The 56,069-nt window shown below is 73.5% G+C and carries 56 protein-coding genes (1 of these 56 running past the window's edge); 26 read left to right on the plus strand and 30 right to left on the minus strand.

Features of this window, described 5'->3' with window-relative positions; all coding sequences use genetic code 11:
• Both KV557_RS18310 and KV557_RS18315 read left to right on the plus strand, forming a co-directional pair.
• The coding region (locus tag KV557_RS18310; protein WP_218201543.1) for a hypothetical protein at positions 1–206 on the plus strand (206 nt) is incomplete at its 5' end.
• Positions 207–214: 8 nt separating this feature from the next.
• Positions 215–400: a hypothetical protein gene (locus KV557_RS18315; protein WP_218201545.1), complete on the plus strand. Its 186-nt coding sequence runs from the start codon at positions 215–217 to the stop codon at positions 398–400.
• A gap of 88 nt (positions 401–488) precedes the next feature.
• Here the strand turns inward: KV557_RS18315 and KV557_RS18320 are convergent, their stop codons facing one another.
• The gene (locus tag KV557_RS18320) at positions 489–2,117 is read right to left on the minus strand and encodes a DUF6777 domain-containing protein (protein WP_218201548.1); all 1,629 of its coding nucleotides are present in this window, start codon (positions 2,115–2,117) and stop codon (positions 489–491) included.
• 208 nt (positions 2,118–2,325) lie between these two features.
• Here KV557_RS18320 and KV557_RS18325 point away from each other — a divergent pair, with 208 nt between their 5' ends.
• On the plus strand, positions 2,326–3,657 hold the full coding sequence (locus KV557_RS18325) for a streptophobe family protein (RefSeq protein ID WP_218201550.1): 1,332 nt from the start codon (positions 2,326–2,328) through the stop codon (positions 3,655–3,657).
• 25 nt (positions 3,658–3,682) lie between these two features.
• Here KV557_RS18325 and KV557_RS18330 read toward each other — a convergent pair whose 3' ends face one another.
• The 6 genes from KV557_RS18330 to KV557_RS18355 form a co-directional block, all read right to left on the minus strand.
• A complete protein-coding gene (locus KV557_RS18330) occupies positions 3,683–4,057 on the minus strand; it encodes a DUF1304 domain-containing protein (RefSeq protein ID WP_218201552.1) in 375 nt (124 codons plus the stop codon).
• 41 nt (positions 4,058–4,098) lie between these two features.
• On the minus strand, positions 4,099–5,073 hold the full coding sequence (locus KV557_RS18335; RefSeq protein WP_218201794.1) for a serine/threonine-protein kinase: 975 nt from the start codon (positions 5,071–5,073) through the stop codon (positions 4,099–4,101).
• A gap of 41 nt (positions 5,074–5,114) precedes the next feature.
• Positions 5,115–5,741, minus strand: a complete 627-nt coding sequence (locus KV557_RS18340) for a hypothetical protein (protein ID WP_218201554.1) — start codon at positions 5,739–5,741, stop codon at positions 5,115–5,117.
• Positions 5,742–5,914: 173 nt separating this feature from the next.
• A complete protein-coding gene (locus KV557_RS18345; RefSeq protein ID WP_218201556.1) occupies positions 5,915–8,269 on the minus strand; it encodes an ABC transporter ATP-binding protein/permease in 2,355 nt (784 codons plus the stop codon).
• Between the two features lie 103 nt (positions 8,270–8,372).
• Positions 8,373–9,089: a hypothetical protein gene (locus tag KV557_RS18350; RefSeq protein ID WP_218201557.1), complete on the minus strand. Its 717-nt coding sequence runs from the start codon at positions 9,087–9,089 to the stop codon at positions 8,373–8,375.
• Complete coding sequence (locus KV557_RS18355) at positions 9,086–9,670, minus strand: RNA polymerase sigma factor (RefSeq protein WP_218201559.1); 585 nt, start codon at positions 9,668–9,670, stop codon at positions 9,086–9,088. The genes KV557_RS18350 and KV557_RS18355 overlap by 4 nt, the downstream gene beginning before the upstream one ends.
• 258 nt (positions 9,671–9,928) lie before the next feature.
• On the opposite strand from KV557_RS18355, the gene KV557_RS18360 reads away from it, so the two are divergent.
• The 4 genes from KV557_RS18360 (at position 9,929) to KV557_RS18375 (ending at position 13,348) form a co-directional block, all read left to right on the plus strand.
• The gene (locus tag KV557_RS18360) at positions 9,929–10,732 is read left to right on the plus strand and encodes an SAM-dependent methyltransferase (protein WP_218201561.1); all 804 of its coding nucleotides are present in this window, start codon (positions 9,929–9,931) and stop codon (positions 10,730–10,732) included.
• 109 nt (positions 10,733–10,841) lie between these two features.
• Positions 10,842–11,729, plus strand: a complete 888-nt coding sequence (locus tag KV557_RS18365) for a hypothetical protein (RefSeq protein WP_218201563.1) — start codon at positions 10,842–10,844, stop codon at positions 11,727–11,729.
• Positions 11,730–11,813: 84 nt separating this feature from the next.
• A complete protein-coding gene (locus tag KV557_RS18370; RefSeq protein WP_218201566.1) occupies positions 11,814–12,602 on the plus strand; it encodes an SDR family NAD(P)-dependent oxidoreductase in 789 nt (262 codons plus the stop codon).
• Positions 12,599–13,348, plus strand: a complete 750-nt coding sequence (locus tag KV557_RS18375; RefSeq protein ID WP_218201568.1) for a polysaccharide deacetylase family protein — start codon at positions 12,599–12,601, stop codon at positions 13,346–13,348. Before KV557_RS18370 ends, KV557_RS18375 begins: the two co-directional genes overlap by 4 nt.
• Before the next feature lie 8 nt (positions 13,349–13,356).
• Here KV557_RS18375 and KV557_RS18380 read toward each other — a convergent pair whose 3' ends face one another.
• From KV557_RS18380 to KV557_RS18390, 3 genes are all read right to left on the minus strand, one after another.
• Complete coding sequence (locus tag KV557_RS18380; protein WP_218201571.1) at positions 13,357–14,436, minus strand: hypothetical protein; 1,080 nt, start codon at positions 14,434–14,436, stop codon at positions 13,357–13,359.
• Between the two features lie 13 nt (positions 14,437–14,449).
• Positions 14,450–15,385, minus strand: a complete 936-nt coding sequence (locus tag KV557_RS18385; RefSeq protein WP_218201573.1) for an NAD-dependent epimerase/dehydratase family protein — start codon at positions 15,383–15,385, stop codon at positions 14,450–14,452.
• A gap of 92 nt (positions 15,386–15,477) precedes the next feature.
• Complete coding sequence (locus KV557_RS18390) at positions 15,478–16,602, minus strand: DegT/DnrJ/EryC1/StrS family aminotransferase (protein WP_218201575.1); 1,125 nt, start codon at positions 16,600–16,602, stop codon at positions 15,478–15,480.
• Positions 16,603–17,001: 399 nt separating this feature from the next.
• On the opposite strand from KV557_RS18390, the gene KV557_RS18395 reads away from it, so the two are divergent.
• From KV557_RS18395 to KV557_RS18405, 3 genes are all read left to right on the plus strand, one after another.
• A complete protein-coding gene (locus KV557_RS18395; RefSeq protein WP_218201577.1) occupies positions 17,002–19,191 on the plus strand; it encodes an MMPL family transporter in 2,190 nt (729 codons plus the stop codon).
• Between the two features lie 98 nt (positions 19,192–19,289).
• On the plus strand, positions 19,290–20,507 hold the full coding sequence (locus tag KV557_RS18400; protein ID WP_218201579.1) for a sensor histidine kinase: 1,218 nt from the start codon (positions 19,290–19,292) through the stop codon (positions 20,505–20,507).
• Positions 20,504–21,178, plus strand: coding sequence for a response regulator transcription factor (locus KV557_RS18405; protein ID WP_218201581.1), 675 nt, complete (start codon positions 20,504–20,506; stop codon positions 21,176–21,178). The genes KV557_RS18400 and KV557_RS18405 overlap by 4 nt, the downstream gene beginning before the upstream one ends.
• A gap of 34 nt (positions 21,179–21,212) precedes the next feature.
• Here the strand turns inward: KV557_RS18405 and KV557_RS18410 are convergent, their stop codons facing one another.
• The 4 genes from KV557_RS18410 to KV557_RS18425 form a co-directional block, all read right to left on the minus strand.
• The gene (locus KV557_RS18410; RefSeq protein WP_218201583.1) at positions 21,213–22,211 is read right to left on the minus strand and encodes an ABC transporter permease; all 999 of its coding nucleotides are present in this window, start codon (positions 22,209–22,211) and stop codon (positions 21,213–21,215) included.
• Positions 22,208–23,137 (minus strand): ABC transporter ATP-binding protein, encoded by a 930-nt coding sequence (locus tag KV557_RS18415; RefSeq protein WP_218201584.1) that lies wholly within the window; start codon positions 23,135–23,137, stop codon positions 22,208–22,210. The genes KV557_RS18410 and KV557_RS18415 overlap by 4 nt, the downstream gene beginning before the upstream one ends.
• 18 nt (positions 23,138–23,155) lie before the next feature.
• Complete coding sequence (locus KV557_RS18420) at positions 23,156–23,563, minus strand: GntR family transcriptional regulator (protein WP_218201795.1); 408 nt, start codon at positions 23,561–23,563, stop codon at positions 23,156–23,158.
• A 95-nt stretch (positions 23,564–23,658) separates the two neighbouring features.
• Entirely contained in the window at positions 23,659–25,101 is a 1,443-nt protein-coding gene (locus KV557_RS18425) for a DUF2079 domain-containing protein (RefSeq protein WP_218201586.1), read from the minus strand.
• Positions 25,102–25,315: 214 nt separating this feature from the next.
• Between KV557_RS18425 and KV557_RS18430 the strand changes: the two genes are divergently transcribed.
• Entirely contained in the window at positions 25,316–25,921 is a 606-nt protein-coding gene (locus tag KV557_RS18430; RefSeq protein ID WP_256177605.1) for a hypothetical protein, read from the plus strand.
• A 31-nt stretch (positions 25,922–25,952) separates the two neighbouring features.
• Here the strand turns inward: KV557_RS18430 and KV557_RS18435 are convergent, their stop codons facing one another.
• Positions 25,953–26,690 carry a DUF4097 family beta strand repeat-containing protein gene (locus tag KV557_RS18435; protein WP_218201589.1) on the minus strand — a complete coding sequence of 246 codons (738 nt, stop codon included), beginning with the start codon at positions 26,688–26,690 and terminating at the stop codon, positions 25,953–25,955.
• 138 nt (positions 26,691–26,828) lie between these two features.
• Complete coding sequence (locus KV557_RS18440) at positions 26,829–28,073, minus strand: MFS transporter (protein ID WP_218201591.1); 1,245 nt, start codon at positions 28,071–28,073, stop codon at positions 26,829–26,831.
• Positions 28,074–28,199: 126 nt separating this feature from the next.
• Between KV557_RS18440 and KV557_RS18445 the strand changes: the two genes are divergently transcribed.
• A complete protein-coding gene (locus KV557_RS18445) occupies positions 28,200–29,132 on the plus strand; it encodes a LysR family transcriptional regulator (protein ID WP_218201593.1) in 933 nt (310 codons plus the stop codon).
• A 22-nt stretch (positions 29,133–29,154) separates the two neighbouring features.
• Here KV557_RS18445 and KV557_RS18450 read toward each other — a convergent pair whose 3' ends face one another.
• Positions 29,155–29,853, minus strand: a complete 699-nt coding sequence (locus KV557_RS18450) for a VC0807 family protein (protein ID WP_218201595.1) — start codon at positions 29,851–29,853, stop codon at positions 29,155–29,157.
• Between the two features lie 194 nt (positions 29,854–30,047).
• Between KV557_RS18450 and KV557_RS18455 the strand changes: the two genes are divergently transcribed.
• The 7 genes from KV557_RS18455 to KV557_RS18485 all read left to right on the plus strand — a co-directional run bounded on the left by KV557_RS18455 (position 30,048) and on the right by KV557_RS18485 (position 37,339).
• A complete protein-coding gene (locus KV557_RS18455; protein ID WP_218201597.1) occupies positions 30,048–30,407 on the plus strand; it encodes a PRC-barrel domain-containing protein in 360 nt (119 codons plus the stop codon).
• Between the two features lie 177 nt (positions 30,408–30,584).
• Positions 30,585–31,322: a SigE family RNA polymerase sigma factor gene (locus tag KV557_RS18460; protein WP_374106643.1), complete on the plus strand. Its 738-nt coding sequence runs from the start codon at positions 30,585–30,587 to the stop codon at positions 31,320–31,322.
• Entirely contained in the window at positions 31,312–32,556 is a 1,245-nt protein-coding gene (locus tag KV557_RS18465) for a hypothetical protein (RefSeq protein WP_218201599.1), read from the plus strand. The genes KV557_RS18460 and KV557_RS18465 overlap by 11 nt, the downstream gene beginning before the upstream one ends.
• 306 nt (positions 32,557–32,862) lie before the next feature.
• On the plus strand, positions 32,863–34,296 hold the full coding sequence (locus tag KV557_RS18470; RefSeq protein WP_308129964.1) for an endonuclease/exonuclease/phosphatase family protein: 1,434 nt from the start codon (positions 32,863–32,865) through the stop codon (positions 34,294–34,296).
• 14 nt (positions 34,297–34,310) lie between these two features.
• Positions 34,311–36,317, plus strand: a complete 2,007-nt coding sequence (locus tag KV557_RS18475; RefSeq protein WP_218201603.1) for a phosphocholine-specific phospholipase C — start codon at positions 34,311–34,313, stop codon at positions 36,315–36,317.
• A gap of 97 nt (positions 36,318–36,414) precedes the next feature.
• A complete protein-coding gene (locus tag KV557_RS18480; RefSeq protein ID WP_218201604.1) occupies positions 36,415–36,888 on the plus strand; it encodes a VOC family protein in 474 nt (157 codons plus the stop codon).
• 4 nt (positions 36,889–36,892) lie between these two features.
• Positions 36,893–37,339 (plus strand): SRPBCC family protein, encoded by a 447-nt coding sequence (locus KV557_RS18485; protein ID WP_218201606.1) that lies wholly within the window; start codon positions 36,893–36,895, stop codon positions 37,337–37,339.
• A 48-nt stretch (positions 37,340–37,387) separates the two neighbouring features.
• Here KV557_RS18485 and KV557_RS18490 read toward each other — a convergent pair whose 3' ends face one another.
• The 3 genes from KV557_RS18490 to KV557_RS18500 all read right to left on the minus strand — a co-directional run bounded on the left by KV557_RS18490 (position 37,388) and on the right by KV557_RS18500 (position 41,177).
• Positions 37,388–38,638, minus strand: a complete 1,251-nt coding sequence (locus KV557_RS18490) for an FUSC family protein (protein WP_218201607.1) — start codon at positions 38,636–38,638, stop codon at positions 37,388–37,390.
• An 88-nt stretch (positions 38,639–38,726) separates the two neighbouring features.
• Complete coding sequence (locus KV557_RS18495; protein WP_218201609.1) at positions 38,727–39,461, minus strand: polyprenol monophosphomannose synthase; 735 nt, start codon at positions 39,459–39,461, stop codon at positions 38,727–38,729.
• Between the two features lie 147 nt (positions 39,462–39,608).
• Positions 39,609–41,177, minus strand: coding sequence for a N,N-dimethylformamidase beta subunit family domain-containing protein (locus KV557_RS18500; protein ID WP_374106644.1), 1,569 nt, complete (start codon positions 41,175–41,177; stop codon positions 39,609–39,611).
• 391 nt (positions 41,178–41,568) lie between these two features.
• Between KV557_RS18500 and KV557_RS18505 the strand changes: the two genes are divergently transcribed.
• Complete coding sequence (locus KV557_RS18505) at positions 41,569–43,473, plus strand: amino acid transporter (protein WP_218201610.1); 1,905 nt, start codon at positions 41,569–41,571, stop codon at positions 43,471–43,473.
• Between the two features lie 35 nt (positions 43,474–43,508).
• Here the strand turns inward: KV557_RS18505 and KV557_RS18510 are convergent, their stop codons facing one another.
• The 8 genes from KV557_RS18510 to KV557_RS44085 all read right to left on the minus strand — a co-directional run bounded on the left by KV557_RS18510 (position 43,509) and on the right by KV557_RS44085 (position 51,319).
• Positions 43,509–43,802, minus strand: a complete 294-nt coding sequence (locus KV557_RS18510; protein WP_218201613.1) for a hypothetical protein — start codon at positions 43,800–43,802, stop codon at positions 43,509–43,511.
• Between the two features lie 71 nt (positions 43,803–43,873).
• The gene (locus KV557_RS18515; protein ID WP_218201615.1) at positions 43,874–44,143 is read right to left on the minus strand and encodes a GlsB/YeaQ/YmgE family stress response membrane protein; all 270 of its coding nucleotides are present in this window, start codon (positions 44,141–44,143) and stop codon (positions 43,874–43,876) included.
• An 81-nt stretch (positions 44,144–44,224) separates the two neighbouring features.
• Positions 44,225–45,388, minus strand: a complete 1,164-nt coding sequence (locus KV557_RS18520; RefSeq protein WP_218201617.1) for an ABC transporter ATP-binding protein — start codon at positions 45,386–45,388, stop codon at positions 44,225–44,227.
• A 4-nt stretch (positions 45,389–45,392) separates the two neighbouring features.
• On the minus strand, positions 45,393–46,223 hold the full coding sequence (locus tag KV557_RS18525) for a carbohydrate ABC transporter permease (RefSeq protein WP_218201620.1): 831 nt from the start codon (positions 46,221–46,223) through the stop codon (positions 45,393–45,395).
• Positions 46,220–47,134, minus strand: a complete 915-nt coding sequence (locus KV557_RS18530; protein WP_308129965.1) for a carbohydrate ABC transporter permease — start codon at positions 47,132–47,134, stop codon at positions 46,220–46,222. Before KV557_RS18530 ends, KV557_RS18525 begins: the two co-directional genes overlap by 4 nt.
• Complete coding sequence (locus tag KV557_RS18535) at positions 47,131–48,396, minus strand: ABC transporter substrate-binding protein (protein ID WP_218201622.1); 1,266 nt, start codon at positions 48,394–48,396, stop codon at positions 47,131–47,133. The genes KV557_RS18530 and KV557_RS18535 overlap by 4 nt, the downstream gene beginning before the upstream one ends.
• Before the next feature lie 148 nt (positions 48,397–48,544).
• A complete protein-coding gene (locus KV557_RS18540) occupies positions 48,545–49,345 on the minus strand; it encodes a HEAT repeat domain-containing protein (protein WP_218201624.1) in 801 nt (266 codons plus the stop codon).
• A gap of 171 nt (positions 49,346–49,516) precedes the next feature.
• The gene (locus KV557_RS44085; protein ID WP_218201625.1) at positions 49,517–51,319 is read right to left on the minus strand and encodes a hypothetical protein; all 1,803 of its coding nucleotides are present in this window, start codon (positions 51,317–51,319) and stop codon (positions 49,517–49,519) included.
• A gap of 343 nt (positions 51,320–51,662) precedes the next feature.
• Between KV557_RS44085 and KV557_RS18550 the strand changes: the two genes are divergently transcribed.
• Both KV557_RS18550 and KV557_RS18555 read left to right on the plus strand, forming a co-directional pair.
• The gene (locus KV557_RS18550; RefSeq protein ID WP_256177606.1) at positions 51,663–52,292 is read left to right on the plus strand and encodes a CBS domain-containing protein; all 630 of its coding nucleotides are present in this window, start codon (positions 51,663–51,665) and stop codon (positions 52,290–52,292) included.
• Positions 52,293–52,410: 118 nt separating this feature from the next.
• Entirely contained in the window at positions 52,411–53,061 is a 651-nt protein-coding gene (locus tag KV557_RS18555; protein ID WP_218201630.1) for a beta-glucanase, read from the plus strand.
• 9 nt (positions 53,062–53,070) lie between these two features.
• Here the strand turns inward: KV557_RS18555 and KV557_RS18560 are convergent, their stop codons facing one another.
• Entirely contained in the window at positions 53,071–53,442 is a 372-nt protein-coding gene (locus KV557_RS18560; protein ID WP_218201632.1) for a hypothetical protein, read from the minus strand.
• Positions 53,443–53,595: 153 nt separating this feature from the next.
• On the opposite strand from KV557_RS18560, the gene KV557_RS18565 reads away from it, so the two are divergent.
• Positions 53,596–53,898, plus strand: coding sequence for an SHOCT domain-containing protein (locus KV557_RS18565; RefSeq protein WP_218201634.1), 303 nt, complete (start codon positions 53,596–53,598; stop codon positions 53,896–53,898).
• A gap of 96 nt (positions 53,899–53,994) precedes the next feature.
• Here the strand turns inward: KV557_RS18565 and KV557_RS18570 are convergent, their stop codons facing one another.
• On the minus strand, positions 53,995–54,405 hold the full coding sequence (locus tag KV557_RS18570) for an organic hydroperoxide resistance protein (RefSeq protein WP_218201635.1): 411 nt from the start codon (positions 54,403–54,405) through the stop codon (positions 53,995–53,997).
• Positions 54,406–54,523: 118 nt separating this feature from the next.
• On the opposite strand from KV557_RS18570, the gene KV557_RS18575 reads away from it, so the two are divergent.
• The 3 genes from KV557_RS18575 to KV557_RS18585 form a co-directional block, all read left to right on the plus strand.
• Positions 54,524–55,006, plus strand: coding sequence for a MarR family winged helix-turn-helix transcriptional regulator (locus tag KV557_RS18575; RefSeq protein ID WP_305148996.1), 483 nt, complete (start codon positions 54,524–54,526; stop codon positions 55,004–55,006).
• Positions 55,007–55,263: 257 nt separating this feature from the next.
• Positions 55,264–55,854, plus strand: coding sequence for an RNA polymerase sigma factor (locus KV557_RS18580; protein WP_218201639.1), 591 nt, complete (start codon positions 55,264–55,266; stop codon positions 55,852–55,854).
• Positions 55,851–56,069, plus strand: partial view of a hypothetical protein gene (locus tag KV557_RS18585; RefSeq protein ID WP_218201641.1) — the start only. 456 nt of this gene lie beyond the right edge of the window; only the first 219 of its 675 coding nucleotides appear in the window; it begins with the start codon at positions 55,851–55,853; the stop codon falls past the right edge of the window. Before KV557_RS18580 ends, KV557_RS18585 begins: the two co-directional genes overlap by 4 nt.

Consider the following 56,069-nt stretch of genomic DNA (forward strand, 5'->3'; position numbering starts at 1 on the left):
GGCGACCGGGCAACCGGTCGCCGCCCCTCACGCTCCTGCGGACCGGTACGGCGCTGCGCGCCGCTGTGGCAAGGATGCGCTTCCCGCCCGGCCTGAAGGCCGGGATTCCCGCGCAAGATCAGGGGATGGACGCCGCCAAGGGGAGCGCCACCCTCGACGGGCGCGCCCTCACGCCCGAGGTGCTCGGCTCGACCCGATCAGGCTGACCGGGTCGGTGGGCAACCCGTTCACCGGCAGCGAGACGTCCCAGAACACCTGGGCGTGCGGTCTCTGGGTGCGGCTGGACCCGCTCGCGCCGGGCAGTCACGAGCTGGCGATCCGTGGCGAGTCGGGCTCGTTCTCCACCGCCGTGGATTACCGGCTGGAGGTCGTCAAGCCGACGCCCACCGGGGCCGTCTGAGCCTGACGGTGCAGACCGCGGTCCGGCTTCCGTGGTCGCGCCGCTGCCACCGGCCGCAGGGGCCGGTGGCAGCTCGGGAGTTGGGCGATCAGGGGGAGGAACCCGTCACGGGCGGGTTCGCGGTCGCGCCCGGCGCAGTCATGCCCGGCTCTGTCATGCCCGGTGCAGTCGCGCCCGGTGCGGTCGTGCCGGTCGATGTCGTTGTCGTGCCGGTCGACGTCGTGCCGGCGGTCGTCGGCGCGGTGGTCGGGGTTTTGCTGGTCGGGGTTTTGCTGGTCGGGGTTCCGTGCGGCGTCTCGGTGAGTGTCGAGGAGGTGGACGAACCCGTGGACGCGGACGAGGAACCGGTCGAGGACGACGTACTGGACGAGGCCTTGGTCTCGGACGGCTTGCCGGAGGACGTCGACGCCGTTGCGGAGGAGGACGACGGCCCGCCCGAGGAGGTCGTCGAGCCCGAGGTCGTGGCCCCGGAGGTGGTTGACCCGGAGGTCGTCGAGCCCGAGGTCGTGGAACCCGAGGTCGTCGAGCCCGAAGTCGTGGCCCCGGAGGTCGTGGCCCCGGAGGTCGTGGCCCCGGAGGTCGTGGCCCCGGAGGTCGTGGCCCCGGAGGTCTTACCCGACGTCGACGTCGAGGCCGTGGCCGACGGTGTGCCCGGCTTCATCGGCGCGGGCGGCGGGATGCCGGGCGCCAGCGGGCCCTTGGGCGGCTCGACGTGCCGGTCGATCACCTCGATCCGCCCGGTCACCCGGGCGAAGAAGTTACCCGTCTCGACGTTGACCAGGATGATCTCGGTCACCGGCTGCGGCGCCGGCACCACGATGATCAGCGTGGTCGGCTGGAAGCCGGCCCAGGCCTTGCCGGTGTACTTGGCGTTCGGCACCAGGGCCGGCGCCCTCAGCGGGTTGCCGCACGAGCAGCGCACCCGGGGCACGCCCTGCGCGTCCACCAGCACGGCGGTGCCGGCCTGGAGCGCGGACTGGTACTCGCCGACCACGCCGCTCCTGTAGTTGTGGTTGGTCACCCGGGTGTCCACCCGCAGGTACGCGGAGGTGAGCGAGCGCAGGTAGGACGGGATCGCGGACTGGTCGATGCCCGCCGCGGAGGCCCAGGCCCGTCCGGCGTCGCCGGTCGAGACCATTGTGATCAGGCGTTCGGTGTCGCAGCTGGGCTTGGACATCGCCCCGGCGTAGAGCCCGTGCGACGTCCCCTGCACGCTGTGGATGACCGCGGGCGAGGTGGCGCCGCCGGTCTGCCCGGGCTTCGGCGCCTGCGAGGTCCCAGGGGCGGGTGCCTGCGAGGTCGCGGGGGCGGGTGCCTGCGAGGTCGCGGGGGCGGGGGCCGGGGGGCTCACCGGGGTGGTTTCCACCGATTGGGTGAACGGCGCCGGGCCCGGATCGGCCGGTGTCTGCAGGGCGACCTCGTTGGCGGCCGGCAGGGCCTCCTTGTGGCTGCTCTGGTTGTTGACGATCAGCACGGTCGCCACCACGGCGACGACCACCGTCCCCGCGGCCAGCGCGATCCCGCGCCCGGAGCGCCACCAGGGCCTGTACGGCCCGCGTGGGGCGCCGCCCGAGGGCGGTCCGGGAGGCCCGGAGGGCGGCGGGGGGACGGACGGCGGGCCGGCCGCGCCGCCGCCCGACGGCGGACCGGCCAGCGGGCCGGACGGGGGACCGTGGGGCGGCTCGCTCGGCGGGCCGGGGGGCGGTTGGGGACTCATCGAGGCTCCGTTTCGCAGGCGGCCGGCGGACAGACGCCGGCCCGGGAAAGCTCCTGCCACTGGCTTCCATTTCTCCCCCCGGGCCCAGCCCGCCGCAACAGCAGGTGCGGGGAGCGTCGCCGAGCGTGCTCACCCGGCGTCGGTCACTCTGGAATCCACCCGAAGGAGTTCAAAGGAGCTCAAGGAGCCCGAAGGAGCAGGAGGCGACATGCAGCAGGCCAGGACCGGCACCGCCGACGTGCAGGGCGCCGTGCGCGGCTGGCTGGACGCGCTCGCCGTCGTGGTGGCCGGGCTCGCCGCGATGGGCGCGGTGGCCGCGCTCGGCCTCTGGCTGGCCGGCGCCGGCGACCTCCCGGACGGCGGCTTCCCGTCCGTGCTCGCCGCCACGGTGGCGCTCGCCGTCGGCGGATCCGTCCAACTCGACGGCGGCGCAGGGCACTTCGCCCAGGTGGACGCCGGGATCAGCGCGATGCCGCTGTCCGTCGGCCTGGTCGGCGCGGTGGTGATGGCCGAGGTGTTCCTGCGCCAGCTGCGCTTCCGGGCGGTGACCGGCGGCGGCGAACTGCTCGGCCGGCTCGCCCGGACGGTGGTGCTCTGGCTGCTCGCCCTCGTGCTGCTCACCCTCGGTGCCCGGCACACCTTCGCCGTCCAGATCGGCAGCGACCTCGTGCAGGCCATCGGCGGTGCGCTCGGCCTGAACCCGGAGGTCGGCTTTCACGCGGACGGGCCCAGCACGGTCGGGATCGGGCTCGCCTGGCTTCTGGTGGTGCTCGCCGGCACGTTCGCGGTGTCCCGCCGGGCGCCGCTGCCGGGCACCCTGGTGCGGTACCAGCAGGCCGTCCGCCCGGCCGCGTTCGCGCTCTGGCTGGTGCTGCTCGCGTACGTGGCGATCGGCGTGGTGACGGGGGTGCTGACGGCGCTCGTGCACGGCAACGCCCGGCAGACGATGGCCGTGGTGCTGCTCGCGCTGCCCGACCTCGCCTGGCTGGCGTTCGGTGTCGGGCTCGGCGCCGAGTGGCACGGACGGCTCACCGGCGCGGTCGGCCTGCCGGTGCCGAAGCCGCTCGCCGAGGTGCTGCGCGCCCCGGACGGGCAGCAGGCCACGATCAGCCTCGGCACCCTCGCCGACCACGACGCGCGCAGCTGGTGGCTGCTGCCGATCGCCGCCGTCCTGCTGCTCGCCGCCGGGTTCCTTGCCGCGTACCGCTCGCCGCGGACGGTCCCGCTCTGGCAGCACGCGGTCCGGCTGGCGCTGGCCACCGCCGTGGCCGTGGCGCTGATCGGCGCGTGGACCCGGGTGGACGCCGATTACGGCCTGTCCGTGCTGGGCGTCGGCATCGGCCAGGGCGGCCTCGGCGACCTGCTCGGCTCCATCCTCGGCAGCGCCAACCCGCTCGCCGGCCTCGGCAGCGGCAGCCTCACCCTGCGCCCGGACCTGTGGACGGCCGTCCCGCTGGCCGCGGGCTGGGGGCTGCTCACGGGCGGGCTGGGCGCGCTGCTGGCGGCCCGGGTGGGGCGCCGGGGCGAGGTGCCGGGCTGACTGCGGCGTGCCCCCCCGCGAGCCCTCAGAACACCTGGGCGAGCAGGACGATCACCGGGGGTACCGCCTGTCCGAGGGCGCCGCGCCACAGCTTCGGCTCCGACGCGAAGAGCGTGACCCCGCCGGCGATCATGAACCAGCTGATGTAGGTGATCACCGCCCGCCCGGCGGTCGCGTGCCCGGTGTGCAGCAGGACCAGGCCCGCCACCAGGCCCAGCGCCAGGAACAGGTTGTAGAAGCCGACGTTGAAGCGCCACAGCCGGACCTCCGGGGCGTCCGCCGTGCTGCCGGTGAGCAGGAAGCGCACGCGTGGGTGCCCGTACAGGAAGCTCTCCAGCGGCCACACGATCAGGTGGATCGCGGCGGCGAGCATCGCGAAGACCTCGCTGACGGCGTTCATCGCTGACGGCTCCCTTCGGTTCCCTTTACTCGCGTGGCGGCTCAGTCGCGCGGCGGCGGGTGGACGACCGGGACGGCCCACGCGGGCGGCTCGGGCACGGACGGCTCGGGCACGGCCGCCGATGCGGCGACCGCCGGGACGACTCGGGTGGGCGGCCCGCCCTTGGTCCACGGCGCGGGCCCGGCGGCCGTGGCCGCGCGCAGCTCGGCGACGAACTGCAGGCAGCTCGCGTACCGGTCCTCCGGGGCCTTGGCGAGCGCCCGGGCGACCGCGGCGTCCACGGCGGCCGGCAGGTCGGGGCGGTGCTCGCGCAGGGTGGGCGGCGGGTCGTTGAGGTGCGCCCAGAGCAGCGCGAGGTCGCTCTCCCGGCGGAACGGCGGCGCACCGGCCAGCATCTCGAACACCACGCAGCCCAGGCTGTACTGGTCGCAGCGCCCGTCCAGCGGCCGGCCGGAGATCTGTTCGGGCGCCGCGTAGTCGAGCGTCCCGACGATCTGGCCGACGCTGGTCAGCCCGCTGAGCGACAGCGACTTCTTGGTGAGCCCGAAGTCCGCCAGGTACAGGTGCTCGGGGTGCTCGCTGTCCGTGCCGGCGGCCACCAGCACGTTGCCCGGCTTGACGTCGCGGTGCACCAGGTCGTGGTCGTGCGCCGCGTCCAGGGCGGAGGCGATCTGCAGGGCCAGCCGGGCGGCCCGCTCGACCGGGAACGGGCCGTCCTGGTTGATCAGGGCGCGCAGGTCGCCGCCCTCGACGTAGCGCATGGCGATGAACAGGATGCCGTCGTGCTCCCCGGCCTCGAACACCGGGATGATGTGCGGGTGGTCGATCGCGGCGGCGGCTTCGGACTCGTGCATGAACCGCTGCCGGAACACCTCGTTGCGGGCCAGCTCGGGCGCCAGCAGCTTGACCGCGACGGTCCGGCCGAGCCGCAGGTCCTTCGCCCGGTAGACGACGGCCATGCCGCCGCGTCCGATCTCGCCCTCCAGCCGGTAGCCCGCTACCTTCCGCCCGACCATGCCGGCGGGCAGGCTGGTGGCGGACGGATGCTCGGCCGGGATCACGGTTCACCCGTTCGGGTGGGGGCGTACGGGCCCTCCGCGGGCGCGGGCGCCGGGGAGGGTGGCGGGGACGGGGCCCGTGCCGGGGAGGGTGGCGGGGACGGGGCCCGTGCCGATGTCGGTGCCGGGGACGGTGTCGGGGACGCCCGGTCGGTGGCCGCGTACGTCTGGAACTGGAGCCCGTCGCAGTAGCACCACCGGTCGTGCACCGGGTCGAACACCCACAGCGCCTCGCCGTCGACGACCAGGCCGACCCGCAGGCCGCGGGCCCGGTCCTGGAAGGACTCCAGGTCCAGGGCGCCCGCCGCGAGGCTCTCCAGCATCGCCCGGTAGCGGGCCAGCGCGCCCTCGGCCTCGGCGAGGGCCGGGCGGGGGTCGGCGGTCCGGGCGGGCGGGCCGCCGGCGGCGGGCGGGGCGTCCGGGAGGGTGATCAGCAGGCGGCCGTCCACCCAGGCGGTCCAGCCGTTGGAGCAGAGGATCTGCGCCCAGTCGCCCTGCCGGGAGATCAGCCGCACCGGGAGCAGGCTGTCCAGCCGGGCGGAGGGCCGGGCCGGGTCCGGGGCCGCCCAGGTGGCCATCCCGGCCGGCGGGGCGACGTGGGTGGGGCGGAACGCGAACTCGTCCATGGGCGGCTACATTTCCTCCGCCGCGCGAGCCGGAGCCGGGGGCCACGGCTGCGTGCGGCACTCGCACCACAGGTCGGTTTCCACTCTACCGGCGGTGGCCCGGCCCTTCCCGGCGCCGTCGATCCGGCCGCCGGCTGCGGTCCGGCCGCTACCTGCGCATGATCGTGGGGCCGCTACCTGCGCATGATCGTGGGTTCGTGCCGCCGCAGCAGGGCCAGCACGAGCAGCCCGTACAGGGCGGTCAGCGTGGGCAGCACCACCATGCTGACCAGCCACCCGGTGCGCTGGTGGCGGAACAACGGGTCCGCGGTGATCGCGGTCGGGAAGATGCCGTGCAGCTCGACCGTCCGGGCCATCGCCGACAGGCCCCAGCGGGAGGGCACCAGCCAGGCGAACTGCTCCAGGCCGGGCACGCCGTGCAGCTTGAGCATCACGCCGCTGAACACGATCTGCAGCACCGAGATGAGCACCAGCAGCGGCATGGTGGCCTCCTCCTTGTCCACCAGGGCGGAGGTGACCAGGCCGAGCATCATGGCCGAGAAGGCGAGCAGCGCGACCGCGATGATCAGCTCGGGCAGCTGGGGCATCACCACCCCGGTCGGCACCGCGAAGGACAGGTTCACCCCGGCCAGGCCGACCACGGTCAGCACCACGGCCTGACCGGCCGTGATCGCGCCGAGCACCACGATCTTGGAGACCAGGTATGCGGACCGGGACAGCCCGACGACCCGTTCCCGCTGGTAGATCGCACGTTCCTTGACCACCTCGCGCACCGAGTTGGCGGCGCCGGTGAGCAGGCCGCCGATGCAGAGCGTGAGCAGGCAGTTGACGGCGTTGTCCGGGGTGAGCCGGGTGCCGGCCATCACCCTGCACATGAGGCCGATGACGAACGGCAGGACCAGCATCACGGTGAGGAACAGCCGGTCGGCGGCCAGCACCGCCGTGTACCGGCGCACCAGGGTGCCGAGCTGGGCGAACCAGCCCTGCGGCTTCTCCCGCCCGATGGCCGGTGCCGCTGCTTTCGCCCGAGGGAGCACCGGCGTCGCCGCCTCGGCCGCCTCGGCCGTCACGTACCGCCGGTACTGCGGCGAGGCGAGGAACCGCTGCTGCCAGGCCGCGTGGTCCTCGTTCTCGAACGCCTCGAAGGCCTCCGGCCACTCCTCGAAGCCGAAGAACGGCAGCGCCTCGTCCGGCGGCCCGTAGTAGGCCGTCCGGCCGCCGGGGGCGAGCACCAGCAGGCGGTCGCACACGTTCAGGCTCAGCACGCTGTGCGTCACCACGACCACCGTGCGGCCGTCGTCGGCCAGCCCGCGCAGCATGTGCATCACCGAGCGCTCCATGCCCGGGTCCAGGCCGGAGGTCGGCTCGTCGAGGAAGAGCAGCGAGGGCTTGGTCAGCAGCTCCAGCGCGACGCTGACCCGCTTGCGCTGGCCGCCGGAGAGGCTGGCGATCACCTGCTCGGCCCGGTCGTCCAGGCCCAGCTCGTGGATCACCTCGGCGACCCGGGCCTCCCGCTCGTGCGCGGCGGTGTCGCCGGGGAAGCGTAATTCGGCGGCGTAGGACAGGGCGCGGCGGACGGTGAGCTGGGTGTGCAGGATGTCGTCCTGCGGCACCAGGCCGATCCGGCGGCGCAGTTCGGCGTAGTCCCGGTAGAGGTCGCGCCCGTCGTACAGGACCGTGCCCTCGTCGGCGGGGCGCAGCCCGGTGAGCGCGTTGAGCAGGGTGGACTTGCCGGCGCCGCTGGGGCCGGCCACGGCGAGCAGCGCCTTCTCGGCGAGCGGGAAGCTGACGTCGTCCAGCAGCACCCGCCGGTCCGGGCCGACCCGGACCACGAGGTTCTGGACGTCGAGCGAGATCTCGCCGGTGTCGGTGTACTCGACGAGCCGGCCGTCGGAGAGGCAGAGCGCGGAGTGGCCGATGCCGATGATGTCGGCCGGGCCGACCGGGGCGCGGGAGACCGGGCGGCCGTTGAGGTACGTGCCGTTGTGGCTGTCGAGGTCGACGATCTCGTGGCTGCCGTCGGGCAGTTCGCGCAGTTCGGCGTGGTGGCGGGAGACCACCAGGTCGTCCAGGACCAGGTCGTTGTCGTACGAGCGGCCGATCCGCACCGCCGTGCGGGCGGGCAGCTGGAGCACGGAGCTGGGGCTGCGGAAGACGCCGGAGGACTGCGGGGCGAGCAGGGACGGGTGTTCGCCCGGCGCGGGGCGGGGCAGGCCGGCGAAGGTCGCGGACGGGCCGTCGGCCGGGTTGCCGAAGCGCAGCCGGGTGCCGGGGCCGACGTCCTCGCTGCTGATCCGGCGGCCCCCGTCGTAGGTGCCGTTGGTGCTGCCGACGTCCTCCAGCAGCCAGTGGTCGCCGGCGGCGTGCAGGACGGCGTGGTGCCAGGAGACCCGGGGGTCGTCGAGGACGATCTCGCTGGTCGGGTCGCGGCCGAGGTGGTAGGCCCGGCCCGGGTCGATCAGCTGCGAGTCCGAGTCGGTGACCAGCACGAGGGGCGGCGCGGTGGGCGCGCTCGGGCGCTCTCCCATGATGGGAATTCTAGTGCCGCAGGCCCGGGCGGGCCCGTCGTGACCCCGGCGGGCCCGTTGTGACCGACTGGCGGATCCGGGAGCTCTCGGACCGGGCCCCGGTTCACCCCGACGGGTCGGCCCACATGTCCCACGAACAGGCTGCCGTCGTTCCCGAGGTGAGCTCCCAGGGGCTCGGCACCTCGCACGGCTCCTCCCCGTCGTCCTGCACCGGCAGCCGGTCGATCACCGCGACGAGCGCGGGCGGTAGCTGCGGCGCCAGCCCGCGGTGGCAGCGGGACAGGATGTCGCGCCGCACGGCCTCCGGCAGCAGCGGCCGGCTCACCTGCAACGGCCTTGGTCCGGGCGGGCGTTCGGCCGTGGCGAGCTGGTCCGACCAGGCCCGCCAGTAGTCCGCGTCGTCGGGCTCGCCGAGCTTCAGGTGGTGCAGGTGCAGGCAGTACGCGGCCGTCCCGCTGCCCGATCCGGCGGCGAACCGCCACCAGAACTCCGCACCCTCCTCGCGTCCGGTTGCGTACAGCAGCGCGCCGAACACCTCCGCGCCCTCGGGCTCGATCCGGCGCGCGTTCACCAGCAGGTCCAGCCCGCGCGAGGCGTCCGGCGCGCCCAGCACCAGGGCCACCACCAGGCCCAGTTCGAAGGCGGCCTGCTCGTGCTCGGACGGCAGGTGCGTCGGTGCAGCCGTGAGGCGGGCCTGGCGCAGCGCCGCGATCCGTTCGGCGTTGGCGCGTTCGGGTCGGGGCACGTAGAACGGCGCGCGCCCCGCCGCAGAGGCGTGCGCCCCGTCCGTCGACGGGTGCGTCTCCTCCCGAGGGCTCATTGATCGCCTCCCCGGTCCGGCAGTTCACGCACCCCGAGCCGCCGCGCCAGCCGCTCGCGGGCGTGCCGCAGGTTCGAGTGGACGGTCGCCACCGGCCGGTCCAGGTACGCCCCGATCACCTTGACGTGCAGGCCGAGCAGATACCGCAGGATGATCACGTCCCGCTGGCGGTCCGGCAGTTCGAGGATCGCCGCGTACAGCCGCACCTCGTCCGCCTCGCTGCGCAGGAGCCCGTTCGCCACCTGCTTGAACGCGCCGATCACCGCCGCGAAGGTGACCGCCTCGACCGCCACCGGCTCCTCGGCCGCCGCCCAGTCCGCGACGTGCCGGTTCGCCAGCCGCCAGGCGTACGCGGCGGGCTCCTCGAACCGCAGCACCTGCGACCAGCACCGCGCGAGGTCCTCCTTGACCGCCTCCACCACCAGCGCGACGTCCGCGCGATTGCCTATCCGGGTGAGCGCGAGCGCCTGCCAGGCGGGTTCGTGCGTCTCGCAGAACGCCGAATACGCCAGCTCCATCCGGACGTTGGCGGAGTCGCCCGGCACCGCGACGGCCTCGCGGGCACCCTTGTCGATCGTCATCGAGCCTGCTTTCCGTGGCCGCAGGCTGCTCGCCGGGCCACCCGAGGGTCGGGCTGTGTGCGCCCATCCTCATTCGATCAGGCCTGTCACTCCAGGCTGCAAACCGAATACAGATTGTCATCTCGTGGGATTGGCAGCCTGGTTGGTCGGGATCGACCGCCTGGTTTGTCGGGGGGTCGGCGCGTGATTGACCCCCGGATGCCGTGGGCAGCAATCGATCACGGTCCGCGACGCGACGGGGACCGGGGGAGGAGCACGATGGGCCAGTACGACGGAGTCGACCTCCGGCTGAACGTGCCGCACTCGGCCCGGATGTACGACTACTACCTGGGCGGCTTCACCAACTTCGCCGCCGACCGCGAGGCCGCCGGCCAGGCTCTCGCCGTCGGCCCCTGGCTGCGCGCCGCCGCCCGCGCCAACCGCTCCTTCGTCCACCGCTCCACCCGCGCTCTCGCCCGGGCCGGCATCGACCAGTTCCTCGACATCGGCACCGGCATCCCCACCTCGCCCAACCTCCACGAGGTCGCCCAGCGCGTCGACCCGCGCGCCCGCGTCGTCTACGCCGACAACGACCCGATCGTGCTCTCCCACGCCCAGGCCCTCCTCACCGGCACCCCCGAGGGTCGCACCGCCTACGTCGAGGCCGACGTCACCGACCCGGCACGCCTCCTCGCCGCACCCGGCCTGCGCGACACCCTCGACCTCACCCGCCCGGTCGCGGTCTCGCTCAACGCCCTGTTCCACTTCGTCCCCGACGCCCACGGTGCGTACGGGATCGTCGAGCACCTCAAGTCCGCCCTGGCCCCCGGCAGCGCGCTCGTCATGACCCACGTCACCCCCGACTTCGCCCCGGAGGAGATCGCCCGCCTGGTCCGCATCTACGAAGCGGCGGGCACCGCCGCCCAGGCCCGCACGCTCCCCGAGTTCACCCGTTTCTTCACCGGCTGGACCCTCATCGCCCCCGGCGTTGTCCCGACCCCGCGCTGGCGCCCGTCCGCCGACGACCCGCCCACCAGCGACTCGGAGGCGTGCGCGTACGCGGCCGTCGCCCTGAAGCAATAAGCCGCACCCCGCTCGGGTTCACAGCTCCCGCCCGCCTCACCCGTGCGTCACCGCCCCACCTGACACAGACTGGTGGTGGATCGATGCTGCCCCCGAGGCTGGGAGAGGCATGCTGCTCGGACTCACCACGGCGCTGGTCGCGACCGTGTGTTTCGGCTTCGGGGCGGTGTTCCAGGCGCGCGGGGCCAGGTCGGCGCCGCGGGCGGACCGGGTGCGGGCGGGGTTGCTGGCGGCGCTGGTGTGCTCGTGGCAGTTCGTGGTCGGCACCCTGCTGGACATCGTCGGCTTCGCCCTCAGCATCGTCGCCCTGCGCAGCCTCCCTCTCTTCCTCGTGCAGGCCGTCACCAACGCCAGCCTCGCCGTGACCGCCCTCGCCACCGTCTGGCTGCTCGGCGCCCGGCTGCGCCGGAGCGACCTGGCGGGAATCGTCGCGGTCGTCCTCGGCCTGACCCTGCTCGCGCTGGGCTCGGGTCAGGAGGGCCGCGAGTACGCCGCGTCCGCCTTCCACTGGGCGCTGCTCGGGACGACCGTCCTCATGCTGCTGCTCACCATCGTCCTGGTCCGCCGGAACGGAACCGCCGCAGCCGCCGGCCTCGGCCTCCTCGCGGGCGCGGGCTTCGGCGTGACCAGCCTCGCCGTGCGGGTGATGGACGTGCAGAGCCTCGGACACTTCCTCACCGATCCGGCCGCCTACGCGCTCGTCGTCGGCGGCCTGGGCGGCTATCTCGCGTACGCGCTCGCGTTGCAGCGCGGCACGGTGACCGCCGCGACCGCCGCCGGGACGGTCGCCGAGACCTTCGGCCCGGCCCTGGTCGGGGTGGCGGTGCTCGGGGACGCCGCGCGCCCGGGCTTCCAGTGGTGTGCGCTGACGGGCTTCGCGGTGGCGGTCGGCGGCACGTTCGTGCTGTCCCGGTTCGGCGAACTGGACGGGGAGTCGGCGGAGGTGGTGGTGGCCGAGGCCGGTGCGGAGGCGGAGGCGGCCGTCCCGCCCCGGTAGCCCGGACGGCGCCGCCGTGCGAAGGTGACTTGCCGGACAAAACGGACGGCGGTTCACGCACGACGGCAGAGCGGCAGGTGCGCGATGGCGGACGAAGCCCCCCGACGGCCCCGACGCGCGGGGTCGCCCGAGAGCCCCGTCGTGCTGATCACCGGCGCGTCCTCCGGCATCGGCCGCGCCACCGCGACCCGGCTGGCCGAGGAGGGCTGGCAGCCGCTGCTCTCGGGCACGGACCGCACCCGGCTGGACGAGCTGGCCGCCCGCACCGGCGGCCGCGCCCTGCCCGAGGACCTGAGCAAGCCGGACGGCCCCGCCCGCCTCGCCGAGGCGGCCCTCGCCGTCACCGGGCGGGTCGACGCCCTGGTGGCGAGCGCGGGCCTGGGCTGGCGCGGCCCGTTCGCGGAGACCCCGTCCGACATGCTGGACCGGATGATCGAGGTGAACTTCGCCGCGCCGCTGCGGCTGGTGCGGCTCCTCCTGCCCGGCATGCTGGAGCGCCGCCACGGGCGGATCGTGCTGCTCGGCTCGATCGCCGGCCAGGTGGGCGTGCGCGACGAGTCGGGGTACGCGGCGACCAAGGGCGGGCTGGCGATGTTCGCCGAGAGCCTCTGGTACGAGCTGCGCGGCACGGGGGTGGGGGTGCGGCTGGTGCTGCCGGGGCCGGTGGACACGCCGTTCTTCGACCGCCGGGGCACCCCCTACCAGCGTGAGCGGCCCCGCCCGGTGTCGGCCGAGCGGGTCGCGGACACCGTTGTTGCGACGATCCGCACGGAGCGAGACCGCCTGTTCGTGCCGCACTGGCTGGGCGTCCCGGCCCGGATCCACGGCGTGGCGCCGGGTGTGTTCCGGCGCATGGCGTCCCGCTTCGGGTGAACCGCGTCGGCCGGGCCCTCACCCTCGCCGCGAGCGTCGAATTCCTGCACCTCGCCCCGGCAGCCGTCCGCCTCCCGGTGCTGCGCCGCACGGTGGCCCGCCGCACCGCCGGCTACGGCGCCGACCCCGGCCACATCGCCCTGACCTTCGACGACGGGCCGGACCCGCGCAGCACCCCCTACATCCTCGACGTCCTGGACGAACTCGGCGCCCGTGCCACCTTCTTCCTGCTCGGCACGATGCTGGAGCGCGCCCCCGCCCTCGGCCGGGAACTGGTCGTGCGCGGGCACGAGGTAGCCGTGCACGGCTGGTACCACCGGCAGCAGTGGCGCCCGGCCCCGACCCGCGACCTGCGGGAACTGCGCCGCGCCGCCGAGGCGGTGACCGACCTGTGCGGGGCCCGCCCGGTCTGGTACCGGCCGCCGTACGGAGTGCTGACGGCCGGCCCGGCGCTGGCCGCCCGCCGCCTCGGCCTGCGGACGGTGCTGTGGACGGCCTGGGGCCGGGACTGGACGGCGGAGGCCACGGGCGACTCCGTCTACGCCACCGCCCGCCCCGGCCTCACCGGCGGCGCGACCCTCCTCCTCCACGACTCCGACTGCACCTGCGCCCCCGACTCCTGGCGCGCCACCCTCGCCGCCCTCCCGTTCATCGCCGCCCACTGCCGCACCCGCGCCCTCACCCTCGGCCCCCTCCGCGACCACGCCGTCCCACCGTCGGGCCCAGCCGCGCCGACGCCTCCGTGACCCCCGCCTTACCCCAGCCCCACCCGCGCGAGCGCTGCCTCGAACCCCGTCCGCCACGCCTCCGGCGTCGCGCCCGCCGACGGGGGCGGCTCCGGCCGGGTGAGGGCGGCGAGGGCGTTGCGGACCACCTCGGCCGGCCGGGCGGAGGTGACGTCGGCGTGGCCGAGCTCCAGCTCGTGCTGCAGGTTGTCCCGCCCGTGCCCCTGGACGACGTCGAGCAGCAGGAGCCGCCGGCCCAGCGCCCGTGCCTCGCTGCAGGTGTCGCCGGAGCTGGTCACCACGAGGTCGGCCGCGGCCATCAGCGCCGGAATCCGCTCGGTGTACCCGTAGGGGTGCAATCGCGGCTCCCGCCCCGCGGCCCGGCGCAGCCGCCGTTCCAGCTCCCGGTTGCGCCCGGCCACCGCGAGCACGTGCGGCCCGGCAGCCGCGAGGGAGGTCGCCGTCCGCGCGAGCGGTCCGAGGCCCCACGACCCGGACATGAGCAGCACGCACCGGGCGCCCGCCGGCACCCCCGCCTCGGCCCGGGCCTCGGCCCGGCCCGGCGCGCGGTAGAACGGCTCGCGCAGCGGCGCCGGCAGCACGGCGATCTCCGCCCCGGGGTGGTAGCGCCGCACCGCGCACGCCGCGACCTCGGAGGTGACGAGGAAGAGGTCGGTCCCCTCCTGCACCCACAGCCGGTGCGGCGTGACGTCGGTGCAGAACACGAAGTGCCGGAAGTCCCACCGCGGCAGCCGGTTGACCGCCGAGGTCGCGGTGGCGAACACCGACACCACCAGCTGCGGCCGCTGCTCCGCGACCAGCCGCCGCAGGGCCGGCACCAGCCGGGCGCGGGCCGCCGCGTCGGCGAGCAGCGCGATCCGGGCGCCGGGGCGCAGCGCGGAGAAGTGGAAGGCGTCGTAGACCCCGGGCAGGTCGAGCAGCCGCCGGAACACCGCCTCCCCGGCGGCGCCCGAGCGCTCGCCGAGCAGGGCCATCGCGTCGACGGTGCTGGTGGTCCAGCCGCGCGCCCGCAGGGTGTCGGCGCAGGCCTCGGCCATCACGTCGTGGCCCTGGCCGAGTGAGCCGGAGATCAGCAGCGCGTGCGGCATCGGGCGTCCGGGCTCACGAACCGGTGGTGGCCCGGTACCAGTCCGCGTACCGCCGCACGCCGTCGGTGAAGTTGGTCCGCGGCGACCAGCCGAGCAGCCGTTTCGCCTGGGCCGAGGAGATCCGCCGCCCCGCGTAGTCGGCGGTCCTGGCCTCAATGTGCTCGATGGTGACGGGCCCGAGCAACTCGTCCACGGTGTCGGCGATGTCGCGCACCGAGACGGCGGCCGGGCCCTCCAGGGCGACGGTCTGGTCCTCGGCGGCGGGGGAGAGGGCCCGGACGTGGGCGTCGGCGAGGTCCTCGACGTAGACGAAGTTGCGGCTCTGCCGGCCGTCGCCCGCGATGGTGATCGGCCGCCCGGCCAGCGCCTCCTGCACGAACCGGGCGACGACCAGCTCGTCCCGCATCCGCGGCCCGTACGGGATGCCGTAGCGCAGGATGGTGAAGTGCCGGCCGTACAGCTCGCGGTAGCTGTGCACGAGCATCTCGGCGGCGAGCTTGGTGGCCACGTAGAGGTGCCCGCTGTGCTCCAGCTCGATCGGCACGTGCTCGTCCAACTCCTGTTCATCACCGCCGAGTTGGTCCTCGGCGGCGAGGGCGGCGCCGTACACCCAGACGGTGCTGGCGAGGACGGTGCGGCTGAGGCCGCTGCGCCGGGCGGCCTCCAGGACGGTCTCGGTGCCGTCGATGTTGATCCGGACGGCGCGGACCGGGTCGGCGCGGACCTGTTCGACGTCGGCCATCGCGGCGAGGTGGTAGACGACCTCGCGGCCGGCGAGGGCGGAGGTGAGGCCGGGCAGGTCGAGGACGTCGATCCGGGCGTGCTCGGCGTCCGGGTTGAGGTACGTGTCGGCGGTGTCGATCGCGAGGACGTCGTGCCCGGCCGCGACCAGCCGGTCCACGACGTGTGAGCCGATGAATCCGCATCCCCCGGTGACGGCTATCCGCACGTTCTCTCTCCTTATCGGGTGCCAACTCGGGTGCCTTCGTGGGTACCTGCTCGGACGGTCGGTCTTCGCCGGGCGGCCGATCGCCCGGTCCGCTAGCCGGCGAGCCGCCGGTGGACGGCCGAGACGGCCTCGACGACCTGGTCGGCCTCGTCCTCGGTCATGTCGGAGTGCACCGGCAGGCAGATCTGCCGCGCGCAGACGTCCTCGGCGGCGGGCAGCGGACCACGCCGGTAGGGGGCGAGCACCGGCTGGAGGTGCAGCGGCAGGTCGTACACCTCGCCGGAGAGCCGCACGCCGTACTCCTCGGCGACGGCCCGTTTGAAGTCGGCCCGCTCGACGCCGCGCGGCAGCAGCGCCACGTACTTGTAGTAGTTGCTGCGGCAGCCGGCCGGTTCGAGCACCGGATCCAGGCCGTCCAGCCCGGCCAGCGCCGCGTCGTACCGGCGGGCGACCGCGCGGCGGGTCTCGATGAACTCCTTGATCCGGCGCAGGTGGACGGCGCCGACGGCGGCGTTCAGCTCGCTCATCCGCCAGGAGTAGCCCGGCAGCACGTGGTGGTTGGTGGTGAACGAGCCCTTGCCCTGGTCGCGGTAGATCCGGGCCTCGTCGCGCAGCTCGGGCGACTCGGTGAGGATCATGCCGCCCTCGCCGCTGGTGGTGACCTTGGTCGGGTAGAAGGAGAACGCGCCGGCCAGGCCGAACGAGCCGGCGGCGCGCCCGCCGATGCTGCTGCCGTGGGCGTGCGCGGCGTCCTCGACGAGCGGGATACCGCGCCGGTCGCAGACGGCGCGCAGGGCGTCGACGTCGGGGGTGATCAGCCCGCCGATGTGCACGAGTACGACGGCGGCGGTATCCGGGGTGAGGGCCGCCTCCAGGGTGTCCGGGGCGAGCGCGAGGGTGGCTGGGTCGACGTCGGCGATCACCGGACGGCCGCCCGCGTGGAGGACGGCGCCGGCGGTCGCGTAGAAGGTGACGGCCGGGACGACCACGTCGCGGTCGCGGACGCCGATGCTGCGCAGGATCACCTCCAGCGCCGCCGTGCCGCTGGCCACCGCGACGGCGTGCGAGGCACCGTGCTCGGCGGCGAAGGCCTGCTCGAAGCGCTCGGTCCAGGGGCCGAGGGTGAGCGCGCCGGTGGCGAGGATCTCCGCCACCGCGTCCGCGACGGCCGTGCGGTCGCTCTCGTCGAACACGATGCGGGCGGCGGGAACGCCCATGGGGCACCTCCGGCGGCGGGCTGGGGTCAGCACCGATCGGGTGGGGTCGGGCCGGGCGTCCGGAAACGGCCGGGCCAGGCACATCACGCTACTTCGCCCGCCCGCGCACGGCCCGTCGTCACCGTCCGCACGGGTGACCCGGGTCTCGCGCGGCCCTCGTGCGGGCCCGGCCTGCGCCTGCTGGAGCACCCCCGGCTGCTCCCGGCGGAGGCCGCGCGTTCCGCCGTCCGGGGAGGGGTCGTACTGCGTCCGCAGTACGGAAACTGTCTGCGCAGGGACGACGACGGAGGAGGGGCCGGCGATCAAGGATGGGTCACGCTGCGGGCGGACCGCACCTACACCGGTGCCGGCCCCGTCCGCGGCGCGCACTGACCGAGATCCGAAGGAGTCCGCTCTCCCGTGGCCACGTTCCTTTACCGTCTGGGCCGATGGGCCTTCGTCCGGCGCCGGCTGGTGACCCTGCTCTGGGTCGCGCTGCTGGCGGTCGGCGGGGTCCTCGCGGCCAAGGCGCCCGCCGCCCCCGACGACGGCTTCGCGATGCCCGGGACGGAGGCGCAGAAGGCCTTCGACCTCATGAACGAGCGCTTCCCCGGCGGCCACGCCGACGGCGCCTCCGCGCGACTGGTGTTCGTCGCGCCCTCCGGGCAGAAGATCACCGCCGGCCCCAACCAGCAGGCGGTCGAGCGGACGGTCGCCGAACTCGCCCACGCCGAGGAGGTCACCGGCGCGGTCAGCCCGTTCAAGGCCGGCGCCGTCTCCAAGGACGGCACCACCGCGTACGCGACCGTCAGCTACTCCGTGAAGGCGGGCACGCTTTCCACGGGCGCCAAGGACGCCCTGGAGCAGGCCGCCCAGCACGGACGGGACGCCGGGCTCAAGGTCGAGATCGGCGGGAACGCGCTGAGCACCAAGGGCAAGACCGGCGGGAGCAGCGAGGCCATCGGCATGGCGCTGTCCGCGGTCGTCCTGGTGATCACCTTCGGCTCGCTGGTCGCCGCCGGGCTGCCACTGCTCACCGCGGTGGTCGGCGTCGGCCTCGGGATGGCCCTGATCACCGCGTTCGGCAGCATGCTGGGCCTGTCCAGCACCACCGGCACGCTCGCGATGATGCTCGGCCTCGCGGTCGGCATCGACTACGCGGTGTTCATCGTCTCCCGCTACCGCGCCGAGCTCGCCGAGGGCCGCACGCCCCAGGAGGCCGCCGGGCGGGCCGTCGGCACCGCCGGCTCCGCCGTGGTGTTCGCGGGGCTCACCGTGGTGATCGCCCTCGCCGGGCTCTCCGTGGTCGGCATCCCGCTCCTCGCCAAGATGGGCATGGCCGCCGCCGGCACGGTCGTCATCGCCGTCCTGGTCGCGCTCACCCTGGTGCCCGCGCTGCTCGGCTTCATCGGCCGCCGGGTGCTGCCCCGCAAGATCCGCAAGGGCGGCGGCGAGCCGTCGAAGGAGAACGGCGGCGCCCGCTGGGCCCGGTTCGTGCTGCGCCGCCCGCTCGCCGTGCTGCTCGGCGGTGTGATCGGCCTCGGCGTGCTCGCCGCCCCCGCACTCGACCTGCGGCTCGGCCTGCCGGGCGACGAGGCCAAACCCACCTCCACCACCGAGCGCCGCGCTTACGACCTGCTCTCCGAGGGCTTCGGCCCCGGCTTCAACGGCCCGCTGACCGTCGTGGTGGACGCCAAGGGCGCCCCCGACCCCAAGGCCGCCGCGAGCGAGGTCGCCAAGACCGTCGCCGGCCTGCCCGGCGTCGTCACCGTCACGCCGCCGAAGTTCAACAAGGCCGGCGACACGGCCCTGCTCAACGCGATACCGGCCACCGGCCCGAGCGCCGCCCGGACCAACGACCTGGTGCACGCCATCCGCGGCCACGCCGCCGGCCTGAAGACGGCCACCGGGGCGAGCGTCCTGGTCAGCGGCACCACGGCGATGAACATCGACGTGTCGCAGAAGCTCAACGACGCGCTGCTGCCGTACCTCGCCGTGGTCGTCGGCCTGGCCGTCCTCCTGCTGCTGGTGGTGTTCCGTTCCGTCCTCGTCCCGCTGAAGGCCGCGCTCGGCTTCCTGCTGTCGGTGGCCGCCGCGCTCGGTGCCGTCGTCGCGGTCTTCCAGTGGGGCTGGCTCGCCGACCTGATCGGTGTGCAGCAGACCGGCCCGGTCATGAGCATGATGCCGATCTTCATGGTCGGCGTGGTCTTCGGCCTGGCCATGGACTACGAGGTGTTCCTGGTCACCCGGATCCGCGAGGGCTTCGTCCACGGCGAGCAGCCCGGCGAGGCGATCGTCACCGGGTTCCGGCACAACGCCCGGGTGGTCACCGCCGCCGCCTTCATCATGATCTCCGTCTTCGCGGGCTTCATCGGCATGAGCGAGCCGATGATCAAGATGATGGGCCTGGGGCTCGCGGCCGCCGTCGCCTTCGACGCCTTCGTGGTCCGGATGACGATCGTGCCGGCCGTCCTCGCCCTGCTCGGCCGCCGGGCCTGGTGGCTGCCGCGCCGGCTCGACCGGCTGATACCGGACGTCGACGTCGAGGGCAGCAAGCTGCACACCGCCGCCCCCGAGCCGGCCCCGGTCCGGGAGTCCGTCGGCGTCTAGCACGGGCACCGGTTCGAACACCGACCGATTACCGTTGCAGTCGGGGGCCGTCGCCGCGTGCGTCGACGGCCCCCGACTCGCGACCCGGAGAGCCGACCATGACCGACACCTGGCAGCGCCTGCGCCAGAACCACCCCCGCCTGCTGGACGTCATCGGCGGCGCCGCCCTGATCACCTCCACCGGCCTCGGCGCCACGCTCGACCAGGCCGGCCACTACACAGGCCTCGATCCGCTCACCGGCGTCATCGGGCTGATCTCCGCCGCTGCCGTGTTCGGCCACCGCCGCTACCCGCGCGCCGTCGTCGCCGTCACGCTCGTCTGCTCCCTGCTGCTCACCCTGACCGCCCCCCGGCTCACCCCCGCCCTGGCCACGCCCCTGCTCTGCGCGCTGTACTTCCTCGCGGTCCGCACCGACCGCACCACCGCGCTGCGCGCCTCCGTCCTCACCGCCGTGATCCTCACCGCGACCTCGCTGCTCGCCGACACGGGCGGCCACATCGGCGAACGGCTCGGCGTCCTCGCCTGGGCCCTGCTCCCCGGCGCCATCGGCGACTCCATCCGCAACCGCCGCGCCCACCTCGCCGCCATCGAGGAACGCGCCGAACGCGCCGAGCGCACCCGCGAGGAGGAGGCCCGCCGCCGCGTCGCCGACGAGCGCATCCGGATCGCCCGCGACCTCCACGACGTCGTCGCCCACCACATCGCCCTCGCCAACGCCCAGGCCGGCATCGCCCTCCACCTCATGGACAGCCACCCCGCCCAGGCCCGCGAGGTCCTCAGCCACATCACCGACGCCACCGGCTCCGCGCTCCAGGAGCTGCGCGCCACCGTCGGCCTGCTGCGCCGCGCCGAGGACCCGGCCCCGCTGGAACCAACTCCCGGTCTCGACCGGCTCCCCGACCTGATCAGCGCCTTCGAACGGGCCGGCCTCCCGGTCCGGCTCGCCGTCGAGGGCGAGGCCCGGCCGCTGTCGCCCGGCGTCGACCTCACCGCCTACCGGATCGTCCAGGAATCCCTGACCAACGTCGCCAAGCACGCGCGCGGCGCCGACGCCGAAGTCACCATCGGCTACAGCGAGAGCCGGGTCGCCGTCACCGTCGCCAACGGCGGCCCCACGCCCACGGCCGGCCGCCGCCCTGTGCTGCTGCCCAGCCAGGTCTCCGGCGAGGGCGGCTTCGGCCTGATCGGCATGCGCGAACGGGCCGGCGCCGTCGGCGGCCGGCTCGCCGCCGACCACCGCCCGGGCGGCGGCTTCCTCGTCACCGCCGAACTCCCGCTGCGCACCGCCGCCCGAGACGACAAGGACCACCGATGACCATCCGCGTACTGCTCGCCGACGACCAGGCCCTGCTGCGCGGTGCCTTCCGCGTCCTCATCGACGCCGAGGACGACATGGAGGTCGTCGGCGAGGCCGCCGACGGCCACGAGGCGGTGGAGCTCGCCCGCGCCACCAAGCCCGACATCGTCCTGATGGACATCCGCATGCCCGGCGCCGACGGTCTCGGCGCGACGGCCGCCATTTGCGGAGACGAGGAGCTGGCCGGCACCCGGGTGCTCATCCTCACCACGTTCGAGATCGACGAGTACGTGGCCCAGGCCCTGCGCGCGGGCGCCGGCGGCTTCCTGGGCAAGGGCGCGGACCCGAAGGAACTCCTCGCCGCCGTCCGCACGGTCGCCGCCGGCGACGCGCTCCTCTCACCGGCGGCCACCCGCGCCGTCATCGACCAGTTCCTCGCCCAGCCCGGTCCGGCGGCCGCCGACACCGCCGAGCGCCTCGCCGTGCTCACCGCCCGGGAGCGCGAGGTGATGTCGATGGCCGCCACCGGCCTCACCAACGAGGAGATCGCGGAGCGGATGTACGTCAGCCCGTTCACCGTCCGCACCCACGTGCACCGCGCGATGGCCAAGCTGGACGCCCGCGACCGCGCCCAACTCGTCGCCATCGCCTACCAGTCCGGCCTCGTCCCGCCGGGCCGCCCGTCCTGACCGGCGCCTGTCCTTATCGGCCCCGATGGGGACGTTACGGCCGCATCCGGCGGAAGACGACCGCCAACGCGACGGCGGTGAGCACCAACAGGAGGGCGGCCTCGACCAGTTGGATCGGCACGAGGTGAGCGGCGGGATGGTACTGGATCCAGGAGGCGGTGGCTCCGTCGCAGCGGACCGTGCCCAGGCATACATCGGTGCTGACGCGGCTGCCGTCGGCCATGACGACTCCGCGGTCGATCAGCCACGAGTTGGTCGGGTGCGCCTCGTTCAGCGGGACCACCTGGTCCACGAGGGGGTAGAAGTACGGGCGGGCCCAGCGGACCAGGCCGTACATGATCGCGACCAGAGCGCCGGTGAGGAACATCGCGGGCAGCGTACGGCGCACCAGCTGGCCGATCAGCACGCCCAGCGCGAGCGCGAACAGGGACCAGGCGACCGGTGCGACCCCGAGGGCGGGGTAGGTGAAGAACTGGAACGGCGGGTCGAACGCGATCGGGCCGTGCACGATGTCCACCCACCACACCCAGCTCATCAGCGCGGCGAGCACGCCAGTGGCGGCCAGTACGGCGAGGCCGGGTACCGCGAGGCGGGAGGCCAGCCAGCGCCGGGGGCTGACCGACTGCGCCCGTATGAGGCGGATAGTGCCGCGCTCGTACTCCTGGGCGAGCAGCGGCGCGCCGATGAACACGCCGATCAGCAGGGGGAGCGCGGTGACGGCGGGCTGGAGGATGGAGACGTACCAGTAGGTCGGCCGGTTGATGGGCGAGAGCAAGGTCCAGCACTGGCCGTTGGACCAGGTCTCGGGGTAGTAGCACCCGGTCCGCCTCAGGACTCCCACGACGTGCCGGCTGGCGATGTGGATCCAGAGCAGGTCGGCCGCCACGAGAACCACCAGGACCGCCAGCGTCCACAGGACGGCGCGATTCTGACGGAGCGTCAGCCAGAGCAGTCCGCGCACCCGGCGGGCGGTGGGGCGCCGACTGGCCGACGCGGTGGCGCCGGCGCGGCCGGTCAGGACGTTCATACTCATGCGGCGACCTCGTCGTTCATGGGGGTGGCCTCCCCGGGGGTGGTGCCGGGCCCGGTGGCGGCCGGTGCGCGGAGGTAGCCGAGCAGTAGATCCTCCAGGCCCGGCCGGCCGCCCTCCCACGGACCGTCCAGCGGTTCGCCGGTGCGCACCAGCGCGGTGGCCCGGCGCCCGCCGACACGCTGTTCGACCAGCACCTCGGCGGGCAGGGCGTCGGCACCGGCGGCCTCGGCGGGGCCGGTGAGCAGCTGGTGCCCGTCCAGGATGTCCTCCAGGTCGCCGGCCAGCCGGATCCGTCCGCGCTGCACGAGCAGCAGGAAGTCGATGACGCCGTCCAGCTCGGGAAGGATGTGCGAGGACAGCACGATGGTGGTGCCGCGCTCGGCGGCCTCGGCCATCAGCGTGCCCATGAGCTGGTGCCGGGCGAGCGGGTCGAGGTCGGCCATCGGCTCGTCGAGCAGCAGCAGGTCGGGCCGCTTGCCGAGGGCGAGGGCCAGGGAGACCCGGGTGCGCTGACCGCCGGAGAGCGAGCCGATCCGCGCCCGCTGCTTCAGCTCGCCCTGCTCGACGATCTGTTGGGCCATCTCGTCGTCCCAGGCGGGGTTGAGCTCACTGCCCAGCCGCAGGGTCTCGGCGACGGTGAAGCCCGGGTAGAGCGGCTTGTCCTGCGCCACGTACGCGACGCGGGCGCGCAGTTCCGGCGCGGTGGCGGGCTCGCCGAGGACCCGCAGCTCGCCCTCGGTGGGGGCGAGCAGGCGGGCGGCGAGGCCGAGCAGGGTGCTCTTGCCGGCCCCGTTCGGGCCCACCACTCCGCAGATCCGCCCGGCCGGGACGGCGAAGTCGCAGTCCCGCAGGGCCCAGTCGCCCCGGTACTGCTTGCCGAGGCCGACGGCCTCCAGCGCCGGCGGTACGGTCGTCGGGTCGTCCACCCGGTCCCCCCACTGTCCTCAGTTCGGTGTTGCCGGGGAGACCCCGGTGTCGAAACGCTGCTCCAGTACGGAGGCCATCAGCGCGGCGATGTCCTCGCGCTCCAGCCCGGCCTCCCGGGCCTGGTCCACCCAGCCGACCAGGTCCGCGCGCAGCGGCCCGTCGGCCGCCGCCTCCGGCCGGGCGAGCGAGCGCCGGACGAAGGTGCCGAGCCCCGGACGGGGTTCGACCAGGCCCTCGCGTTCGAGTTCGCGGTAGGCCTTCAGCACGGTGTTGGGGTTGATCGCCGTCAGCTCGACCACCTCCCTGGCGGTCGGCAGCTTGTCCCCGGGCTGCAGCAGGCCGAGCCGCAGGGCCTGTTTGGTCTGCTGCACGATCTGCTGGTACGTGGAGACGCCGCTGCGCCGCTCGATGCGGTACTCGATCACGGCGTTGCGGCCTTTCACTAGTTCAATAGTGGAATGGTGGCCCACTGCGGCGCGCGGGTCAAGCCGGACCCGGGGGGTGTCGGGCGCGCGGACCATCAGGGGCGTTTGAGCAGGAGGAGGCCGTCCTGATCGATCAGCCGCCGGTAGCCGTCCTGCTGGTACCGCTCCAGCATGTGCGCGGTGGCGGCGGTGGCGCACGGGGAGTTCACGCTCGGATCGCGCAGGTCGACGGCCACCCACTCCGGCCCCGGCCCGACCGGCTCCCGGCAGACCAGGGTGACGTCCGCCCGGCTGGTGAGCTGCGCCGCCAGCCGGTTGGAGGCGGCGACGGTGGCGTCGTCGGGTATCAGGCGGAGCATCGCCCGGGTCTCGGTGAGCCGCGGCGAGGTCCGCCAGGCCTCCGGCATCACGACCTCGTGTAAGGGGTAGAGCGGCAGCGTCACGGCCGTCACCAGGGCGCTGACGGCGAGCGCGCGCCGGGCGCGGCCGACGTCGACGCGGCGCAGGGAGTCCACCAGCGCGGCGAGCACGAGCGGCATCAGCACGGCGCTGTAGTGGTAACTGACGCCCCAGTAGTTCGAGTTGGTCGACAGCAGGCGCCAGGCCAGGGTGGGCGCGCAGAGCAGGAAGAGCGGCGAGCGCAGGCCGAGGAAGCCGGCGGTGGCGGCGAGCAGGAACAGCAGCAGCCACTTGATCGGCGGCCAGACCAGCCGTAGGGCCAGCGACCAGACCGAGGGCCGCCCGCCGCCGTCCACCTGCTGCCAGTAGTCGAAGCCGCCGGTCGGGTTGAACAAGGGCAGGACGACGAGCACGGTGATCGCGGTCGCGGCGAGTCCGACGGCCGCGAGCGCCAGACCGGGCAGCAGGCTGCGCCGGTCCTCCCGGGCCTGCCAGGCGATCAGTGCGCCGACGGCGGCCACCGTCAGGCCCAGATCCTCCTTGACCAGCAGCAGCGGCAGCGACCAGAGCGCGGCGGCCAGTGGCCGGCGCCGCCCGAGCGCGGTGGCGGCGAAGGCGAGCAGTGGGACGGCGAACGCGATCTCGTGGAAGTCGTCGGAGGCCGCCCGGACGATCCCCCAGGACGCCCCGGTGGCGCAGCCGACGACCAGCGCCGCCCGCGGCCCGGCCACCTCGTGCGCCCAGCGGGTGAGCGGGACGACGGCCGGCGCCATCAGCAGCGCCTGGGCGACCACGAGGGTGACCGGGCTCGGGAAGACCCGGTAGGCCGGGGCGAGGGCGGCGATCAGCGGGTGGAAGTGGTCCCCGAGCAGGTGGTAGCCCGGCCCCTTGATCGGCACGATCGGCGCCTGGCCGTGCGCGTACGCGCGGACCGCCTGCTCGAAGATGCCCAGGTCGTAGGCCTTGGTGAGGCCGCGCCGGTGCCGGTTGACGGCGACGCAGATGTAGAGCGCCGCGAAGCCGGCCGCAAGGCCCCAGGCCAGGACGGCCGGTCGGCGCAGGGCGGTGAGTGGGCGGGGGAGGGGACGGGGCGGGCGCGGGGAGTGGGGCGGGCGGATGGGCGAGAGGACCGCTTGCATCAACAAAGTACCCTTTCACTATTCGATTAGTGGAAGGGTGGTGGAAGTCCCGAGCGGCCGTCAAGCCCGGTCCGGCAGCGCGGAACCGGTCCTCCGGCCTGCGCGAAAACGACCTCCGAACACGTGTGCAGCGAGTAGTGTGCCGATGACTCAGAATGAGGAGGGGTTCGTGGAAACCAAGGAAACGGCGGGCGAAGTGCGGAGTCTCCGGCCGTTGCCCGGACGCACTGACGACGGATCGCAGGCGTTCGAGCAGCGGCTGGCGGCCGTGCTCCGACTGCTCGGAGCCGAGGTCGCGCCGGGGCCGGACTACGCGAACGCCGGGCGGTGGGAGGTCCACAAGGTGCTCGCCGGGCGCACCGACCTGCCGGAGGAGTACTTCGAGGCGTTACTGGCGGCGGCGGTCTACGACCCCAACCCGAGCTTCAACCGGCGCCTCGTCGAGCCGGCCCTGGCGGCGTTCGGCCGGCGCCGGGTCCGGACGGCGCTGCTCGCCTGGCTGCAGACCGGCACCGACACCGAGCGCGCGGGTGCGGCGCGGGCCTGGTACTGGACGGCCCTGTCGGTCGGCGACAACTGGACGGCGATCGGCGCCGACGACGGCGCGAGCGTCCGGGACGCGTGGCACGCCGCCGCGCTGCGGGAGTTCGTCACCAACGAGGACCTGGACGTGCGGCGCAGCATCCTCCCCGGGCTGCCCCTCGTCCCGCGCGCCTACCCGGCCGAACTGCACCCGCTGGTGGAGCGCGCGGTGGAGATCGCCCGGACGCACCCCGACGAGTACATCCGCCAGCGTGCAGAGACCCAGGTGGGGCTCTGACCCGAGCCCGTCGGACTGGTACGGGAGTTCCTCAGCTCGTCTGAACGGTGATGCCGCCGTTGGAGGTGCTGAGGTCCAGCCGGTAGGGCGCGGCCGGGTCGTCCGCGACGCCGATGTGTATGCCGCCGCTGCTGGTGGACGTGGTGACGTGGTAGCCGGCGGGCGGGACGGTCAGGGTGATGGCGCCGTTGGAGGTCTTGGCCGTGACGTCCTGGGCCTTGGCGGGGCTGAGCCGGATCTCGCCGTTGCTGGTCTGGGCGCGGATCCGGTCACCCTGCAGTGCCGTGCCGTGGATGCTGCCGTTCGACGTGTGCGCGTCGACCGGCCCGGTCACGCCGTCGAGCGTGATGCCGCCCGAACTCGTCCGCACCGAGACCTCGCCGACCTGGGAGAGCCTGATCTCCCCGGCCGAGGTCTTCCCGCTGATCGGCAGTCCGGCCGGTATCTCGACCGTGTACCCCACCGAGCAGTCATCCCCGCAGCCGCCGAGCACGAGCACCCCGTTCTCCACCCGCGTGGTGCCGCCGGGGCGGTCGCGGTCGTACTCGACGGCCCGGTGGACGGAGACCTGCGTGGCGCCGGCCTTCCCCTGCACGGTGACGCTCCCGGCGTCTGTGTCCAGCCGGACGGCGGTGACCTGCTCGGTGACGGTCGCGTCGTCCTGGAAGCTGCTCCTGCTCATCGGCGAGCAGGCGCTGAGGCCCCCGATGGCCATCGCGACCGTCCCGACGATCACCAGAGCCCCGACGTACGTGCGCTGCCGGCCCATGCCGATCCCCCCTGTGGTGCGAACCTGTGGTGAGAACGCGAAGCGAACTCTCAAGGACGGTAACCGCACGACGCAGGCCCGGACGATGGGGCTAGCCCCCCAGTCTTCGTGAAGCAGGCACCACCACCCCGCGGTACCTCACACCCCCCTCGCGGCAGCAGCGCGCTCGGGCTCCGGTGCCTGCTCGCGGCGCGGTAGCAGCAGCGGGGTCGCGAGCAGGAGCAGGCCCGCGAGTCCGAGCGCGGTGCGCGGGCCGGTCAGTCCGCCGAGCACGCCCCACACGGAGGTGAGGACGGCGATCGCGGCCTTGGCGGTCACCGACCACGCGGACAGCACACGGGCGACCCGGTCCGGTGCGGTCCGGGTGAGCCGGTAGGTGGCGTACACCGGGTTGAACACGCCGATGCACGTGATCATCCCCAGCTCGACGGCCATCACCAGCAACAGCCCCGGGACGCCGGGGCGGACCAGGACCAGCCCGGGCAGCCAGCACGCCCGCAGCGCCCCGGCGGTGAGCAGCACCCGGTGCCGGCCGTACCGGGCGACGAGCGGCCGGGCCAGCCGGGAGCCGAGCAGGCCGCCGAGGCAGGGCACGGCGAACGCGAGGCCGTACTGCCAGGGGGCGAACCCGAGCGGGCCGAGCATCAGGACGGCGAGCAGCGGCTCGGTGGCCATGATGAGGCCGTTGACCAGCACGGTGTTGAGGAACAGGGGACGCAGCGCCGGGTCGGCGAGCAGGAACCGCCAGCCGTCGAGCAGGTCGCCGGCCCGCAGGCGTGCGGTGTCGTCGCGCTCGGGCCGCGCCTCACGGCCGCCGATCGCCCGCAGGCCGAGCGCCGAGAGCAGATAGCTGACCGCGTCGGCCACCACGGTGGTGACCGGGCCGAGCAGGCCGATCGCGGCGCCGCCGAGCGGTGGGCCGAGGATGGTGGTGGTCCAGGTGGTGGATTCGAAGCGGGCGTTGGCGGCCAGCAGCTTCTCCTGCGGGACGAGGGTCTTGAGGTAGGCGCCGCCGGCCACGCCGAACGTGATGTCGGCTGCGGCGACCACCACGGACACGGCCAGGAGCTGGCCGAAGCCGAGCCGGCCGAGCGCGAAGGCGGCGGGGATGCTCAGCAGCGCCGCGCACCGGACCAGGTCCATCGCGATCATCACCGGTCGCTTGCGCCGGAACTCGACCCACGGCCCCAGCGGCACGGCCACCGCCGCACCGACCGCCGCGCCCGCCGCCGCCAGGACGGCCACCGCCGTCGGCCCGGCGTGCAGCACCCGGACCGCGATCAGCGGGAACGCGTTGAACGCGAGCCGGGTGCCGAGCGCGCTCGCCGCGTACGCGGCCCAGAGCCACGCGAACCGCCGTCCCAGAGAGTGTTTGCCCCACATAGCCCGCGCCCCTCCCGAACAACCGAACGGTGATCGGGATCATCAAAGCGAACGGCAGTGATGCAGATCAAACAACCATGGGACCGGTTCCGGACAACCATCCGTTGTGCCTCTAGGATCCCCGGTATGGACCTCAACGCCGTACGCACCTTCGTGGCCGCCGCCGAGGCGGGCCAGTTCCAGGAAGCCGCCGTCGAGCTGTCGATCACCCAGCAGGCCGTCTCCAAGCGCGTCGCCGCGCTGGAGCAGGCCCTCGGGGTGCGGCTGTTCAACCGGACCCCGCGCGGCGCCGAACTCACCATCGACGGACAGGCGTTCCTGCCCCACGCCCGCGAACTCCTGCGGGCCGAGGAGCGTGCGGCAGCCTCGGTGCGGCCGGGGAGTCGCGCCCTGCGGGTCGACGTAATCGGCCGGCGGACCGTCTCGGCGGCGCTGCTCCGGGACTTCTACCGGACGCACCCCGAGATCGAACTCGACGTGGTGACCCTGGTCGACATCGACGGGGCCGTGGCCGCGATCCGCTCCGGGACGATCGACGCGTCCTACAGAGCCGTCACCATGCCCGGACAGGAACTGCCCGAGGAAATCGAGACGATGCCGGTGATCGACGAACCCCTCCTTTTGCTCACCGGCCCGGGCCACGCGCTCGCGAACGCCCGGTCGGTCGCCCTCGCCGAACTGGTCGGCCACCGGATCTGGATCCCGGGCATCGCGCCCGGCACGGAGTGGGGCGCGTACTACGAGGACCTCGTCGGGGCGTTCGGGCTCACCATCGAGGCGACCGGCCCCAACTTCGGCCCCGATGCGCTGCTGGACGTGATCGCCGACACCCCGGGCCTGGCGACCCTCACCGGCGAGGGCACCCGCCTGGTCTGGCCCGCCGGCCACGGCCTGCGCCGGATCGCCCTGCACGACCCGACGCCGGTCTACCCGCACTCCCTGATCTGGCACCGCGACAATCCGCACCCCGCCCTCACGGCCCTGCGGACCCACCTCGCCACCACCCCGGCAGCCCACATCGAGGGCGAGACATGGGCCCCGGCCTGGGCGAGGCGATGAGCCGGGGCGGTGGCAGGCCGGATCAGACCTCGGCAGGCTCGGCGGCGGCGGCGGCAGCAGCAGCAGCCGCCGCCGCGGCCGCGCCCTTGGCGCGGGCCCGCTTGGCGTAGGTGATGGTCCACAGGATCAGGACACCGAGGAAGACGTAGGTCAGGACGCTGTTGACGGTGGCCATCTGCGTCGTGGTGAGCCGGTAGGAGAGGCCGATCCGGGTCACCGCCTCGACGATGAAGCCAAGGCCCCAGCCGAGGGTCAGCATGCGCTGGACGCGGCGGAAGCCGGGCAGCTCCCACAGGGCGTTCCAGCGTTCGATCGCCTCCCGGGTGCCGTCGGTGGCGAACTTCCGGCCGGTGTAGAACATCAGCGGGCGGGGCGCGGCCAGCGTCGCCAGGAAGAAGAGGCCGATCAGTCCGGTCACGCCGGAGTCCTTGACCAGCAGGAGCCGGGCCGAGTGCGGCCCAACCAGGGCGACCACGGCGCTGATCGCCAGGAAGACCAGGGTCATCACCGCGAACTCGTCGACCCGGCGGTGCCACGCGATATAGATCGCCATGTCGACCACCGACCAGAGGCCGGAGATCAGCAGCGCGTTGAACTCGCTGACGCCGTGGTGGGTGAGCTGATTCAGCGTCACCAGCGGCGCGATGATGTTGAAGGTGATGGTGAGTGCCCAGCTGAGGGCGGCAGTCCGCCCGTTACGGGCCGGAGCTTGATCCGACACAGTTTCCCCCGATAGTCCCCATGATTGTCGGACCGGACAGTAGTGGATCACCGCTGACCTGCGCTATTTCCGGGCGTGCACAAACGGGCAGCCGGAGCTTTCACCCGATCGGGCGAGGGGCGCCCGCCGGGCGAGCCCGCGCCTCCCGGCGGAGGATGGGGGATCGGGGGTGGGCGACAGGAAGGCGGGAGGCCATGGCGATCGGCATGGCAGACATCCGGGAGTGGCGGGGCCACGCGGTGGTGGACGAGAAGGGCCACCGCATCGGCTCGCTGGAGTCCGTTTACGTGGAGACGGCCACCGACCAGCCGTTCTTCGCCACCGTGACGGTCGGCGTGGCGACCAGGCGCCGCCTGGTCTTCGTCCCGCTGGACGGTGCCGTGGTCGGGCCCGGCTACGTCCGGGTGGCGTTCCCGAAGAGCCAGGTCAAGCAGGCGCCGGCGATCGGCACCGACGACGTTCTGCCCGCGGCGGACGAGCCCGAGGTGTTCGCGCACTACGAGCTGCCGTATGCGACCGGCGCCGGCGGGGAGCGCCGCCTGGCCCGCCGCTGACGGCGGACGGCGGCGGGCCGGATACCCCACCGGGTATAGTGATCGGCCTTGAGCTCTGGCTCGGCGCCCGAGCTCCCTGGTCCGGGGCGCCGACACGCCCAGGGGTGCTCAGCCGTTCATACGATCTCCTGACGATCAAGCTGTCACGCGACGCCAGGCCCACCGCGTTACCAAGGTATGGATCAATCATCGAGTCCGGACGCCGCGGCCGAAACACGGTGGCCGGAGTTCCCGGACTTCGTCGCGTCCCGCGGACGCCATCTCCTGCGGACCGCCTTCCTCCTCACCGGCGGTGACGCCCACCTCGCCGAGGACCTCGTGCAGGAGGCGCTCGGCCGGATCTTCGTCAAGTGGCGGAAGATATCCCGGCTGGACAACCCCAGCGGCTACGCGCAGACCGTCCTGGTCAACACCTTCCTCTCGTACCGCCGCAAGCGCAGCGCCTCCGAGCACGTCACCGACGAGTTCCCCGAGGTCGGCGTGGACGACCCGGACCCGACGCTCCGACTGACACTGCTGCGCGCCCTCGCCGAGCTCCCGGCCAAGGACCGCGCCGTGCTGGTGCTCAGGTTCTGGGAGGACCGCAGCGTCGAGGACACGGCGACCGCCCTGCGCCTGAGCGCCAGCGTCGTCCGCTCGCGCAGCAGGCGGGCGCTGGCCCGGATGCGCGGCGTGCTGGGCGACGACATCGACGCGGCCGTGCGCCGACCCGCCGACACGGCCGGACACACCGACACGGCCGGACCGGCAGGCACCGCGGGACCGACAGGCACGCCCGGACCGGCAGGCACCGCGGGACCGACAGGCACGCCCGGACCGGCAGGCACCGCGGGACCGGCAGGCACCGCAGGACCGACAGGCACGACCGGAACGAACCCATCCTCCGAGAAGGCGGTGCTGCGCCATGCCCACTGACGACGAGTTCGCGGACGACTTCGCCCGCGCCCTGCGCGGCGCCGCCGAGCTGGCGCCGGAGCCGGTGAAGCACACCCTCGCGGCGAACGCCGAGCAGCGCGGGCGCCGCCGGCGCCGCCGCCGCCGTCGTACCGCCTTCGCGGGCGGGCTCGCAGTGCTGGTCCTGGCGGGGGCCGGCGGCTTCGCGGCCGTCGGCCACGGACCGTTCGGCGCCGTCGGCCCGGCCGACCCGCCGGCGCCGGACCTGCCGAAGATGTCGAGCGAGGAGGTTGTCGGGCTGATCTCCGAGTTGCTCCCGCCGGGCAAGGTGCGAGTGATCGTCGACGGCGGCGCCGGCGACCGGGGCCAGCACCGGACCGGCGCCACACTCTGGTTCGACGACGGGGCGGGGGAGAGCATCGTCGAGGTGTCGGCGGAGCGGACGGACCTTCGGCCCGACGCGGGCACGGTCTGCGCGGACCCGTTCAGCACGCCACAGGACTCCTGCGACCGCACTGTCCGCCCGGACGGATCCGCCCTGGTCATCGACAAGCTGCGGGACAGCTACAACGCTGCCAAGCGCGAGTGGCGGGCCACGTGGGCCGGCCCGGACGGTCGGCGGGTGATGGTCACCGAGTACAACGGGCAGCCGGGGGCCTCGAACCGGCCGAACCCGCCGCTGACCGCCGATCAGCTGACCGCCTTGCTGACCGCCCCTGCGTGGGACCGGATCTTCGCCTCGCTCGCTCCCGTCCCCGGGGCGCCGAAGCCGGGCGACGCCCCGGCGCCGACCCCCTCGCAGGGCCAGTCGCAGGGCCCGTCGAACGCGGATCTGCTCGCGAAGCTGGTCCCGCTGCTGCCCGCCGGGGCGAAGGTCTCTGGCCAGGACGACAAGCGTGCCGTGCTCACGGCGACTGTCGACGGCCGCAGCAGCATGCTGATGGTGGGCGTGGAGCCGCCGTCCCAGCGCGGCCGGGACGAGCTGAAGAGCATGGACCACGACTACACGACTCCGCTGGAGGTCCGGGAGAAGCGGCCCGACGGCACGATCGTCGACACCAACCGCTTCGGTAACGGGAAGGGCGCCACGGATCCGGTGCTGCACTGGACGGCCACGGTGTACTACCCGGACGGCAGCCAGGTGCGGATCTCGGAGTGGAACGGCGAGAACGGCTTCACCTTCAAGCCCGGTGATCCCGCGCTCGACGTGAACGGGCTGAAGGCGATCGTCACCAACCCGGCCTGGCGCTCCTGACGTCAACACGGTGGCCCGGCAGGGGAGTTGATCCCTGCCGGGCCGCCGCGCGGGGAAACCCGGCGGACCCCCGGCCGGCCCCGATGCCACACCCCTGGGCGGGGAGTTCCCGAACCGCCCGACGTTCCGTCATGCGTCGTTCACACCCGCGTCGCCGACCTTCGGGTGAATGAGGGCGCCCGCAGTTGTACAGCCAACTGCGGGTCACTCCTCCCAGCCTCCGTGACCAGCCGCGCGCGGACCCGGCCGCCGACGATCCCCGACGATCCCGGCGGACCCGGCCTCCCGGCGGCGGACAGGACAACCGTGGCCGCAGGCAGCGCCCTGACCCTCACCGCACCCGCCAACCCGACCGAAGGCGACCGGGTCACCTTCCACTGGACCACCGACGCCCCCGACGCCAAGAACTGGGTCGGCATCTACGACGGCAGCCGCACGCCCGGCACCGGTTCCTCCCTCCTGTGGAAGTACACCCCGGCCGGCTCCGGCGACCTCCAGCTCGACACCTCCGCGCTGACCGGCGGCCCCTACAGCGCCTACCTGCTCGCCAAGGACGGCTACGGCATCCTCGCCCAGAGCGAGCCGTTCAGCTTCCGCCCCAAGCCCGCCGTGGTCCGCCCGCACAGCGCCGTCGACTCCCTGACCACCGCCCCCGTCGCCCCGGGCGCGGCGGTGTCCGTCAAGCTCGGCGGCCTCTGGTCCCGCCCGGCCGGCAACCCGGCCGGTACCGCCGCCTTCTGCAAGGTCGGTGGCGCGGCCTGGGCCTCGGTCAGCGCCGACGGAACCCTCACCGGCACGGCACCCACAAGCAGCAAGAACCCCGAGCTGGTCGTCGTCGGCGTCAAGGACAGCGCCGGTGCGACCGACACCGTCACCGTGCTGATCCCGGTCGCCGACCCGGCCGGGCCGCTGCGCCTGAAGACCGCCAGCTGGAACCTGCACAACGCGGGCGCCGGCTACACCGACGCGCTGGAGAAGCAGCTGCGCGTCGTACTCGCCCAGGGCCTGGACGTGCTGGCGCTCCAGGAGACCGCGGGCACCCAGGCGCAGACCCTCGCGACCGCGCTCGGCTGGTACGCCTACCAGAGCCCGGGCAGCGTCGGCATCCTCAGCCGCTACCCGCTCGCCGACGTCACCCCGGCGACGGCCGAGCTGCCCGCCGCCGGCGCGACCGTCCGACTGCCCGGCGGCCGTGCCCTCCGCTTCTGGTCCGCGCACCTCGACGAGGCCGACTACGGCCCGTACGCCGTCCAGGACGGCCGAACCGCCGCCCAGGCGGAGGCCGCCGAGAACGCCTCCGTCCGGCTGAAGCAGGCCAACGCGCTGGCTGCCGCCGTCCGGGCGGACATCGCCAAGCACACCCCGGTGGTGCTCGCCGGGGCGCTCTCCTCGCCCTCCCACCTCGACTGGACGGCCGCCACCGCGCCCGCGCACGGCGGCGTCGGACCGGTCAACTGGCCCGTCACCGCGGCGCTTCAGGCCGCAGGGCTGACCGACACCTGCCGCGAGGAGAACCCCGACCCGGCCAGGATCCCCGGCACCACCTGGTCGCCCACCCGCAAGCAGCGCGGCGCCAACCCGGAGCCGCAGGACCGCATCGACTACGTGCAGTACGCGGGCCCGCTCAAGCTGGTCGAGGCGCACACGCTCGTCGCCGACTGGCCGCAGGCCGAGCCGAACACCGCGGCCAACGAGTGGCCGTCCGACACCGCCGCCGCCGTCGCCACCTTCCAGCTCTGAGAGGCCAGTTCGCCATGTCCGAACTCTCCCGCCGCACCTTCGTCGGCGCCACCGCGGCCGCCGGGGCCGCCGCGCTGACCGGCCTCGCCGCCACCTCCGCGGAAGCCGCCCCCGCCGAGGCCCCCGCCGACGCCGCAGCCGACGCGCCCGAGCAGCTCACCGGCACCGTCCAGGACGTCAAGCACGTCGTCGTCCTGATGCAGGAGAACCGCAGCTTCGACCACTACTTCGGCACGCTCAACGGCGTGCGCGGCTACGGCGACAAGCAGGCGCTCCAATTCCCGGACGGCACCGACGTGTTCCGCCAGCCCGACAGCCGGCGCAGCGACGGCGGCGTGATGCTGCCGTACCGGATGGACACCTCCAAGTACAACGCGCAGAACGCCGGCGGTCTCGCCCACGACTGGGCCACCGGCCACCAGGCCATCAACAACGGCGCGATGAACAAGTGGATCGCCGCCAAGGGCGAGCGCACCATGGGCTACTTCACCCGCGACGACATCCCCTACCAGTACGCCCTGGCCGACGCGTTCACCCTCTGCGACGCCTACTTCACCTCCCTCGCCGGTCCCACCGACCCCAACCGGCTCTACCTGTGGACGGGCACCGCCGGCCCCGGCCGCGACGGCACCACGGGCCCGTGGATCGACAACACGCCGGTCACCGACAACCCCGTCGCCGACTGGACCACCTACGCCGAGCGCCTGGAGAAGGCGGGCATCAGCTGGCGCGTCTACCACAACCCCAGCAAGGACGACCGCGCCGGCGACTACGACGACAACGCGCTCTCGTACTTCAAGCAGTTCCACAACTTCCCGAAGGACGACCCGCGTTACGTCAACGCGATGACCAAGTTCGACCCGGCCGACTTCGACCGGCACTGCAAGGACGGCACCCTGCCGACCATCTCCTGGCTGGTCGCGCCCTACCTCTTCTCGGAGCACCCGGAGGCCGGCCCGGCCTACGGCGCGCACTGGGTGGACATGGCGCTGCAGTCGCTGATGTCCAACCCGAAGGTGTGGCAGCACACCGTCTTCCTCGTCATGTACGACGAGAACGACGGCTACTTCGACCACATGGTCCCGCCCACCCCCGAGGCCGGCACGCCCGAGGAATTCACCCACGGCCGGGCGATCGGCCTCGGCAACCGCGTGCCGCTCTGGGTCGCCTCTCCGTGGTCGCGCGGCGGCTGGGTCAACTCGCAGGTCTTCGACCACACCTCGGTGCTGCGCTTCATGGAGGTGGTCACCGGCGTCGCCGAGCCCAACATCTCCGCCTGGCGCCGGGCCGTCTGCGGCGATCTCACCAGCTGCTTCGACTTCGCCGCGCCGGACTACTCGATCCCGCGCCTGCCCGACACCAACGCCCTGATGGCCAGGGCCGACGCGGGCACCAAGCTGCCCGGCGTCGCGCTGCCGGCCGTCGGCGCCCAGTCGATGCCCGTCCAGGAGCGCGGCGAGCGCCCGCACCGCCCGCTGCCGTACCAGCCGTGGGCCGACGCCGAGGTGGACCGGAAGACCGGCAAGGTCACCTGCACGATGAGCAACGACGGTTCGGTGGCGTTCCCCTACACCGTCTACCCGAACATCGTGTTCCCGTTCGCGGGCACCCCCTGTACCGTCGCCCCCGGCGCCACCGCGACGTACGTGTGGGACGCCGCGGCCACCAACGGCCGCTACGACTTCACCGTGCACGGCCCGGACGGCTTCGTCCGCCGCTTCGCCGGCACCGTCGTCCGCGACGGGCAGGACGGCCAGAACGACGTCGGCGTGCCGATCGTCACCGCCGACCTGCACGGCAGTGTGCGGCTCACCCTCCAGGTGGCCAACGACGGCCTGACCGACGTCGCCTTCACCGCCGTCCCGAACGACTTCGCGGGCACCGCGCAGACCGTCTGGGTCAAGCCGGGCAAGCAGGTCAACCTGGCCTGGCCGCTGGACAAGCAGGGCCGCTACGACGTCGTCGTCACCGCCCACACCGGCCGGCGGTTCAGCCGCCGCTACGCGGGCTGGGTGCACTGACCTGCCGGTAGAACGGCCACGGCCAGGGGACGCCGAACCGGTGACCCCCGGCCGTGGCTCGGCCGCCCGGCCGGGGCCCGCCGCTACCGTCGGGCGCATGCAGAAAATCACCACCTTCCTCTGGTTCGACGACCAGGCCGAAGAGGCCGCCGCCTTCTACACCTCGCTCTTCCCCAACTCCCGTATCACGCAGCTCACCCGCTACGGAGAGGCCGGCCCCGGCGCGGCCGGCTCGGTCATGACCGTCGAATTCGAACTCGCCGGCCGGGCGTACGTGGCCCTCAACGGCGGCCCCGAGTTCCACTTCACCGAGGCCGTCTCGCTCCAGGTGGAATGCGACGACCAGCAGGAGGTCGACGAGCTCTGGGCCAAGCTCACCGCCGACGGTGGCCAGGGGGGCCCGTGCGGCTGGCTCAAGGACCGCTTCGGCCTCTCCTGGCAGATCACGCCGCGCGTCCTGCTGGACCTGATCGGCGACCCGGACCGCGCCAAGGCCGACCGCGTGATGGCGACCATGATGCGGATGCAGAAGATCGAGATCCAGCCGCTGCTCGACGCGGCCAAGGGCTGAGGCCGTGACCGCGCTCTCCTACCGCAGCATCGTCTACCTGCGCGCCACGCCCGAGCGCGTGTGGCACGCCCTCACCAACGCCGACGAGTCCGGCATCTACTGGGGCCACCGCAACATCTCCACCTGGCTGCCCGGCGCGCCCTGGGAGCACCAGCGCGCCGACGACTCCGGGATCGCCGACGTCATCGGCATCGTCGAGACCGCCGACCGCCCGCACCGGCTGGTCACCACGTGGGCCGCACCGGACGGTCCCGGCCCGTCCGGACCGTCCCGGGTCACCTTCGAGATCCAGGGCTGGCGGGACCTCACCCGGCTCACCGTCACCCACGACAACCTCGGCGAGGCGGAACGGGCGGACTCGGAGCAGGGCTGGTCGGCGGTGCTCTCCAACCTCAAGACCTACCTGGAGACCGGCCACCCGCTGCCGCAGCAGCCGTGGACCATGCCCTGACTGCCCTGACTGCCCTGACTGCCCTGACTGCCCTGAACGCGAGGCGGATCAGCGCCCGGCCTCCACGGCCGGGCGCCCCCTTTCGCCGCGCACCCAGCGGCGCAGCCGGGCGAACCGCGAGAACCGCTCCCGGCTCGCCACCGAGGCCCGGTCCAGCTCCTCCATCAGCCGCCGGCTGCGGTGCTCCAGGTCCAGCTCGTCCAGGATCCGGTCCACCTCGGCCAGCAGCGAACCGTGCAGCTGCCAGGCCTCCGGTTGCTCCTGCACCTGCCGCAACAGCAACTGGGCGACGTTCTCGCGGCAGGCCAAGGCCGCGGCCAGTTCGGCGGCCAGCCGCTGCTCCGCCTCCTCGGCGTTGCGGCTCACCTGGGTGGTCACCAGCACCGCGAAGCTGACCATCGCCCCGCCGACGTGCGCGAGCAGTTCCTCCAGCGCCACCGCGACATCCGGCGCGAACAGCCGCTCGCCGGGCCCGCGCCGCTTCGCGAGGTCGGTCAGCGAGCGGGCCAGCACCCGGATCACCACCACGCAGATCTCCAGCGTGTCGAGCCCGGTGCGCAGCACCAGCCGGGACAGCAGCCCTTCGCTGATCCGCGGGTTGAGCCGCAGGCTGTCCTCCGCCTGCCGCAGCGCCGCGTCGACGTGCGAGATTGCCTGGTCGAGCCGGCGCGCCTCGTGCAGCCGCTCCGCGGCCCAGGCGAGCGGGGTGGGCCGGCCCAGCTCCTCGGCGATGTCCACCAGCAGCTGGCGGGCCCGCCGGGCCAGGTCCTCGATCGACGCGCCCGCGGTGTCCACCCAGACCGGCGGGGCGAACAACAGGTTGAACAACAGGCCGACGGCCGCGCCGATCAGCGTCTCCAGCACCCGGTCCCAGGCCTGCGAGGCCAGCTTGGTGACGCCCAGGATCAGCATCGCGCTGATCGCGACCTCCTGGACGAACTCCTCGACCCGGACGAACCGGCCGATCGTCAGCGAGGCCAGGATGATCAGCCCGAGGCTCCACCAGGAGAGCCCCACCACGGCGCTGAACCCGATCGCGATCAGCACGCCGACCACCACCGAGTTGACCCGGCGGATGCTGGTCTTCAGCGTCGAGTAGACGGTGACCTGCACCACCAGCAGCGCGGTGAGGGGCGCCGTCAGCGGGGCCGGCTCGCTGCTGAGCTGCGTCGCCGCCACGTAGGAGAGGGTGGCGGCCACCGTCGCCCGGACGGTCTGGACGACGAACGGTTCTCGGGCGCCTCGGCGGACGGCGGCCGTGAGGGACTCCGACGTGAGGGACTCCGGGAGAAGGGCCATGCCGCCCTTCTTTCCCCGCAGGCGCCGTTCACACCGCCGATCGGGCCCGACGGCACCCGGATGCCCGCGCCGGGACGACGAGTTGCGGCTACTGGTCGCGGTCCAGGCGCAGCTTCCAGGGAGCCAGCGCGGACTCGACCTGCACCCCGAGGCTCATCTTGGACGCGCCCTCGACCCGCTCCTCGAAGCGGATCGGCACCTCGCGGATCGTCATCCCTCGCTTGACCACGCGGTAGTTCATCTCGACCTGGAACGAGTAGCCGTTGCTCTGCACGGTCGGCAGGTCGATCGCCCGCAGTGTGCTCGCCCGCCAGGCCTTGAAGCCCGCGGTGGCGTCCCTGACGCCGAGGCCGAGGATCGTGTTGACGTAGAAGTTGGCCCACGCGGAGAGGGCCTTGCGGTGCCACGGCCACTCGGCGGCGGTCGAACCGCCGGGCACGTAGCGCGAGCCGAGCACCACGGCGGTGTCGCCGGCGAGCAGGGCCTCCACCATCGCCGGTATCACCGAGGCCGGGTGGGACAGGTCGGCGTCCATCTGCACCACCACGTCGGCGCCCTCGTCCAGCGCCCGGGCCATGCCCGCCAGGTAGGCGCGGCCGAGGCCGTCCTTCTCGGTGCGGTGCAGCACGCCGACCGTGCCGTCCGAGTCCGCGGCCAGCTTGTCGGCGATCTCGCCGGTGCCGTCCGGCGAGCTGTCGTCGACCACCAGCAGGTGCAGGTTCGGCACCGGCAGCTCCGCCAGCAGGCCCGCGAGGACCGGAAGGTTCTCCCGCTCGTTGTACGTGGGGACGACGACAACGACCTTGGGGGAGGCCTCGACCATGCTCTGATTCCCTCGCGCGCTCTCCGGCCGGCACCCGTGCCCCGTCGGACGGCTGTCCGTGACGACCTGCTGATTGGACCGTGCGAGTGTATCCGCGCCGAACGGCAGCCTCGTCGTCGGGCACCGTTAAGGCTGTGGCTGACGGGTCTACTGCCCGCCGTACACGGCCGCGAGGTTGTCGCGGGCCGGGTGGGCGCGGCCGGCCGGGCCGGCGGCGAAGGTGCGCAGGACGTTCTCGGTGACCTTGCGCACCAGGTCGCCAGCCTTGGCGTCGATGCCGTGGTCGGCGCTGGTACCGCCGGGGCCGTTCGCGTCCAGGGTCTCCACCCAGCGCATCGTCCCGGTGGCGAAGACCCCGGCGCCGCTCGGGACGGTGTAGTACGCGGTGTCGGCGTACGAGTGGCGGCCCTCGCAGACCACGGGGGAGTGGGCGATCACCTCGATCGGGCGCGGGGTCGGGAAGGCGGTGTCCACCTTGTCGTACTCGACGCCGACCAGGTGCGGGAAGGACGCCCCGGCCGCGACGCCGGTGCCCTCGAACGCCCAGTGGTCGGGGGAGCCCACGACGTACGGCGCGTCCACCGGGTAGCCGTCGTAGATCACGCCGAGCATCGAGCTCTCCGGATCCGCGCCAGAACCGGCCCGGAAGTCGGTGGTCGCCGGCGCGCCCGCCTGGTGGCCGGGGTCCTTGGCCCAGGCGTCCTTGTAACAGACCACCGTCCGGTCCGGGCCGACGTCCGAGGGCTCGAAACGGACCCGGCGGAAGCAGCAATTCGCGCCCAGGATCGCCAGGTTGGTGCCGGCGTCCCGGGCCGCGACCACGTTCGCGCGCTGCTCGGGGGACCAGTACTCGTCGTGCCCGAGCGACAGGACGGCGGTCGCGCCGTGCAGCAGTCCCGGCTCGCGGGCCACGTCGATCCCGGTGGTGTAAGCGAGCGGCAGGCCGAGCCGTTCGGCGAGGGCGACCAGCGGCGCCTCGTACACCAGGAACAGCCCGGCGCCGTGGTCGTAGCCGTACGGCCGGTCGAAGGTGACCTTCAGCGAGCGGGTGGCCAGGCCCCCGGTCGGACCGTTGTAGAGGCTGTATCCGCCCCACTCGTTGTACGCCTGCCACGTTGCCGGGGCGCTCATGACGACCGTCCTCCCGGCCGTGGTGGCCGAGCGGACGGTGAGCGGGACGTAGCGCTGGCCGGAGCCGTCCTCGGCGTCCAGGCGTACCAGGTACGCGCCCTCGGGCCAGCCGGACGTGTCGACGGCGACGGTCCGCTGCCAGCCGGTGAGGACCGTGCGGGTGGTGCCGTCCACGTGCGGCGCGGCCTGCTTGGTGCCCGGTACGTGCTCGCGGCGCCAGATCAGGCGGGCGCGGGCGCCGCCGTACCAGCCGATCCGGTAGGCGGAGATGGTGTAGGCGGCGGCAGGGGTGGAGACGTGCAGGCCGAGCTGCTCGCCCGGCAGCACGCTGACCCGGTCGGTGAAGCCCTCGATCGCGCCGGACGGGCCGGGGTTGGTGATCTCCCAGTCGGGCGTGCCGGGGAGCGCCTGCTCCGTCTTCTCGGGGTTCTCCGTCCTGAGCCCGGCCCGCTGCGGGCTCGCGGCGCCGGAATCGGGTGACGGGTGCGGGTCCGGGGTCCGGGTGCCGCAGGAGGTGGCGGCCGCCGCCATCAGGCCCAGGCCCAGAAGCCCTCGCCGGCTCGGTGCCGCCCGCCCGTCCGTCACCGCGGCCTCCCTGATGTCCGTGTTCGCGTTCTATCACCGCGCACCCGTACGTCAAGGTGCGCGGACATCCTCACCCTTTCCGGGCATTCGACCGGGCCCGCCGCGCCGGGCGTCGGCACCGCATCGGCACGACGGAGCACCGTCCGCCACCCGGGAGGGCCGTTCGGGGGCTCCCCGGCGCGTCCGGCTGCGCGGCTCCCCGGCGGCGGCGAACCGGTCACCTAACCTGCGAACCGGTCACTTTGCCTGACCGGGTCGTCCGTCCGGCGGCCAGGGGGTCCGGAGCCGTGGGCGGCCGGCCGAGTCATGGACAGGGGTGTACGTGGTGTCGTCGGGTTCGGCCGAACCGGGGGTTGTGCCTCCGACGCGCGGCGCGAGATTCCGGGCCTGGATGCTGGAAGGCCTGTCGGACATGGCCAAGCAGTACCCGGGGCCGCACGCCGAGGTGCCCGCCGGGCACAAGACCGCGCACTGGTGGCGGGTCATGTGCCTGACCGGTGTCGACTACTTCTCGACCCTCGGCTACCAGCCCGGCATCGCCGCGCTCGCGGCCGGGCTGCTCTCCCCGGTGGCGACCATCGTGCTGGTGATCGTCACCCTGCTGGGTGCGCTGCCGGTCTACCGGCGGGTGGCCCACGAGAGCCCGCACGGCGAGGGCTCGATCGCCATGCTGGAGCGGCTGCTGTCGTTCTGGCGGGGCAAGCTCTTCGTGCTGGCGCTGCTCGGGTTCGCGGTCACCGACTTCATGATCACCATTACCCTGTCGGCCGCCGACGCCAGTGCGCACCTGGTGGAGAACCCCCATCTGACCAGCGCCCTCGGCGGCCGGCAGGTGCTGATCACGCTGGTCCTGATCGCGTTGCTCGGCGCCGTGTTCCTCAAGGGCTTCGGCGAGGCGATCGGCGTGGCCGTCGTCCTCGTCGTCGTGTACCTCGCGCTCAACGTCGTCGTGGTGGCCAACGGCCTCTGGCACGTCCTCAAGGCCCCGCACGTCATCGGCGACTGGTCCGACGCGCTCACCACCGCGCACGGGAACGTGGCCGCGATGATCGGCGTCTCCCTGATCGTCTTCCCCAAGCTCGCGCTGGGCCTGTCCGGCTTCGAGACCGGCGTCGCCGTGATGCCGCACATCGAGGGCGACCCGGACGACACCGAGGAGCGCCCCACCGGCCGGATCCGCGGCACCCGCAAGCTGCTCACCACCGCCGCCGTGATCATGAGCATCTTCCTGATCACCACCGCCTTCATCACCACCCTGCTGATCCCCGCCGACGACTTCAAGACCGGCGGCCCGGCCAACGGCCGCGCCCTCGCCTACCTCGCTCACCAGTACCTCGGCAGCGCCTTCGGCAGCATCTACGACCTGTCGACCATCGCCATCCTCTGGTTCGCCGGTGCCTCGGCCATGGCGGGCATGCTCAACCTGCTGCCGCGCTACCTGCCCCGCTACGGCATGGTGCCGGCCTGGGCGCGGGCGGTGCGGCCGATGGTGATCGTCCTGACCCTGATCGGGTTCCTGATCACCTGGATCTTCAACGCCAACGTGGACGCCCAGGGCGGCGCCTACGCCACCGGTGTGCTGGTGCTGATCACCTCGGCGGCCATCGCCGTCACGATCGCCGCGTACAAGGCCCAGGAGCGGCGGTGGACCATCGGGTTCGCGGCGATCTCCGCCGTGTTCCTCTACACCACGGCGATCAACATCGGCGAACGGCCGGACGGCGTCAAGATCGGTTCCTGCTTCATCGGCGGCATCGTGCTCGTCTCCTTCCTCTCCCGGCTCAAGCGTTCCTTCGAACTGCGCGTCACGGACGTCGTGTTGGACGAGACGGCGGGGCGGTTCGTCCGCGACTACACCCACCGCCCGCTGCGGCTGATCGCCAACGAGCCGAACAGCCGCGACCTCGCCGAGTACCGGGACAAGCTGCGGCAGATCCGCGCCGACAACGACATCCCGGCCGAGGACGACCTGGTCTTCGTCGAGGTCACGGTGCTCGACCCGTCCGACTTCGAGGCCGAACTGACCGTCCACGGCGAGGTGATGCACGACCGCTACCGGGTGCTGGCGCTGCAGAGCTCCAGCGTGCCGAACGCGCTGGCCGCGCTGCTGCTGCGGGTCCGGGACCTCACCGGGCAGCAGCCGCACATCTACTTCGAGTGGACGGAGGGCAATCCCTTCGCCCAGTTCCTGCGGTTCTTCCTGTTCGGGCAGGGCGAGATCGCGCCGGTCACCCGCGAGGTGCTGCGCGAGGCCGAGCCGGACCGCTCCCGGCGGCCGGCCGTCCACGTGGGCTGAGCGGGCGCGTGCGCGCCGCCCCCCCCGGGGGCGCCTCAGCAGCGGAACGATGCGCGGTCGTCCCAGACGTGCAGCAGGAAGCCGTCGACCGGGCCGTCCGGGGCGACCAGGGTCAGGGACTCCTCGATCCGGTCGTAGGAGCGGTCGAAGGCCTCGTAGTCCTCGGCGTCCACCAGGGCCGTCGACTCGTCGAACCAGGGCTTGACCTCGGCGAAGCCCTGCTGGGGTATGAAGCGGCCGCTCTGCCAGGGGAAGTCCGCCTCCTCGACGACGATCTCGCCGAGCAGTTCGTCCCCGCGCATCAGCCGCCACGTGGTTTCGAGTGTCATCCGTCCGCCTCCCGCCGGAGCCCGAGGGCCGGGCCCTGGCAGGAGTCTGGCACCGGGTACCGACAATGTGGCTAGCGGTTCGGGTGCGACTTGTTCCACGCCGGGGCGACGAAGGCCACCAGGGCGACGGCGAAGCCGAGTTGGAGGATGTGGCGGATCCAGTCGATGCCCGAGGTGTGGCGGACGCCGATCCACCCGGAGGCGGCGTTGCCGAGCCAGGCGCCGGCGGCGCCGAGCAGCATCGTCAGCCACCACGGGATCGACTGCGGTCCACGCAGGACGAGCTTGGCGAGCACGCCCAGCACGAAGCCGATGAGCAGAATCCACAGGAGCTGGAACATCGCAGGCCACCTTTCGGGCGCGGTTCGTCCCATGATCGCCCGGATCGGCCGAACGGGCATGTCGGCGGGCCGCGCCGCTGGTCAGCGGCCCGGACGGGTGAGCGTGGCGCCCGTGGACGGGTCGAAGACGTGCAGGCGGCCGGTGTCCACCCACAGCTCCAGCGGCCGGCCCTCGGCGGCCCGGGTCGCGGTGCCGATCCGGGCGACCATCTCGCGTCCGCCCTCGACCGTCCCGACCGCCCCGACCGTCCCGACCGCCCCGACCGTCCCGACCGTCCCGACCGTGAAGTGCGCGAACACGTCCGAGCCGACCGACTCCACCACCTCCACTCCGACCGTCACCGTCCGCCCGCCGCGCGGGTGCTCCAGGAGCGCCGCGTCCTCGAAGTGCTCCGGACGGATGCCCACCACGACCCGGCGCGGCGCGTCGGCCCGCTCCAGCTGCTGCCGCAGCCCGTCCGGCAGTGGCAGCTCGCCCAGTGCGGTGCGCAGCGCGCCGTTCTCCAGCGTGGCGTCCAGGACGTTCATGGCCGGCGAGCCGATGAAGCCGGCGACGAACAGGTTCACCGGGTGGTCGTACAACTCCTGCGGCGCGCCGACCTGCTGGACGACGCCGCCGCGCATCACCACCACCCGGTCGCCGAGGGTCATCGCCTCGACCTGGTCGTGGGTGACGTAGACGGTGGTGGTGCCCAGGCGGCGCTGGAGCCGGGCGATCTGGGTGCGCATCCGGACCCGCAGCTGGGCGTCCAGGTTGGACAGCGGCTCGTCCATCAGGAAGGCCTTCGGCGCGCGGACGATCGCCCGGCCCATCGCGACCCGCTGGCGCTGGCCGCCGGAGAGCTGCGCCGGGCGGCGCTCCAGGTGGTCGGTGAGGTCGAGGATGCGGGCGGCCTCCTCGACCTTGCGGGCGATCTCCGCCTTGTCCGTCCTGGCCAGGCGCAGGGCGAATCCCATGTTCTGGCGGACCGTCATGTGCGGGTAGAGCGCGTAGCTCTGGAACACCATGGCGATGTCCCGGTCCTTCGGGGCGAGGTCGTTGACCACCCGGCCGCCGATCCGCAGGGTTCCGGCGGTGATGTCCTCCAGGCCCGCGATCATGTTGAGGGTGGTGGACTTGCCGCACCCGGACGGGCCGACCAGGATCACGAACTCCCCGTCCCCGATGGTGAGATCGACGCCCCGGACGGCGACCGCGCCGTCCGGGTAGTGCTTGGTGAGGCCGTCGAGGACGAGCTCCGCCATGCGGTCACCCCTTCACTGCGCCGGCGGTCAGGCCGGCCACGATGCGGCGTTGGAACAGCAGCACGAAGACCACGATCGGGACCGTGATCACCATGGCCGCCGCGGCGATCGAGCCGGTCGGCTGCTGGAACTGCGAGCTGCCGGTGAAGAACGCGATCGCCGCCGGGACGGTCCGCGCCGCCCGGGTGGAGGTGAGCGAGATCGCGAACAGGAAGTCGTTCCAGCAGAAGATGAACACCAGGATGCCGGTGGTGAACACCCCGGGCGCCGCCAGCGGGGCGATGACCAGCCGGAACGCCTGCCAGGGCGTGGCGCCGTCCACCCGGGCGGCCTTCTCCAGGTCCCAGGGGATCTCCCGGAAGAACGCCGACAGGGTGTAGATCGCCAGCGGCAGCGAGAAGGTCATGTACGGGATGATCAGGCCCGGCCAGGTGTCGAACAGGCCCAGGACGCGCTCGATGTCGAAGAGCGGGGAGACCAGGGAGATCGGCGGGAACATCGCGATCAGCAGCGACATGCCGATCAGCAGCCGCTTCCCCGGGAAGCGCAGCCGGGCGACGGCGTAGGCGGCCATCGTGCCGAGGGCGACGGCGATGGTGGTGGCGATGACGGCGATGCCGACCGAGTTGAGCAGGGCGCGGGTGAACTCGGAGGTGCGGAAGATGCCGCGGTAGTTCTCCAGCGTCCAGCGGCGCGGAACGAAGTCGCCGTCGGTGAGGGTGCTCGGGTCCTTGAAGGAGAGTGCGGCGATCCACCAGACCGGGAACAGCGCGTAGAGCACCACGACGAGGTTGACAACCGTCCAGCCGGCGCTGCGCCGGGCGTTGGCGTTCACCGGCCGCCCGCCTCGCCGCCGGGTGCCGCCGCGCCGAAGACCTTGACGAAGACGAGCGCGATCGCCGCCACACACAGGAAGATCAGCACCGAGATCGCCGAGCCGATGCCGAGGTTGAGGGCGGTGAACAGGTTGTCGTACCCGAGGATGGAGACCGAGCCGGTGTCGTTCGAGCCGCCGGTCAGCACGTAGATGTCGTCGAAGACCCGGAACGCGTCGAGGGTCCGGAACAGCAGCGCCACCAGGATCGCCGGCTTCATCAGCGGCAGCACGACCAGGCGCAGCCGCTGCCCGAAGCCCGCGCCGTCCACCTGCGCGGCACGCAGCGTCTCCTCGGGCACGAGGGCCAGACCGGCCAGGAGCAGGAGCGCCATGAACGGCGTGGTCTTCCACACCTCGGCCAGGATGATCAGCCCGATCGCCTGCCAGTGGTCGGTGAGCGGCGCGCTGCCCGGCGGCAGGAGGGCGGCCAGATAGCCGGTGCCGGGCGTCCAGGCGTACTGCCAGGAGTACGCGGAGACCACCGTCACGATGCCGTACGGCACCAGCACGGCGGTGCGGACGGCGCCGCGCCACAGGATCGTCCGGTGCATCACCAGGGCGAGCGCCAGGCCGAGGACCAGCTCGATCGTCACCGAGACCGCCGTGATCAGGACGGTCACCGAGAGGGCCTGCCACCAGTACGGACTCGACAGCACGGCCACGTAGTTGTCGAGCCAGACGAACCGGGCGCGCTGTGGGAAGCGCAGGTCGTAGCGCTGGAGGGAGAGGTAGACGGCGTAGCCGACCGGATAGGCCGTCACCGCCGCCATCACCAGGACGGCCGGGGCGCAGAGCAGCCAGCCGAGGCGGCGCTCCTGGCGGGAGCCGGCACTGGCTCTGGTTGCGCGCGTGGTGGTCGTGAGCGTCACGGGATCAGCCCCTTCGAGCCGAGTGCGTCCCTGATCTGGCCGGACAGGGCGGCGACGGTGCGTTCCGGGTCCACGGCGGAGGGCGGGGAGAGCGCGTGGGCGATGGCGATCGAGACGTTCTGGTAGGCAGGTGTTTGCGGGCGCAGCGAGGCGGAGTCGAGGGCGGCGAGGACGTCGGCGGCGAAGGGATAGCTGCTCGTCAACTCCGGTGCGGTGTAAAGGCTTCGGAGGGAGGGCGGGAGGCCGCCGCGGAGTGCGTTGACGAGTTGGTTGTCGCGGTTTCGCAGGCAGAGCGTCGCCTCGTGGGCGAGTTCGGGGCGCCGGCTGTACGCGCCGACGGCGAGATCGATCCCGCCGATCGTGACGGCGGCCGGCCGGTCCGGCGACACGGCAGGGTAGGGCGCCCAGCGGAAGTGGGCGAACAGGTCGGGCCGGTCGGCCTTCATCGCCGGATAGACGAACGGGTAGTTGAGTTCGAAGGCTGCTGTGCCCGACTCCAGCGCGAGCCGGTTCTGGTCCTCCATCTGGTTGGCGAGGGACGGGTCGGCGGCGGGGGAGTGGGCCAGTTCCCGGATGATGCCGGCGGCCGTGACGGCGGGCGTGCCGAGCGCGGGTGCGGTGGCGTCCGGTGTGAGGACGGCGCCGCCCGCACTGCTGACGAGGGTGTTGAACCAGACGGTCAGGCCCTCGTACTGGGCGCCCTGCACCTCGACGTAGTGCGGCTTGTTGCTCCGGGCGAGGGCGTCCGCCTGCGCGAGCAGGTCGGCCCAGGTGTGGGGCGGGGACGGCGCGAGATCGTCGCGGTACCAGAGGAGTTGGGTGTTCGAGTTGTACGGCGCGGCGTACAGCCGGTCCTTCCAGGTGGCCGTCTTGAGGGCGGCCGGCAGGGTGTCCGCCGCGACCTCGTCCTTCTGCGCCCCGGTCCACTCGCGGATCCAGCCCGCCTCCGCGAACTCGGGTGCCCAGGTGACGTCCAGCCCCATGATGTCCACGCCCGCGTCGCGCGCGGCGAGCCGGCGGACGAGTTGCTGCCGCTGTCCGTCGGCGGTGCGCGGCAGCTTGTTGTACCGGATCGCGTACCGCCCGCCGGAGGCCCGCCCGCAGGCGTCGGCGGCCTGCTGGAGGGCACCGGAGTCGTCGGGGAAGTTGTACCAGTCGAGCGTCGCCGGGCCGGTGCCGGTGCCGCCGCTCCCGCAGGCGGTGAGCGCGAGGGCGAGGGCGAGCACGGCCGTCCGGGCATGCGGGCAACGGCGTTTCGGCATCTCACTCCCGGGCTCGACGGCTCGCGACTCGCCACGCTAGGGCAATGAGCGTGCACGGACGGTGACTTCGCGGCCGTGGCGCGGGGGAGGTGGTTGTGCGGATCCTGCTCATGCGCCCCCTTGGCGCCACGGGCGCCGGGCCGGGGGCTCAGTCCTCCAGGGTGGCCTCGGCGGCGTCGCGGACGTCCGGGTGGGGGTCTGCGGCGAGGGTGGTGAGAAGATCCCGCGTGCCCGGGGTGGACCAACCGCAGACGGCCCAGACGAGGTCCTCGCGGACGGTGGGGTCGGGGTGGGCGGCCAGGTGGGCGAGTCGGTCCAGGGGGCCGCGGCGGCGGAGCGAGAACCAGTGGAGGGCGGCCCGGAGTTCGGTGGGGTCGCCCGGGGTGCCGGCGGCGTCGATGCGGGCGAGCAGGACCCGGACGGGCGGGGGCGGGCCGTCGAGCGGATGCGGGTGGCGTTCGCGCAGGCGGCGGCTGCCGTACCCGCCGCGGATCCGGCAGCCGTAGCAGGTGCAGGGGCGGGTGCCGTGGGCGTTCGGCAGGTAGCGCCAGCCGGTGACCTGGGGTGCGGTGCGGATCCGGTGGATCTCGCGGGTGCTCACCGCGCGGGGCAGGAACACCTCCCAGCCGCGCGGATCCGGCAGCGCGCCGATCCGGCGCACCGCCTCGGCGGCCGGCACCAGGCGCTGGGCGTCCTTGGCGCGGTCCCGGTAGTGCCCGGCCAGGACCGGCTGGTCGTCGGGCAGCCGGACGTGGACGGCGACCAGCCCGCCCCGGGTGCCGAACCGCGCCAGCTCGCGCAGCCACTGGTGGGTGAGGGTGTACGAGGGCAGGACCGGGAAGCAGTACACCCCGCGCACGCCGCCCTGCCCCCGGCTGTCCGCCCGGATGCCGGCCCGGCGGACGCGAGGGGCGCTCGCGGTGGAGGTCAGGTGCACGAACATCGCCATGAGCCGGAATGGTAGCGACCGGCCGGAGATGGTCCGAGGGATTTTCGAGCGCGGCCGCGGGCCGCTACGACCCGCCCGTGCGGCGGGTGATCAGGGACTCCAGGCCGTCGAGGATGCGGGCGAGGCCGAAGTCCAGGCTACGGGCCCATGGTGGCGGCGTAGCTGGTGCGGTCAGTGCGGCGGGGAGATCCGGGTGCCGTTGTCCAGGACCGCCTCGACCTGGACGGTCGCCCGGGCAGGGCGTTCGACGGCGAGGGTGTGGTCGGGGGCGGGGCGGTCGGCGGACCAGTCCGGGGCCTTGACGGTGAGGCGGGTGACGCGGCGGCTGCCGGCGGCGAGCAGGAAGTCCGTCCCCTGCGGGGAGCGCCACCACGTCGTGCCGACGGTGTCCTGCTCGGAGCGGCTGCACGCCCGGCCGGGGCCGCCGCCGGTGCGTTGCGGGCCGCGGGCGGTGGGGAGCAGGACGGCGGTGGCGGCGCTGCCGTCGCCGTTCCAGCGGTCGGCGCGCAGGCACATCCAGGCGGCGGTGCCCGCGTTCTGGGGGAGCGGCTGGACGGCGAACGCCCACAGGTCGAGCTGCTTGACGCCGGGTGTGCCGTCCGGGACGGCGCAGCCGCCGCGGGCCCAGGCCTGGAGCGCGTCGGGGCCGGTGGCCTCGCGGGGTTCGCGGGCGGGCTGGGTGCGGTCCGGCGGCGGGGTGTAGGTGAGGTGGGCGGGCACGAGGCCGCCGAGGTCGGCGAGCAGGAAGGTCTGCTTCTCGGCGATCGCCGGGGAGGAGTGCAGCTGGAGGACGGTGGCGCCCTGGCAGTCGGCGAGGGCGCCGGTCGGGGCCGCTGCGGTGATTCCGTCAGGGTGGTCCAACGGCTGTGCAGGGGCGTCGGGTTGGTCGATCCGGCGGGTCTCGGCGGTGTCCACCCAGGGGGCCAGCAGGTAGCGGGCGGCGGTGCCCTGGCGGCGCAGCACGACCGCGCCCGCCGTCGTCACGTCGGAGTCGTCGGCGCGGGCGAGGTCCAGGCCGCCGCCGCGTCCGTCGGTGTAGCGGGCGAGCCGCTGCTCGTCGTGCAGGACCACCACGGCGGTGCCGTCGACCGTGCCGGCGAACAGCAGCCGGGGCGGGGCGGAGGGCGGCGTGGTGTCCACGCCCGCTTCGGCCCGGGTCTGCGGGCCCGGCTGAGCCCAGGCGGCGAGGGCGCGTCCGAGCAGGGCGGTGTCGTCGCGGCGGTCGCCGCGTGCGGGCCAAGCGGGGAAGCCGGGTTCGGCGGTGTGCTGCCACTGGTCGGCCGCGACCCGTACCAGCCGGGCCGGGTCGGTGGCGGTGCCGCCGGGCGGAGCGGCCGGCGGACGGGCGGCGGGCGCGGCGCCTCCGGAAGCGCCCAGGAGGGTGCTGGTGACGAGCCCGAGGACGGCCACGGCGACCACGGCCGTGAGGATCCGGCGGCGGCGCAGCAGGTCGGTGGGCTGGACACGGACGGCGCACGGGTCGAAGGCCGGCAGCTCCGTACCGAGGAAGAGACCGGACGCCGCCTCGACGGCCTCGTCGGGGCGTTCGACGCCGGCCCGCCGCAGGACGTCGGCCGCGCGCTCCGGCGCCAGCTCCTCGACCGCGAGCAGCGCGAACGCCGCGCGCGCGGGCGCATTGAGTGCGGCGAGCGCCCTGTCCAGCGCCGCGTCCTCCTCGCCGCCGTGCGGGGTGAACAGCCGCAGTCCCCACACCCGGGGCGTCAGCAGTCGGTGCGCGGGGAGCGGGTGCAGGGCGGCGCGCAGGACACGCTGACGCAGCGCGTCGTACACCGGATCCTCGTCGGGGCCCGCCGGTTCGCCGGGCCGGGTCCAGCGGGAGGGCAGGGCGCGCTGGACGGCGGCGTGCGCGGCGAGGACCCGGCTGTGCCGGTCCCGGTCGGCGGGCAGGGCCAGGTACGCGAGCCGGGCCAGCCGCCGGTAGTGGCGCACCAGCGCGGCCTCGGCCTGAGCCACCGGGGGGGCCGTGGCCCCCTGCGGCAGCGGCGCCGTACCCTCTGTCGGTCCTGCCAACGGGCCCTCCCCGGAACCGTCCGTCGTGTCGTGGTGGACGGTCCAACGAGTCGATCATGTGATGGTTGCGCCGTCCGGGGTGGCAATGTGGTGTCCGGGGCTGCAAAGCGCCTGTCAGCACCCGGTTCGACGGCAGGGCCGTAGGTCCCCACCCGTTCAGCCCCTTGGCCCCTGGCGTCCCGCGCCGCCGGGCGCGATGCTGCCGGTACCGGCCGGGAGGAACCGGTCGGACGAGCGTCGTTGGACGAGGTGAACCGGCGTGCGGCATGCCACCGTCGAATCAGTGATGACCAGTCCCGTGGTCCGGGTCGCGCCCGAGACCGGGTTCCGGGAGATCGTCGCGCTGCTGACCGACTACAACATCACCGGGGTGCCGGTGATGGACGCGGAGGGCCGGCCGCTGGGCGTCGTCTCCGAGGCGGACCTACTGCGTACCCTGGCCGCGCAGGAGGACTCGGGCAGCCTGCTGCCGGCGCCGGAGTCGGCGCAGGGCGGCCCGGGCGGCGCGGTCACGGCGGCCGACCTGATGACGATCCAGCCCGTTTGCACCACGCCCGATACGAGCGTGGTCGCGGCGGCCCGGCTGATGAGCCGGCACGGGCTGAAGCTGCTGCCGGTGCTCGACGAGGACGGCCGGGTGATCGGCATGGTGAGCCGTGGGGACCTGCTGCGGGTGTTCCTGCGGGAGGACCACGTGATCCGGCGCGAGATCGTCGAGGAGGTGCTCGGCCGGATCGACGGGGTGAGCCCCGCCGAGATCGGCGTGGAGGTGAACCAGGGCCGGGTGGTGCTCAGCGGCACCGTGCCCGAGCCGCATCTGGTCTCGATCGTGGTGAACCTGTGCCGCTCGGTGGACGGTGTGGTCTCGGTGACCGACCGGCTCGACTCCGGGGGAGCGCCCGCCGGGGTCGGCTGAGCGCCACGCGTCCGGACCGGGACGGCTTCCTCCGCATACTGCGGAGCGTATCGGGTAACTCACTCTGTGTGCCCGGCGGGCAGGACTGCCGGGACAGCGGGGCACCGGGGAGGCGGCCGTGGCAGTCGTGTTCGACGCGGACTTCACTTCGACCAGGCAGTGGATCGCGGGGCGCAGCAGCGCCTATCCCCGGATGGGGCCGACCAATCGCAGCGACCACAAACTCGACTACCTGAGCCGCGCGCTCTGCCCCGGGGGCGTGTTCGCGGCCACCCGTCGGCACGCCGGCGGGCTCTGGACGTGCCACCTGCTCACCACCGAGGGCAGTCCGGAGGGCTTCCAGGTCCGCACCGGGGACGAGCTGTCGGCGCGCATCACGCTGCCCGTCGAGCTGGGCGCCTGGCCGGCGATCTGGACCTGGCGGGACGGCGGCAACGAGGTGGACGTCTTCGAGTACCACCCGGACCACCCGGACCTGCTGGAGATCTCCAACCACGTCCGGGGCGGGTTCCGCTACTGGCACGGCGGCGACAGCGGCATCGCCCCGGGCGGCACCTTCGGCCTGCGGGTGGTGCTGGGCGCGCACTCGGTGGACTGGTACGTCGAGGACGAGCTGGTCTACGCGGACCTGCACGGGGTCGGGCCGGGCTGGCACGCCTACCTGATCGTCAACCTGTCGGTGGCGGACGGGACGTACCACGACCGCCCGCCGCTGGACGGGCCGGACCGGCTGAGCTGGGTCTGCCACAGCCTCACCGTCGAGCGGTGAAGCCGCGTTCTACGGCGGGAACGCGGCGGTGATCGGCCCGCGCGGGCCGGAGCGGCGGAACCAGACGATCCGGCGGTGCGGGCCGATGTGGGCGGGGTGGGTCACGTAGAGGTCGTCGCGCGGGGCGCCCTCGTTGCCCGGCGCGAGGGCGGCGTCCACGGCGTCGGCGGCGATCGAGCGCAGCAGGGCGTGGGCGGTGGCCTCGGCGGCGGCCGGGGCGATGGCGAGGGCGGTGAGTTCGGCCCACAGCGCGCTGGAGACGTAGGAGATCCGGGAGTGGCCGAGCGCCGGGTGGGGGCGTTCGTCCGCGTGGTGCCGGAGCACCCCGGCGGCGACGAGCTGCTCCGCGGAGCGGTCGGCGGCCGGCGGGTGGTGGTCCATGGGCGGCAACGCTACCCCGGCGGGCAGGGCGGTTGGCGCCGGAAGGTTTTCTCACGCTTTCTTCAGGACGCTTCCGCCGATCGCGGGCGCACGATGGTGGTAACGGCGACGGACACCTCGGCGGGCCCCGGTGGGCCGGAGAAGGAGGTCCCGATGAGGCATTGGCACGGCCACGGGCTGGGTGGCTGGGGCATCGGTGTGATGGCGATCGGGATGCTGCTGGTCCTGGTGGTGCTGGTGCTCGCCGCGATCGCCCTGTTCCGGTACGTCTCGCGCTCGCCGCGGCCGCTTCCGCACGGTCCGGCCGCGTCCGGGCCGGTTGCTCCCGGGCCGCGGGCGGCGGCGCCGACGCCGGAGCAGTTGCTCGCGGAGCGCTTCGCGCGCGGCGAGATCGACGCGGAGGAGTACCGGCACAGACTCGACACGCTGCGCTCGGCGAACGGGCCGGGCGGCTGAGGCAGGCAGCTGGGGCGGGCGGCAACGGCAGGGCCCGCCGCACCGGGTGGTGTGCGGCGGGCCCTGCCGTTCTCGTGCTCACTGCCGTCCTGGTGCTTACTCGACGACCAGCTCGACCGGGATGTTGCCGCGGGTGGCGCGGGAGTACGGGCAGACCTCGTGCGCCTGCTTGACCAGCACCTCGCCGGTCTCGCCGGCGAGCGACTCGGGCAGCTCCACGCGCAGCACGACGGAGAGGCCGAAGCCGGCGTCGTCCTTGCCGATGGAGACCTCGGCGGTGACCGAGACCTCGCTGGTGTCGACCCGGGCCTGCCGGCCGACCAGGCCGAGGGCGCTGGCGAAGCACGCCGCGTAGCCGGCCGCGAACAGCTGCTCGGGGTTGGTGCCCTGACCGCTGCCGCCGAGCGCGGGCGGCATCGCCAGGGGCAGGTCGAGCTGTCCGTCGGAGCTGACGGCGCGGCCCTCGCGGCCGTTGGCGGTGGCGGCTGCGGTGTAGAGCGCGTCCATGATCCGTTCCCTTCGGTCCCTGCGGCGGCCTCCCGGGCCGCCCTTCGACGACAATTAGAGCACGCAATTCAATTGCACACAACTGAGTGGCGCGAATGCGATCGGTACCATGGGGGGCATGACCATGTTTCCCGGGCTCCCCGACGTGGCGGACGAGGAACTGCTCCGCCTCGACCAGCAGATCTGCTTCTCGCTGAACGCGGCCTCGCGCGCCTTCGGCGGCGTCTACCGGGTGCTGCTCAAGGACCTCGGGCTCACCTACCCCCAGTACCTGGTCCTGCTGGTGCTCTGGGAGGACGGCGAACTGCCGGTCAAGCGGATCGGCGAGCGCCTGCGGCTGGACTCCGGCACGCTCTCGCCGCTGCTCAAGCGGCTGGAGGCGGCCGGCCTGGTGCGCCGCGAGCGCAGCCCGGAGGACGAGCGGTCGGTCACCGTCGCGCTCACGGCGGAAGGCGCCGCGCTGCGGGAGCGGGCCGGGCAGGTCCCGCGCCGGCTGCTCGTGGCGACCGGGCTGCCGGTCGAGGACCTGGCCGCGCTGCGGGCGCTCCTGGACCGGGTGACGGTCGCGCTGGACGCGGCCGTCGTCGAGCCGGTCGAGTAGGCGTGCACGCCGCGGGTCAAGTCGGCGGACCGCCGAGTGTGATCTGCGTCACTGCTCGCTGTGCCCCGCGGGCCCGGTGAGCACGAACCGGCAGGTCAGCACCGGTGGTCGGAACTGAACGGAAGCGGTCGTTAATTGCCCCTCGGTTCGGGTCAACAACCCGCTTCTCCAGGACGGTTACAGCACGAGCCCCCGACGGGGCCGTCGGCGCGCCACCTGGCGGGCCGGCCAACCGATCCACCGAAAGGGGGAGGCGTGTGCTGAACACCCCCGGGCCGGACGAGGACCACGAGGTGCGGACGGACCCGCTCGACCGCCTGCCGGCCGACTTCGAGGTCTTCTTCACCCGCGAGAACCCCGGCTACCTCCGCTACGCGCAGCAGCGCCTGCGCCACCGCGAGGACGCGCAGGACGCCGTCCAGAACGCCGGCACCGCGCTCTACCAGAACTGGCGCCGGGCGCTCGCCAGCGCCGATCCGCGGGCCTTCGCGTTCAAGATCCTCAAGGACGCGATCGTGGACGTGATGCGCGAGCGCCGCCGCGCCGAGCGCAAACGGCAGCGGGTGATCGCCCAGCACCACCCCGACACCAGCCAGGACGAGCTGGACGAACTCGCCGAACTCGACGCCCTGGACTGGGCGATGGAGGAACTCGCGCGCAGCGCCCCGGTCCAGGCCGACGTGGTCCGGCTGCGCCAGGCCGGCCTCTCCTACCCGGACATCGGCCGTGCCCTCGGCATCGCGCACACCACCGCCCGCACGTACTACAGCCTCGGCCGCCGCCACCTGGAGTACCTGCTGGAGCACGCCGGCGGCACCGAGCCGGGCGACGGGCAGGCGGCGGAGTGAACCTCACCGACCTGTTGCAGGCAGACTCCGCCGGACTGGACCAGGAGTTCCGCGATCACGACCCGGCGGCCTTCACCCGGCGGCTGGCCGAGCGCCTGGCGTCCGGACGTCCCCCGCCCGCCGGGCGGGAACGGATCGTCCGTCCGCCCGCCGCCCGCCGGGCGGGAGAGCGGCGGGCCGGCGCCCGCCGGGCCGAACTCCGGCGCGACCTACGG

The sequence above is a fragment of the Kitasatospora aureofaciens genome (assembly GCF_019192735.1).
Classification (GTDB): domain Bacteria; phylum Actinomycetota; class Actinomycetes; order Streptomycetales; family Streptomycetaceae; genus Kitasatospora; species Kitasatospora aureofaciens_A.

Coding starts and splice junctions, on each gene's coding strand:
- KV557_RS18355 (WP_218201559.1), bottom strand. CDS start 9,670: ATGACGATCGACAAGGGTGCCCGCGAGGCCGTCGCGGTGCCGGGCGAC.
- KV557_RS18405 (WP_218201581.1), top strand. CDS start 20,504: ATGACCATCCGCGTACTGCTCGCCGACGACCAGGCCCTGCTGCGCGGT.
- KV557_RS18535 (WP_218201622.1), bottom strand. CDS start 48,396: ATGCCGAAACGCCGTTGCCCGCATGCCCGGACGGCCGTGCTCGCCCTC.
- KV557_RS18550 (WP_256177606.1), top strand. CDS start 51,663: ATGACCAGTCCCGTGGTCCGGGTCGCGCCCGAGACCGGGTTCCGGGAG.
- KV557_RS18350 (WP_218201557.1), bottom strand. CDS start 9,089: ATGAGCCCTCGGGAGGAGACGCACCCGTCGACGGACGGGGCGCACGCC.
- KV557_RS18455 (WP_218201597.1), top strand. CDS start 30,048: ATGGCGATCGGCATGGCAGACATCCGGGAGTGGCGGGGCCACGCGGTG.
- KV557_RS18495 (WP_218201609.1), bottom strand. CDS start 39,461: ATGGTCGAGGCCTCCCCCAAGGTCGTTGTCGTCGTCCCCACGTACAAC.
- KV557_RS18570 (WP_218201635.1), bottom strand. CDS start 54,405: ATGGACGCGCTCTACACCGCAGCCGCCACCGCCAACGGCCGCGAGGGC.
- KV557_RS18540 (WP_218201624.1), bottom strand. CDS start 49,345: ATGGCGATGTTCGTGCACCTGACCTCCACCGCGAGCGCCCCTCGCGTC.
- KV557_RS18380 (WP_218201571.1), bottom strand. CDS start 14,436: ATGCCGCACGCGCTGCTGATCTCCGGCTCACTCGGCCAGGGCCACGAC.
- KV557_RS18490 (WP_218201607.1), bottom strand. CDS start 38,638: ATGGCCCTTCTCCCGGAGTCCCTCACGTCGGAGTCCCTCACGGCCGCC.
- KV557_RS18400 (WP_218201579.1), top strand. CDS start 19,290: ATGACCGACACCTGGCAGCGCCTGCGCCAGAACCACCCCCGCCTGCTG.
- KV557_RS18560 (WP_218201632.1), bottom strand. CDS start 53,442: ATGGACCACCACCCGCCGGCCGCCGACCGCTCCGCGGAGCAGCTCGTC.
- KV557_RS18465 (WP_218201599.1), top strand. CDS start 31,312: ATGCCCACTGACGACGAGTTCGCGGACGACTTCGCCCGCGCCCTGCGC.
- KV557_RS18425 (WP_218201586.1), bottom strand. CDS start 25,101: ATGCAAGCGGTCCTCTCGCCCATCCGCCCGCCCCACTCCCCGCGCCCG.
- KV557_RS18345 (WP_218201556.1), bottom strand. CDS start 8,269: ATGGGAGAGCGCCCGAGCGCGCCCACCGCGCCGCCCCTCGTGCTGGTC.
- KV557_RS18565 (WP_218201634.1), top strand. CDS start 53,596: ATGAGGCATTGGCACGGCCACGGGCTGGGTGGCTGGGGCATCGGTGTG.
- KV557_RS18365 (WP_218201563.1), top strand. CDS start 10,842: ATGCTGCTCGGACTCACCACGGCGCTGGTCGCGACCGTGTGTTTCGGC.
- KV557_RS18505 (WP_218201610.1), top strand. CDS start 41,569: ATGCTGGAAGGCCTGTCGGACATGGCCAAGCAGTACCCGGGGCCGCAC.
- KV557_RS18360 (WP_218201561.1), top strand. CDS start 9,929: ATGGGCCAGTACGACGGAGTCGACCTCCGGCTGAACGTGCCGCACTCG.
- KV557_RS18410 (WP_218201583.1), bottom strand. CDS start 22,211: ATGAGTATGAACGTCCTGACCGGCCGCGCCGGCGCCACCGCGTCGGCC.
- KV557_RS18325 (WP_218201550.1), top strand. CDS start 2,326: ATGCAGCAGGCCAGGACCGGCACCGCCGACGTGCAGGGCGCCGTGCGC.
- KV557_RS18390 (WP_218201575.1), bottom strand. CDS start 16,602: ATGGGCGTTCCCGCCGCCCGCATCGTGTTCGACGAGAGCGACCGCACG.
- KV557_RS18330 (WP_218201552.1), bottom strand. CDS start 4,057: ATGAACGCCGTCAGCGAGGTCTTCGCGATGCTCGCCGCCGCGATCCAC.
- KV557_RS18460 (WP_374106643.1), top strand. CDS start 30,585: ATGGATCAATCATCGAGTCCGGACGCCGCGGCCGAAACACGGTGGCCG.
- KV557_RS18520 (WP_218201617.1), bottom strand. CDS start 45,388: ATGGCGGAGCTCGTCCTCGACGGCCTCACCAAGCACTACCCGGACGGC.
- KV557_RS18335 (WP_218201794.1), bottom strand. CDS start 5,073: ATGGTCGGGCGGAAGGTAGCGGGCTACCGGCTGGAGGGCGAGATCGGA.
- KV557_RS18475 (WP_218201603.1), top strand. CDS start 34,311: ATGTCCGAACTCTCCCGCCGCACCTTCGTCGGCGCCACCGCGGCCGCC.
- KV557_RS18440 (WP_218201591.1), bottom strand. CDS start 28,073: ATGTGGGGCAAACACTCTCTGGGACGGCGGTTCGCGTGGCTCTGGGCC.
- KV557_RS18340 (WP_218201554.1), bottom strand. CDS start 5,741: ATGGACGAGTTCGCGTTCCGCCCCACCCACGTCGCCCCGCCGGCCGGG.
- KV557_RS18575 (WP_305148996.1), top strand. CDS start 54,524: ATGACCATGTTTCCCGGGCTCCCCGACGTGGCGGACGAGGAACTGCTC.
- KV557_RS18445 (WP_218201593.1), top strand. CDS start 28,200: ATGGACCTCAACGCCGTACGCACCTTCGTGGCCGCCGCCGAGGCGGGC.
- KV557_RS18320 (WP_218201548.1), bottom strand. CDS start 2,117: ATGAGTCCCCAACCGCCCCCCGGCCCGCCGAGCGAGCCGCCCCACGGT.
- KV557_RS18510 (WP_218201613.1), bottom strand. CDS start 43,802: ATGACACTCGAAACCACGTGGCGGCTGATGCGCGGGGACGAACTGCTC.
- KV557_RS18515 (WP_218201615.1), bottom strand. CDS start 44,143: ATGTTCCAGCTCCTGTGGATTCTGCTCATCGGCTTCGTGCTGGGCGTG.
- KV557_RS18480 (WP_218201604.1), top strand. CDS start 36,415: ATGCAGAAAATCACCACCTTCCTCTGGTTCGACGACCAGGCCGAAGAG.
- KV557_RS18435 (WP_218201589.1), bottom strand. CDS start 26,690: ATGGGCCGGCAGCGCACGTACGTCGGGGCTCTGGTGATCGTCGGGACG.
- KV557_RS18370 (WP_218201566.1), top strand. CDS start 11,814: ATGGCGGACGAAGCCCCCCGACGGCCCCGACGCGCGGGGTCGCCCGAG.